Annotated in this window: 49 protein-coding genes (1 of these 49 running past the window's edge); 35 read left to right on the top strand and 14 right to left on the bottom strand. The window is 68.2% G+C overall.

Annotation, left to right across the window (positions count from 1 at the left end):
• A protein-coding gene (locus NG1_RS12215) for an alpha/beta hydrolase (RefSeq protein ID WP_084498869.1) crosses the window boundary here: on the top strand, positions 1-807 show its 3' portion. Its footprint begins 195 nt before the window's first position; 807 of the gene's 1,002 nt are visible here — the last part of the coding sequence; the start codon falls outside the window, past its left edge; its stop codon occupies positions 805-807.
• A gap of 263 nt (positions 808-1,070) precedes the next feature.
• Positions 1,071-1,349, top strand: a complete 279-nt coding sequence (locus tag NG1_RS12210; protein ID WP_245659870.1) for an ANTAR domain-containing protein — start codon at positions 1,071-1,073, stop codon at positions 1,347-1,349.
• A 225-nt stretch (positions 1,350-1,574) separates the two neighbouring features.
• Here NG1_RS12210 and NG1_RS12205 read toward each other — a convergent pair whose 3' ends face one another.
• Both NG1_RS12205 and NG1_RS12200 read right to left on the bottom strand, forming a co-directional pair.
• Positions 1,575-1,937, bottom strand: coding sequence for a hypothetical protein (locus tag NG1_RS12205; protein WP_210750090.1), 363 nt, complete (start codon positions 1,935-1,937; stop codon positions 1,575-1,577).
• Positions 1,930-2,496 carry an RNA polymerase sigma factor gene (locus NG1_RS12200; RefSeq protein WP_062970183.1) on the bottom strand — a complete coding sequence of 189 codons (567 nt, stop codon included), beginning with the start codon at positions 2,494-2,496 and terminating at the stop codon, positions 1,930-1,932. The genes NG1_RS12205 and NG1_RS12200 overlap by 8 nt, the downstream gene beginning before the upstream one ends.
• Before the next feature lie 258 nt (positions 2,497-2,754).
• Here NG1_RS12200 and NG1_RS12190 point away from each other — a divergent pair, with 258 nt between their 5' ends.
• The 12 genes from NG1_RS12190 to NG1_RS12135 all read left to right on the top strand — a co-directional run bounded on the left by NG1_RS12190 (position 2,755) and on the right by NG1_RS12135 (position 17,725).
• Positions 2,755-3,264: an HAD domain-containing protein gene (locus NG1_RS12190; protein ID WP_062970179.1), complete on the top strand. Its 510-nt coding sequence runs from the start codon at positions 2,755-2,757 to the stop codon at positions 3,262-3,264.
• A 231-nt stretch (positions 3,265-3,495) separates the two neighbouring features.
• Positions 3,496-4,083 carry a hypothetical protein gene (locus tag NG1_RS12185; RefSeq protein ID WP_084498867.1) on the top strand — a complete coding sequence of 196 codons (588 nt, stop codon included), beginning with the start codon at positions 3,496-3,498 and terminating at the stop codon, positions 4,081-4,083.
• 95 nt (positions 4,084-4,178) lie between these two features.
• A complete protein-coding gene (locus NG1_RS12180) occupies positions 4,179-5,489 on the top strand; it encodes a glycosyltransferase 87 family protein (RefSeq protein WP_062970175.1) in 1,311 nt (436 codons plus the stop codon).
• A gap of 639 nt (positions 5,490-6,128) precedes the next feature.
• Positions 6,129-8,582, top strand: coding sequence for an FHA domain-containing protein (locus NG1_RS12175; protein ID WP_062970173.1), 2,454 nt, complete (start codon positions 6,129-6,131; stop codon positions 8,580-8,582).
• 251 nt (positions 8,583-8,833) lie between these two features.
• Entirely contained in the window at positions 8,834-10,351 is a 1,518-nt protein-coding gene (locus tag NG1_RS12170; RefSeq protein ID WP_157114012.1) for a purine-cytosine permease family protein, read from the top strand.
• Positions 10,352-10,479: 128 nt separating this feature from the next.
• Positions 10,480-10,653, top strand: a complete 174-nt coding sequence (locus tag NG1_RS12165; protein ID WP_062970169.1) for a ribbon-helix-helix domain-containing protein — start codon at positions 10,480-10,482, stop codon at positions 10,651-10,653.
• Positions 10,650-10,991, top strand: a complete 342-nt coding sequence (locus NG1_RS12160) for a hypothetical protein (RefSeq protein ID WP_062970167.1) — start codon at positions 10,650-10,652, stop codon at positions 10,989-10,991. Before NG1_RS12165 ends, NG1_RS12160 begins: the two co-directional genes overlap by 4 nt.
• 3 nt (positions 10,992-10,994) lie before the next feature.
• On the top strand, positions 10,995-11,846 hold the full coding sequence (locus tag NG1_RS12155; protein WP_062970164.1) for a class I SAM-dependent methyltransferase: 852 nt from the start codon (positions 10,995-10,997) through the stop codon (positions 11,844-11,846).
• Between the two features lie 91 nt (positions 11,847-11,937).
• A complete protein-coding gene (locus tag NG1_RS12150; RefSeq protein ID WP_062970162.1) occupies positions 11,938-12,291 on the top strand; it encodes a YrdB family protein in 354 nt (117 codons plus the stop codon).
• Between the two features lie 165 nt (positions 12,292-12,456).
• A complete protein-coding gene (locus NG1_RS12145) occupies positions 12,457-13,335 on the top strand; it encodes a hypothetical protein (protein WP_063910329.1) in 879 nt (292 codons plus the stop codon).
• On the top strand, positions 13,328-15,103 hold the full coding sequence (locus tag NG1_RS12140; protein WP_062970158.1) for a GMC oxidoreductase: 1,776 nt from the start codon (positions 13,328-13,330) through the stop codon (positions 15,101-15,103). Before NG1_RS12145 ends, NG1_RS12140 begins: the two co-directional genes overlap by 8 nt.
• A gap of 846 nt (positions 15,104-15,949) precedes the next feature.
• On the top strand, positions 15,950-17,725 hold the full coding sequence (locus tag NG1_RS12135; protein ID WP_245659869.1) for a hypothetical protein: 1,776 nt from the start codon (positions 15,950-15,952) through the stop codon (positions 17,723-17,725).
• A gap of 46 nt (positions 17,726-17,771) precedes the next feature.
• Here NG1_RS12135 and NG1_RS12130 read toward each other — a convergent pair whose 3' ends face one another.
• Positions 17,772-18,710 (bottom strand): SDR family NAD(P)-dependent oxidoreductase, encoded by a 939-nt coding sequence (locus tag NG1_RS12130; protein ID WP_062970157.1) that lies wholly within the window; start codon positions 18,708-18,710, stop codon positions 17,772-17,774.
• Between the two features lie 91 nt (positions 18,711-18,801).
• On the opposite strand from NG1_RS12130, the gene NG1_RS12125 reads away from it, so the two are divergent.
• The 6 genes from NG1_RS12125 (at position 18,802) to helR (ending at position 25,809) form a co-directional block, all read left to right on the top strand.
• Positions 18,802-19,368, top strand: coding sequence for a TetR/AcrR family transcriptional regulator (locus tag NG1_RS12125; protein WP_062970156.1), 567 nt, complete (start codon positions 18,802-18,804; stop codon positions 19,366-19,368).
• Positions 19,369-19,836: 468 nt separating this feature from the next.
• The gene (locus NG1_RS12120) at positions 19,837-20,481 is read left to right on the top strand and encodes an ABC transporter permease (protein ID WP_062970155.1); all 645 of its coding nucleotides are present in this window, start codon (positions 19,837-19,839) and stop codon (positions 20,479-20,481) included.
• The gene (locus NG1_RS12115) at positions 20,478-21,752 is read left to right on the top strand and encodes an ATP-binding cassette domain-containing protein (protein ID WP_062970154.1); all 1,275 of its coding nucleotides are present in this window, start codon (positions 20,478-20,480) and stop codon (positions 21,750-21,752) included. The genes NG1_RS12120 and NG1_RS12115 overlap by 4 nt, the downstream gene beginning before the upstream one ends.
• Complete coding sequence (locus NG1_RS12110) at positions 21,749-22,486, top strand: ABC transporter permease (RefSeq protein ID WP_157114011.1); 738 nt, start codon at positions 21,749-21,751, stop codon at positions 22,484-22,486. The genes NG1_RS12115 and NG1_RS12110 overlap by 4 nt, the downstream gene beginning before the upstream one ends.
• Positions 22,483-23,466, top strand: a complete 984-nt coding sequence (locus tag NG1_RS12105; protein ID WP_062970153.1) for a glycine betaine ABC transporter substrate-binding protein — start codon at positions 22,483-22,485, stop codon at positions 23,464-23,466. The genes NG1_RS12110 and NG1_RS12105 overlap by 4 nt, the downstream gene beginning before the upstream one ends.
• A gap of 120 nt (positions 23,467-23,586) precedes the next feature.
• Positions 23,587-25,809, top strand: coding sequence for an RNA polymerase recycling motor ATPase HelR (gene helR, locus NG1_RS12100; protein ID WP_218018961.1), 2,223 nt, complete (start codon positions 23,587-23,589; stop codon positions 25,807-25,809).
• On the opposite strand, the gene NG1_RS12095 is transcribed toward helR, so the two are convergent.
• Entirely contained in the window at positions 25,794-26,129 is a 336-nt protein-coding gene (locus NG1_RS12095) for a cupin domain-containing protein (protein WP_040872161.1), read from the bottom strand. The genes helR and NG1_RS12095 overlap by 16 nt on opposite strands.
• Positions 26,130-26,200: 71 nt before the next feature.
• Here NG1_RS12095 and NG1_RS12090 point away from each other — a divergent pair, with 71 nt between their 5' ends.
• The gene (locus tag NG1_RS12090; RefSeq protein ID WP_062970151.1) at positions 26,201-27,136 is read left to right on the top strand and encodes a GlxA family transcriptional regulator; all 936 of its coding nucleotides are present in this window, start codon (positions 26,201-26,203) and stop codon (positions 27,134-27,136) included.
• A 119-nt stretch (positions 27,137-27,255) separates the two neighbouring features.
• On the opposite strand, the gene NG1_RS12085 is transcribed toward NG1_RS12090, so the two are convergent.
• On the bottom strand, positions 27,256-27,843 hold the full coding sequence (locus tag NG1_RS12085) for an LppA family lipoprotein (RefSeq protein WP_062970150.1): 588 nt from the start codon (positions 27,841-27,843) through the stop codon (positions 27,256-27,258).
• Positions 27,844-27,952: 109 nt separating this feature from the next.
• Here NG1_RS12085 and NG1_RS12080 point away from each other — a divergent pair, with 109 nt between their 5' ends.
• The 5 genes from NG1_RS12080 to NG1_RS12055 all read left to right on the top strand — a co-directional run bounded on the left by NG1_RS12080 (position 27,953) and on the right by NG1_RS12055 (position 32,661).
• On the top strand, positions 27,953-28,615 hold the full coding sequence (locus tag NG1_RS12080) for a TetR/AcrR family transcriptional regulator (RefSeq protein WP_062970149.1): 663 nt from the start codon (positions 27,953-27,955) through the stop codon (positions 28,613-28,615).
• The gene (locus tag NG1_RS12075; RefSeq protein WP_062970148.1) at positions 28,566-29,789 is read left to right on the top strand and encodes an oxygenase MpaB family protein; all 1,224 of its coding nucleotides are present in this window, start codon (positions 28,566-28,568) and stop codon (positions 29,787-29,789) included. The genes NG1_RS12080 and NG1_RS12075 overlap by 50 nt, the downstream gene beginning before the upstream one ends.
• A gap of 516 nt (positions 29,790-30,305) precedes the next feature.
• Positions 30,306-30,635 carry a hypothetical protein gene (locus NG1_RS12065; RefSeq protein ID WP_157114009.1) on the top strand — a complete coding sequence of 110 codons (330 nt, stop codon included), beginning with the start codon at positions 30,306-30,308 and terminating at the stop codon, positions 30,633-30,635.
• A 465-nt stretch (positions 30,636-31,100) separates the two neighbouring features.
• Complete coding sequence (locus NG1_RS12060; RefSeq protein ID WP_062970145.1) at positions 31,101-31,595, top strand: hypothetical protein; 495 nt, start codon at positions 31,101-31,103, stop codon at positions 31,593-31,595.
• 400 nt (positions 31,596-31,995) lie between these two features.
• On the top strand, positions 31,996-32,661 hold the full coding sequence (locus NG1_RS12055) for a hypothetical protein (protein WP_062970144.1): 666 nt from the start codon (positions 31,996-31,998) through the stop codon (positions 32,659-32,661).
• On the opposite strand, the gene NG1_RS12050 is transcribed toward NG1_RS12055, so the two are convergent.
• Together NG1_RS12050 and NG1_RS12045 are read right to left on the bottom strand one after the other, a co-directional pair.
• Positions 32,650-34,182 carry an FAD-dependent oxidoreductase gene (locus NG1_RS12050; protein ID WP_062970143.1) on the bottom strand — a complete coding sequence of 511 codons (1,533 nt, stop codon included), beginning with the start codon at positions 34,180-34,182 and terminating at the stop codon, positions 32,650-32,652. The genes NG1_RS12055 and NG1_RS12050 overlap by 12 nt on opposite strands.
• Before the next feature lie 210 nt (positions 34,183-34,392).
• On the bottom strand, positions 34,393-35,067 hold the full coding sequence (locus NG1_RS12045) for a hemerythrin domain-containing protein (RefSeq protein ID WP_062970142.1): 675 nt from the start codon (positions 35,065-35,067) through the stop codon (positions 34,393-34,395).
• Here NG1_RS12045 and NG1_RS12040 point away from each other — a divergent pair.
• The 3 genes from NG1_RS12040 to NG1_RS12030 all read left to right on the top strand — a co-directional run bounded on the left by NG1_RS12040 (position 35,066) and on the right by NG1_RS12030 (position 39,678).
• Positions 35,066-38,395: an ATP-binding protein gene (locus NG1_RS12040; protein WP_245659868.1), complete on the top strand. Its 3,330-nt coding sequence runs from the start codon at positions 35,066-35,068 to the stop codon at positions 38,393-38,395. The two genes, NG1_RS12045 and NG1_RS12040, sit on opposite strands and share 2 nt — an antisense overlap.
• Before the next feature lie 71 nt (positions 38,396-38,466).
• Complete coding sequence (locus NG1_RS12035; RefSeq protein ID WP_062970141.1) at positions 38,467-38,901, top strand: nitroreductase family deazaflavin-dependent oxidoreductase; 435 nt, start codon at positions 38,467-38,469, stop codon at positions 38,899-38,901.
• 120 nt (positions 38,902-39,021) lie between these two features.
• The gene (locus tag NG1_RS12030) at positions 39,022-39,678 is read left to right on the top strand and encodes a TetR/AcrR family transcriptional regulator (RefSeq protein WP_062970140.1); all 657 of its coding nucleotides are present in this window, start codon (positions 39,022-39,024) and stop codon (positions 39,676-39,678) included.
• A gap of 367 nt (positions 39,679-40,045) precedes the next feature.
• Here the strand turns inward: NG1_RS12030 and NG1_RS12025 are convergent, their stop codons facing one another.
• Positions 40,046-40,654 carry an STAS domain-containing protein gene (locus tag NG1_RS12025; protein ID WP_157114008.1) on the bottom strand — a complete coding sequence of 203 codons (609 nt, stop codon included), beginning with the start codon at positions 40,652-40,654 and terminating at the stop codon, positions 40,046-40,048.
• Between the two features lie 1,392 nt (positions 40,655-42,046).
• On the opposite strand from NG1_RS12025, the gene NG1_RS12020 reads away from it, so the two are divergent.
• From NG1_RS12020 to NG1_RS12000, 5 genes are all read left to right on the top strand, one after another.
• Complete coding sequence (locus NG1_RS12020; protein ID WP_062970138.1) at positions 42,047-43,522, top strand: NAD(P)/FAD-dependent oxidoreductase; 1,476 nt, start codon at positions 42,047-42,049, stop codon at positions 43,520-43,522.
• 49 nt (positions 43,523-43,571) lie between these two features.
• The gene (locus NG1_RS12015) at positions 43,572-45,353 is read left to right on the top strand and encodes a 3-deoxy-7-phosphoheptulonate synthase (RefSeq protein ID WP_157114007.1); all 1,782 of its coding nucleotides are present in this window, start codon (positions 43,572-43,574) and stop codon (positions 45,351-45,353) included.
• Between the two features lie 637 nt (positions 45,354-45,990).
• A complete protein-coding gene (locus NG1_RS12010) occupies positions 45,991-48,321 on the top strand; it encodes a sensor histidine kinase (protein WP_245659867.1) in 2,331 nt (776 codons plus the stop codon).
• Positions 48,322-48,352: 31 nt separating this feature from the next.
• Positions 48,353-48,769, top strand: a complete 417-nt coding sequence (locus tag NG1_RS12005; RefSeq protein ID WP_040872147.1) for a roadblock/LC7 domain-containing protein — start codon at positions 48,353-48,355, stop codon at positions 48,767-48,769.
• On the top strand, positions 48,766-49,140 hold the full coding sequence (locus NG1_RS12000; RefSeq protein WP_062970135.1) for a DUF742 domain-containing protein: 375 nt from the start codon (positions 48,766-48,768) through the stop codon (positions 49,138-49,140). Before NG1_RS12005 ends, NG1_RS12000 begins: the two co-directional genes overlap by 4 nt.
• 16 nt (positions 49,141-49,156) lie before the next feature.
• On the opposite strand, the gene NG1_RS11995 is transcribed toward NG1_RS12000, so the two are convergent.
• Both NG1_RS11995 and NG1_RS11990 read right to left on the bottom strand, forming a co-directional pair.
• Complete coding sequence (locus NG1_RS11995) at positions 49,157-51,112, bottom strand: GMC family oxidoreductase N-terminal domain-containing protein (protein ID WP_062970134.1); 1,956 nt, start codon at positions 51,110-51,112, stop codon at positions 49,157-49,159.
• Positions 51,113-51,287: 175 nt separating this feature from the next.
• Complete coding sequence (locus NG1_RS11990; protein WP_157114006.1) at positions 51,288-51,872, bottom strand: hypothetical protein; 585 nt, start codon at positions 51,870-51,872, stop codon at positions 51,288-51,290.
• A 415-nt stretch (positions 51,873-52,287) separates the two neighbouring features.
• Between NG1_RS11990 and NG1_RS11985 the strand changes: the two genes are divergently transcribed.
• Positions 52,288-53,487, top strand: a complete 1,200-nt coding sequence (locus tag NG1_RS11985) for a hypothetical protein (RefSeq protein ID WP_062970132.1) — start codon at positions 52,288-52,290, stop codon at positions 53,485-53,487.
• Positions 53,488-53,523: 36 nt separating this feature from the next.
• Here the strand turns inward: NG1_RS11985 and NG1_RS11980 are convergent, their stop codons facing one another.
• From NG1_RS11980 to NG1_RS11965, 4 genes are all read right to left on the bottom strand, one after another.
• Complete coding sequence (locus NG1_RS11980; RefSeq protein ID WP_063910328.1) at positions 53,524-54,279, bottom strand: DUF6882 domain-containing protein; 756 nt, start codon at positions 54,277-54,279, stop codon at positions 53,524-53,526.
• A 44-nt stretch (positions 54,280-54,323) separates the two neighbouring features.
• Positions 54,324-54,800, bottom strand: coding sequence for a hypothetical protein (locus NG1_RS11975; RefSeq protein WP_157114005.1), 477 nt, complete (start codon positions 54,798-54,800; stop codon positions 54,324-54,326).
• 393 nt (positions 54,801-55,193) lie between these two features.
• Positions 55,194-56,090: a phosphotransferase gene (locus NG1_RS11970; protein WP_062970129.1), complete on the bottom strand. Its 897-nt coding sequence runs from the start codon at positions 56,088-56,090 to the stop codon at positions 55,194-55,196.
• Positions 56,087-57,547: an NsdA family TPR-like regulatory protein gene (locus NG1_RS11965; RefSeq protein WP_084498864.1), complete on the bottom strand. Its 1,461-nt coding sequence runs from the start codon at positions 57,545-57,547 to the stop codon at positions 56,087-56,089. Before NG1_RS11965 ends, NG1_RS11970 begins: the two co-directional genes overlap by 4 nt.
• Positions 57,548-57,671 lie beyond the last annotated feature (124 nt).

Genomic DNA, 57,671 nt, shown 5'->3' with positions numbered 1-57,671 from the left:
ATGGGGCCGATCAAAGTCCAGGTCCAGTGGGCGGCCCGCGGCGGGAGCGCGGCGCTGTATGTGCTCGACGGCCTGCGTGCCCCGGCCGATCACAGTCAGTGGACGACCGATACCGACGCCCTGCGCCAGTTCGCTGACGACAACGTCACAGTGGTGTTCCCGGTCGGTGGCCACTCGAGCTTCTACACCGACTGGTACCGATCCAGTAGCACCAACGGTCAAGCGGCGACGTACAAATGGGAAACCTTCCTTACCAAGGAACTGCCTGCCTATTTGCAGGGATACGGCGTGTCGCGCACCAACAACGCCATCGTCGGCGCCTCCATGGGCGGCAACGCCGCGCTGACGCTGGCCGCCTACCACCGCAATCAGTTCAAGTTCGCCGGATCCTTCTCCGGATTCCTGCACCCGACATTCCCGCTCTGGAACGAAGCGATGCGCGCCGCGATGTGGGATGAGGGCAACTTCAACGTCGACGACATGTGGGGTCCGGCCGGGGACCCCGCCTGGAGCCGCAACGATGCCACCGAACAGGCGGAATTGCTGCGCGGACTGCCGATCTACGTCTCGAGCGGCAACGGCCTGCCCGGCCCGCTCGATGTGCCGTTCGGATTCGGGAACACCGTCAACGCGATGGGACTCGAGACGATGACGATCACTTCCGTCCAGATGTTCCGCGATCGGCTCGCGGAACTCGGCATCACCGCCCGCATCGACATCACCGATGGAACGCACACCTGGCCCTACTGGCAGCAAGCGCTCGCGACGGCGCGTCCGATGATCCTCGATACGCTCGGCGCGCACTGAAGGCGGCGGTCAGCGGGTCGCGCAGCGGGACAACGGTCCGGAAGTAGCACCGCCGCGCCCACTCCGAGAGTGTGAGAGCCGCGGAACGGAAATAATGTGCTCGTGTAGACGAGGACCGCATTCGCGGTATGGCAGGGCTCGAAACCGCGATCAGGGTGCCACCGCTGCCGGAGCATCGAAAGGGCGGGCTGCGCTACCCGATTCACCGGCGCACCGGGCCGTTTCGATGCCGGAAGACGGGGTAGATGCCGGGAGTGGGAAACATGCCGCCTGACGGGGTCGATGAGGCAGTGGTCGCCGCCGCGCGACAGGTGATCGAGCAGGCGAAGGGTGCGGTGATGCTGGTCTACAGCGTCGACGCCGACCACGCCTTCGCGATCCTGCGAACCGCCTCCCAGGACACCAACATCAAACTCCGCGACATCGCGGCCGCGGTGGTCGAGGAACTCCCCGAGATCGGCGCACCTCGAGACATGGAAGCGCTACGAGAATCCTTGGACCGCGTGCTGTTCAGAGCCACCACCCACCAGCCGCACCACTGACAACCGTCCACGGCCCGTCGGAGGTCGGTAGCCGCCGAAGCCCAGCCCAGGCCGGCTCGGTGAGCGGAATGTGACGACTCGCGGCGGCGGGCGCTGCCGCCGGGCAGGGGGAAAGTTGTGCTTGGTCCGGCGGCAGCGCGCGTATCCGACAGCGGGTACCGGCCACCCCCAGTGGTGACCAAAACATCTGTACCCGCCTGTTATTCGTCACAGCAGCGCTCAGCGTTACATGACAGCGCCATCTCCCGGGTGTGACGCTCGTCGCACATTGCCGCCGACTGCTGTCACCACATGATCAGGCGCCCGGGTGCCATGTCCGGAGCGGAGGTGCTCGGCACCGGTCAGGCGGCACCGACCGTCGACGCACGAACGTTGCAGTCGGCCCCGTGAGATGGTTTGCATCAGCCCGATCGCCCAGCAGGTCGGGCACCCGCGCAGTGCGAGCAGACCCACCGGTGCGAGCAGCAAGGCGAACATCCCGAATACCGGCAGCAACGCGATCGCGCCGATCAGCGCGCCGAATCCCACGACGCCGCGTGCCAGATGCCGGGGCACCGAGGCGCTGGCGAAGTTCTGCCCGTCAGTCATTCTGTCCGCTCCTTTCCGGAGTTGGGTGCGGTGTATTCCGCAGCTGGTGCTGCACCGTTGCCCGGGCACGGTGCAGCCGTGACTTCATCGCCGCGACACTCAGGCCGAGCATGCCCGCGACCATCCGGCCGCTGTACCCCTGAACGTCTCGCATGATCAGCACCCGCCGCTGGTCGGCGGGCAGCGCGGCGATCACCGCCGCCACTCGGGCGGCTTCGAGTCGCTGCACGGCCTCGTCCTCGGCCGACGCCACGACGGAATCGGGCATCAGGTCGAATTGCCTTGTCACCATGCGCCACTGCCGTACGCACTCGTTGCGGACGATGCGGAACATCCACGACGCCAGCGCACCGGAGGCCCGCAACGTCCCGATCTTGCGATAGAGGATGATCAGCGCTTCTTGTGCGGCGTCCTCCGCGTCTTCGGCGGAGGCGCACAGTGTGTGCGCGAACCGGCGCACATGCGGGTACGAGCCGGATACCAGTGCGGCGATCGCCACGGCGTCGCCTTCGCGCGCCGCGGCCACCAAACGCTCGTCCGGCCAGGTGTGGTCAGTCACGCGAGCGGCTCCAGCGGCGGAGCACGGTAACGCTGCACCAGCCCACCAGCACGGTCACCACTGCGATGGCGGCAATGATCACGATAACCTCCTCGATTCGCGCCGACCTGGTTGCCGGCACGTGTATGAGAGGGCCGGACATCACCAAAGGATTCACCGCGAATGTCAGCACAGCCGATGCGGCAGGTTCGAGCAACTGCCGGGAGTTGCCCTCGACCCGGTTGCCGTCACGCCGCTGCGGTACGCAGAATTGTCGCCGTGGCCGGTGGTTCGACTCGACCGTTGTTGTTCTTGGACGTCGATGGGACATTGCTGCCCTACGGCACCGCCGCTCCAGCGGTGAGCGAGGTGGACTGGTCGGCACGGCAGCAGCCATCGAATCCGCTCCTGTCCGGGTTGACCCGAAGCCTCGGCGACCGACTGCTGGCACTGGACTGCGAGCTGAGGTGGGCCACCGGCTGGGGCGAGGACGCCAACCGCGTGCTCGCGCCGATCCTCGGTCTGCCGCAGCTGCCGGTGGTGGCGTTGCCCGACTATCCCGGCGGCGACTATTTCGACGACGAGTTGCACTGGAAGACCAGAGCTGTGGTCACCTCGGCCGCCGGACGCTCGTTCATCTGGATCGATGACGAGATCAGGGAGCAGGATTCGGCCTGGGTCTGCGGAAACCACCACGGCCGCGCCCTGCTGCATCGTGTCGACGGCGTTCTGGGTCTGCTCGATACGGACTTCACAGCGCTCACCGATTGGCTACGGACCTCACCGTAGCTGTCCGGGGTGATCGACCACCGCAGGCGGGTCGTCGCGGCCACCACATGGCACCATACGCGCTGCGGGCTCGGCCCCACCCGCTTGGATAGGGTCCCGGCAAAGCCCGCATCCGGCAGGGAACCTGGAGAAGGAGTGCTGCCTCCACGCCAATACGAGGCACTGACAACCGCATTGGGTCTCTCGGACTCCGGCACGCCTGTACCTGCGGGCTGCAGATACTCTGCGTCGGTGCCCATTTCGTTCGACACCGGTCGGATGCAGCAGGTCGACAACGCGACCTGGCGCGATCCCCGGACCGGTGACATGGTGAACGTGACGTACTTCGGCCTCGTCCCGGACCTGCCCGCACCGCTCGAGGATCTGACGACTCTGCGTCGTCGCCTGGCCGAGCGCAGCGCCGAGAACGGCTGCCTGATCGAGGCTTTCGTGGTGTGGCTGGACGCTCAGCCCGCGCTGTTGCGAATGGAGAAGCTGCCGTTACCGAACCAGCCGCAGGGCTTGGTGTTCGCCGCGTCCGTGATCGTCCCGAAGGCCGACAGCAGCGCGGTGCTACAGATCCTTTGTCCCGAGTCCGGCACCACCGGTGTGCGCGAGGCCGTACTCGCGACGGAGATAGGTTTCGACAACATGTATCCGCCGCATCCCTACGCGCCCGAGGTGCGGGGGCGGCTGCCGTTCACCATGGCCGACGACATCCGATGGGACGCGAAATTTCCCGACCATCCCCTCAGCCGCGCCCGCCGCTGGATCGCACACACCGTCCCGACCGCCCGGCTGGCCCCCGAATTCGCGGCCTTGCCCCCGTTCGCCGGCTGAGCGCTCGGTGACGCCGACACCCGAATGAAGGGCCTGCGCAACTTGCTACCGTGACGGCGACAGCAAGCCTCTCGAGGGGAAGATGTGGGGGCGCGATGACGCGGAGTGCGGACTCGACCGGCGCGACGGTCTCGACCGGATGGGCGATCTTCGCGCTCGCCGCAGGCATCGCGGCGCTGTTGGCGCAGGCCGCGCTGGTGCCGTTCACCGCCGCGCCGCAATTCGGCTTGCTGGTCAACCACGGTGATTTGGCGATCTACCGCAATGCCGCCCGCGCGGTGCTCGATTCGCAGGAGCTCTACTCCGCGCCGATTCCACCGGGGGGTTGGTTCACCTACCCGCCGTTCGCAGCCTTGTGTTTCGTTCCGCTCGCGATCGTGTCGTTCGGCGTCGCGAAAGTCGTCTGGTTCGCGATGTCGTGTGTTGCTCTGTGGGCCACGATCTGGCGATGCTGGCGAGTGCTCGGTTACCGCGGCGATGCGCGCCTGGCACTGCTGTGTCTCGGACTGGGGTTGGTCGCGGTCGACATCGAAGCGGTACGAGGCACGCTGTGGCAGGGGCAGATCAACCTGCTGCTGATGGCGGTCCTGGTCTGGGACCTCACCCGTCCGGCCTCGGCGCGGCTGCGTGGATTCTCGGTCGGCCTTGTCGCCGGGATCAAGCTGACCGCGATCGTGTTCCTGCCGTATCTGCTGCTCACCCGGCAGTGGCGCGCCGTGGCCACCGCGGTGGCCACCGGTTCGGCCACCGTGGTCGCGGCCTGGCTGATCCTGCCGGGCGACGCCTGGATGTTCTGGCGCGATGCCGCCGGCGACGTCGACCGCATCGGCCCGGTCACCCACCCGGGAAATCAGTCGATCAACGGCGTGCTGTCGAACCTGTGGGCACCGCAGCTCGCACCGGACTGGCTCTGGGCGACATGTGTCGCCGGTGCCGCCGGTTTCGGCTATGCCGCCGCGGTCCGCGCCCACCGCACCCGAAGGCCGCTGCTCGGGATCGTCGTGACCGGGTTGATCGGATGCGTCGTGCCGCCGCTGGCGTGGGGCCACCACTGGGTGTGGTACGTGCCGTTGCTGATCGTCTTGCTGCACTCCACGGCGCGGGTGAACACGTGCCGCATGCTCCGGATCACCGCGGCGACAACCACGTTCGCGGCGTCCTCGATGTGGCTGACCAGTTGGCTCTACGCCGAAATCAAGACCCTCGGCCTGACCGGGGCACCCAGCTACGTCCCCGCCATGACCGCCGCGAGCGAACAGATGCCCCCCACGGTACGTGCCATCGTCTGCGGCGTCCCTGTCGCGGTCTACCTCGCCGTGGTCACCGCGATCCTCACCCGGACACCGACCGGACCGCGAAAACAAGACCCTGCCGCCGAAGTACCCGAGGTCCCCGCGCACAGTTGAGGCGACCACCATCGCGGTGACGCCCGGAAGTGTGAGGAATCGGGAGTTCCTGACCGCCGGTGGATCTGATCTCGATCCCGCTGTATCAGACACCTCCGCAAAGGATTTTGCTCGAAACGGTGCTCACCGGGGATAGATCCGGCCGAGATCGAAGTGCCCCCGTAACACGAATTCGCTGATCGACCCGAAAATCGTCGATCAGCGCCAGCGGGTGATGCGTCGACGAATTCGAAGGACGTACGCGGCGCGATACCACTTTTCGAAGCATCCGACAGGCCGAGTTATCGCAGCAGAACCGCTCGCAGCACAATGTTCCGAAATTTCTCGATGGTTCGAGTCCGGTTCCATCTTTCGCAGCGAAGCCGTATCTTCCAGCGCCCTTCGGCATTTCAGAACCGTGTGATGTCGTTCTCGCCGAATAACACCGAGTGATGAAAACCCGCCAGCTCGTCCGCCGGGTTCACATGGGCGCGGATGTGGTAGCCCTTCGGCTCGACCGGTGGGTATGCGCTGTTCGAACCGGGTCCGATGGGATAGCTCGGTAGCACGGACGATGCCCGATGCGGCCGATCTCGCCCTGACATCTCGGCGACGAACAACTCTTGCGGCGGTAGTACGGCCCGGTCGTATACTCGCAATATGGCGGATGAATCGTCCTCCACCGAATTTCCCGATGCGCCGGTTCTCGTGGTGCAGACCAGGGAACGCGTCTATCGGCTACGTGCCGGGGGCGCATATAACGTCGGCCGGGATCCAGAGGCCGACGTCGTCGTCACCGATCCGCGCGTATCTTCCTTGCATGCCGTTCTGGAACGGGATGCGGAAGGTTGGAAAATCGAGGACGCGGGCAGTCTGAACGGAACCTTTTTCGACGGTCACCGCGTCGAGGAGATGGTGATCGACCACGACGAGACGTTCCAGCTGGGTCACGCGGTCGACGGCGAGCAGTTGGCCTGTTCCCTGGAAGGACAAGACGGGCGGCCCGCCCCCGAGTCCGGTGCCGAGGCCGGTGGAGACACGATGCTCGTCGCCGATCCCGGCTACGACCTCGACGACGAAGCCACGGTCACGAAGTTCCTTCCGGGCGTCCCCAGGCGAGTTTCGCCTCCGACCGCCCATCCCACCGCGGTCGTCCGGATCACCGAACCCACGCTCCGGATCGGACGGGCTACCGACAACGACATCGTCACGCCCGACCTCATGGTCTCCCGCCATCACGCCGAGCTGCGCACGATCGGCCCGGGTAAGTACCGGATCGTCGACCTCGACAGCCATAACGGCACCTACGTCAACGGCTCCCGAGTCGAGGCCGCCGACCTCACCGACTTCGATTCGATCGGTCTGGGGCATACCACGTTCCGGCTGGTCGGCGACGAGCTGCGCGAGTCCGTCGACACCGGTGAGGTGTCGGTTTCGGTGCAGAACCTCACGGTACGGACACCGGAAGGCAAAGTGCTCCTGGACGGGGTGGGGTTCCCCATCCCGCAACGCTCGCTCGTCGGCGTCATCGGGCCGAGCGGGGCGGGCAAGTCCACTCTGCTCGGCGCGGTCACCGGATTGCGGCCCGCGACGGAAGGGACGGTCCGCTACGACGGACGCGACTTGTACACCGATTACGACGAGCTCCGGCACCGGATCGGACTGGTCCCGCAGGAGGACATCCTGCACAACCAGCTTCCGACGCGGCGCGCGCTGCTCTACGCTGCCGAGCTGCGCTTCCCCGGTGACACGGGACGCGAGGAGCGCGAGCAGCGGGTCGACGAAGTGCTCGAAGAACTGGGCCTGGCACGGCACGCGGATACCCGCATCGACAAGCTCTCGGGCGGTCAGCGCAAACGGGTGAGCGTCGCGCTGGAGTTGCTGACCAAACCGTCGCTGCTGTTCCTCGACGAACCGACCTCCGGTCTGGACCCCGGTCTGGACAAGACGGTCATGGAGATGCTGTCGGAACTGGCACACGACGGACGAACGGTCATCGTCGTCACCCACAGCGTGGCGAACCTCGATTCCTGCGACCGTCTGCTGGTCTTGGTGCCCGGCGGCAAACTGGCCTATTACGGACCGCCCGCCGAGGGATTGCAGCAGTTCGGGAAGCGCACCTGGGCCGAGGTCTTCCAGGCATTCGACCGCGATGAGGAGCGCGACTGGGCCGGTGAATTCCAGGCTTCGCCACGCTTCGAGCAGTACGCGGCGGTCGCACCGACCGACGATGTCGGCCCCGCGGAGGTGCACACACCTGCCCCGCCGCCCGCGCCGCAGTCCAAGTTCAGCCAGCTCAGTACGTTGTGCAGGCGATATCTGGCGGTGATCGCCTCGGATCGCAGCTATCTGGCACTACTCGGTGTGATGCCCGTACTGCTGGGCGGCTTGATCGCCGCGGTGCCATCGGGCGAGGGGTTCATCGGGGCGCCGGGAACCAACGTCGATGCCCCGACCAAGCTCATGGTTTTGGCCTTCGCCGCCTGCTTCGTCGGCACCGGCAACTCGATTCGCGAGATCGTCAAGGAGCAGACGATCTACCGCAGAGAACGCGCCGCGGGTTTGTCGGCGGGCGTCTATCTGATGTCGAAACTGCTGGTCCTCGGGGTGATCACCACCTTGCAGGCGGCGGTGCTGGTGTTGGTCGGCACGATCGGTGTGAGCATGCCGCCGAAAGGGCTTTTCACCTCCGTCGAGCTGGAGCTGATCCTCGCGATGGCGCTGCTCGGCATCGCGTCACTGGCTCTGGGCTTGCTGGTGTCGGTGGCGGTGAACACCTCGGAGAAGACGCTGCCGCTGCTGATCGTGCTCTCCATGGCGCAACTGGTACTCACGGGCGGGCTGGTGCGGCTCCCCGGCACACCCGTTCTGGAGCAGCTGTCCTACATCTCGCCGTCCCGCTGGGGGTTCGGCGCGGGAGCCGCCACCCTCGACCTCGACACCCTCTCACCGCATACGGGCGCACCCGACCCGCTGTGGAAGAACACCCTCGGCACCTGGCTCCTCGATATGGGAGTCGTCGCCGGCCTGGGGGCTGTCTTCCTGGCCCTGGCCTGGTACCGCCTGTACCAGTTGCGCCCGCGGCGCCGCGGCGCACGCCGCGCGGGGCTTTGACCTCCGAGGCGGGAGACGGGCCGCACTACACCGTCAGATAGTGGCTCGTCGTACAGGTCACATGCGCGCTGGAGTTCCTCCCGGCACGTGAATAAAGAGGTGCTCCAGTTGGAGACCACCTTCACCTCCTCCATCTCACCGCATCCCCGGTCTCCGCGCAGCCAATGAGTTGTCACGTCAATGAAGGTTCCATGCGATCGTCGTCACGCCTACACTGAGCCGTTATATAACGGCACGTTATCCAGGTGTGCGTGAACGGCTCGTTCGCCGCCCTTCGACGAATGGATATCGACATGGTGGCGGCTTCGGCGAAACCTTCCGACTGGTCCTTCGAGCGCAAAGGCACCGAGTGGGTCGCCGATGAAGAGCGCCGAGGCAAACCCAGGACCCTTTTCTGGCCGTGGGCCGGTACCAGCTGCAATGTGCTCTTGGTTTCGTTCGGTCCGTATGTGACGGCGCTCGGTCTCGACTGGCATCTGGCCGCTTTGGCCGCGGCGATCGGCGCGGTCCTTTCCTTCCTGCTGCTGGCTCTGGTGTCGCCGGCCGGACAGCAGGGCGGGGCCGCGACCATGGTGGCGGGTCGGGCGGCGTTCGGATTCCATGGCAACAAGGTCCCGACCGCGATCAGTTATCTGGCGCTGGTCGGATGGGAGACCTTCTCGGCCGTCCTGGCGACGCTCGCCGCTCGCACCGTGATGCGTCGACTCGCCCCGGCGGCGGATACCAGGCCGCTGATGGTCTTCACTCTCCTCACCGTCATCCTGGTGAGCACGGTGCTCGGAATCTACGGCTGTCACGTGATTCTGCGGATCCAGAAGTGGTTCGCCCTGACCTTCACCGCCCTCACCATCGTCTACATCGCACTGACTCTGCCCAGGATCTCGTTCGCCACCCACGGCCACGGCGGCCTGGGCACATTCGCGGGCGGGGTCCTGCTGATCGCCAGCTTGCTCGGTCTCAGCTGGGTCAACTGCGCGGCCGACTACACCAGGTATCTGCCTCGCGAGACCAGCAAACGCGCGCTGGTGGGATGGGTCACCTTCGGCGGCACCGCCCCCGCGATAGTGCTGATGGGATTCGGGACGCTGCTGGCGGCGGGCGATCCGGACGTCGCGGCACTGGCCGAGACCGATCCGATCAGCGCCTTGTCGGCACATCTGCCCACTTGGTTCCTGGTGCCGTACCTGATCCTGGCGTTGGTCGGCTTCGTGTCCGGCTCCACCATCGGCCTGTACTCCTCAGGGCTCGCGCTGCAGACCTTGGGCGTGCGGATGCCTCGGCACTACACCGTGCTGATCGACGCGGTTTTGATCGCCTGCGCAGGCGGATATGTCGTTTTCGCCGCTCCTGGCTTCTTCGCCCCGTTCCAAGCGTTTCTGACCACCACGGCGGTCGTCATGGCCGCCTGGTCCGGGATCTTCGTGGTCGACCTCTGGCAGCGCCGCCGCGTCGGATACGACCGGACAGCGCTGTTCAGTCCGGTCGGCGGCTACGGCGGGGTGAACCGCGCGGGAATCGGCTGTCTCTGCGTTGCTGTGATCGTCGGGTTCGGCCTGATCACTTCCCCCGATCCGCATATCGGCCCACTTCTCGGATATCTGTTCACCCCCGCCGCCCGAGCGAGCGGCCTGGGCAGCAGCAACCTCGGTATCTTCGTCGCCCTTGTCCTTGCCGCGCTGGGATACGCGGCGCTGCATCGAGTGCGTCCGGTCGCCGAGCCGCCCCTCGGCGAGAGCCGGGAAACCGAGCCGGTCGGTGTGGGTGCGTAGACGCGACCGTCGTCGAGCCCTCATCACTCCGAATCCAGGCCTGACCGTCGTGTGACAGCAGCGTCCCCAGCGCTGTGCGACCGGTCGACCGAGTTGTTGCTAGCATGCTAACTTGCTAGCATTGCTGCATGGGCGAGGAAGTGAAGCAGTTCAACGTCTATCTGCCGGTCGAGTTGATCAAGCAGGTCAAGTACCGAGCGATCGAGTCGGAGATGTCGTTGTCGGCGCTGGTCACCGACGCGCTGCGCGCCTACCTCGCCGACGAGCACCCGCAGTCACCTTCTGGAGAGGATCGACAATGACGACCGAGGGCATCGAGGCCGTATTCCTGGAGACCCACAACTGGGGCAGGATGGCGAAGTTCCTGCAGGGGTTGGGTTTCGCCATAGAGTTCGAGACCGATCACCATTCCGGCCAGTTCCGCAACGGCGACGGCCCGTACGTCTTCGTCGCCGAGGTCTCGCCGACGCAGCAATCGCGCACCCAACTGGTGCTGAAGGTTCCGAGTTCGCAGGAATCTCCGGGCGACGGCGTGGAGATCGTCACCGGCTTCGAACCGACCCACTACGGCACGCAGGAGATGACCGTCCGCGACCCGGACGGTCGACTGTGGAGCCTGCAGGCGCCGGGCGAGGAGTGAGGCATGGCACACGAGACGCTCACGCCGGACAGCACCGCCGTCCGGGTGGCACTGTGGCGTGCCCTGCACGTCCTGGACGACCCGCCCCCGCACGTGTTCGACGATCTCACCGGTCTGCGCCTGGCCGCGCCCGAGGAGGACTGGCGGCACCGGCCGGACATGGATCCGCAGACCACCGCACCGATGCGCGCGGGCATCGTGTCCCGCGCCCGCTTTCTGGAGGACCTCCTCGCCGAGCAAGCCGAACGCGGCGTGGATCAGTACGTCGTGCTCGGCGCGGGGCTGGACACCTTCGCCCAGCGCAGGCCCGACCTAGCCGCACGGTTCACCGTCTTCGAGGTCGACCAGCCCGGCCCCCAGGCGTGGAAACGGCAGCGCCTGACCGAACTCGGTTTCGACATCCCACCGTGGCTGCGGCTGGTACCGGTCGATTTCGAGGTGGACGCGTGGTGGCGGCGGCTGATCGAGGCCGGCTTCGACCCCACTCGCCCGGCGCTGGTCGCCTCCGCCGGCGTCTCGATGTACCTCACCCGCGATGCGAACATCGCGACGCTGCGACAACTTTCGCAGCTCGCGGCGGGTTCCACCCTGGCAACGACGTTCCTGCTGCCACTCGGACTCGTCGACGCCGACGAGCAGCGACTACGCCGGTTCGCCGAAGAGGGCGCCCGCCGGTCCGGCACCCCGTTCCTCAGCTTCTTCCGGCCCGAGGAATTGGTGAAGCTGGCCGAAGACGCCGGCTTCGCCACAGCCCGGCACATCTCGTCCGCCGAGCTGACCACCCGCTACTTCGCCGACCGGACCGACGGCCTGCGGCCGGCCGAATCGGAGCAGATCGTCATCGCGACGACTTGACAGCGCCCACGTAACAGGGCGCCGCTTGACCTGCCTCCTAACAAATGAGAGCATTGCTCTCTAGAAAGAGCGGTAGTCACTGGAGGTAGCTATGTTCAGCACTGTCAAAACGCTCAATGCGGTCCTGATGTTCTTCTTGGAACTGAGCGTGCTGGCGAGTGCCGGATACTGGGGTTTCACCGCGAATGCGCAGTGGCCGATCAAGGTGGCGGCAGGCATCGGCGCGCCGGTGCTCCTGGGGGTGCTGTGGGCGCTGTTCGCAGCCGGCGGCGGGACCAATGCCACCTTCCCGCTGCACGGCCCAGCTCGGATGCTCTTCGAACTGGCGTGGTTCGGCGCCGGTGCGGTGGCGCTCTACGGCGCCACGTCCCTGCCGCCGGCCGCGATCCTGTTCGCCTGCTATCTCGTCAACGGCGTACTGCGCCTCGCATGGAATCAGGTGTAGCCCAGAAGGCCGGGCCACGGCCGGAATATCTGGTGCGCTTCACAATTCGTCCGCTCTTCGATTTGGATGTTGGAACATATTCCACGAATCGCGTCGAGTGGCGTGCATCACGTCGATATCGTCGCCCCCAACAATTTCTTCGGACTTCGGGCGCAGGGGGCCAGGATGCCGGACGAGAGAATCGCCCCGACAATTTTCGATCGTCGCGATTTCCTCGCGTACGCGGCAGGTTTCGCCGCCGCCGCGAGTGCGGGGTCGGCGCTGGCGCCCGCCGAGGCGCAGGCACAGCCGGCCGGACCGTTCGCCGCTGTCGACGCCTTCATCTTGGACACGGTTCGCGCCGTATGCGTGATGGTGTTCCCTGGGCCGGACGAGTGGTCGCGAGTGCAGGGCACGCCGCGGCCGGGTCCGGGGCCGATCGAAGTGGGTGGCGGCGAGTTCATGGTGGAACTGTTCGATCGCTACCTGGCCGCGGGTGACCAGCTGACCAGGCCGCTGGCCTCGGCGCTCGCCGCGGGATTGAACGATCTCGGCATTCCGGCACCGCTGCTGCTGGGGGTGTCTCCCGAGCAGGGCCGGACCATCGACCAGGCGCTCGGGTACGTCTACTCCGACCGGACGCTGCCGTTGTCGGTGCTGGTCGCGCTGGTACTGACCTTCGGCGCACTGCTGGTGGCGCCCGCCTCCCTGGTCGGACCGCTCGGTTCCCCGTTCGCCCGCTTGAGCCTGCGCGACAAGTGCCGGGTGATCGAGCTGGTCGAGCGGCCGCTGCCGGAGCTGGTCTCCCTCATCGATGGCGGTCTGCCGGGGCCGTTGCGTGGCTCGGGCACCGGCTTCCTCCGGTTCGCGGGCGGAATTCTGCTGGAGGGCACGGCCTTCGGCGTGTACTCGGAGCTGGAGATGTTCGATCCGGTGACGCGCACCGTCGCGGGCCGCCCGCCGTCGTGGGAACTCACCGGTTACCGGCCGGATGGGTTGGTCGAGGGTCATCCGGATCTGATCGGTTACTACCAGGGCCGCACGGAGGTGCCGGCATATGCGTGATGTCATCGTGATCGGGGCCGGTGGCGGTGGTCCCGTGGTTGCCGCGGAGCTGGCCGGGCGCGGGCTGGACGTTCTGATGCTGGAGGCGGGGCCGCGTCATGCCGCACCGCGCGAGCAGTGGTCGCACGCGGAGAACGACGCGAACAACCCCAACGACGGCTTCTTGCGGTTCGGTCCGCAGGATCGCGGCAAACCGGCTTGGTTCCGGGAGTGGGCGAACAATCTGTTCGTATGGGAATTGTCCGGTGTCGGAGGCACCACCGCTCACTATTTCGGCAATTGCCCACGGCCGTTTCCCGGCGTCTTCCAGGGTTATTCGGGCCCGGACGCGGCCGTCTATGATCGTGCGCACGAATTTCCGTTCGGCTATGAGGAGTTCGTGCCGTATCTGGAGTGGGTGGAGACGACGCTGCCCGTGCAGACGGCGGCGATGGGGACCAAGGAAAGTCTCACATTCCGTGGCTGCGAGAACGTCGGCCTCCCGGTGCAGACGTCGCGCACGACCACCGAGGCCTCCTTCCGGCCGCAACAGAACGCCATCCTGCAACCGGGTGGCAACGCCGGGCGCAGCGACCGCACCGATCTGCTGACCTATCCGGCCGCCACCGGCTGCACCTTCTGCGGGCATTGCTTCCAAGGCTGCTACGAGCCGGTCCACGCCCCACGCAACTTGTTCGCCAAACGCTCGACCGACAACAGCTATGTGCCGCTGGGATTGGCGGCCGACGCGGTGCGGCCCGGCGGCAGGCCGGTCGAGCTGCGCGCCGATTCGTTCGTGCGGACCATCAACTGGGAGGAGCGCGGCGGCGCGGTGGTCGCGACGGGCGTCAGCTGGCGGGAGAACAGCGGCGGCGCGGAGTTCACCGAGGACGCTCGCGTGGTGGTGCTGGCGGGCGGAACGACCCAGAGCCCACGACTGTGGCTCAACAGCGGGCTGCCCAACCCCAACGACTGGGTGGGCCGCGGACACACCGACCACTTTCTCGACTGGGTCATCGGCAGTTTCGACGAGTACACCGGCAACTCCAAGGGAGCCAACTCTTCGGCCCGCATCGACTTCCCCGGTCACGGCGGCATCGAGAACGTCGGCCTCACCCCGGCGATCCAGGCTTTCACGATGTGCCTGTCCGACAGCGGGATTCGGGGCATGTACGACAACGGTCGCGGGCCGTCGGGCCCATGGGACGGGCGCGCGGGCCGGCTGATCGGCGAGGAACTGATCGAGTTGCTGACCGACGGGATCGACCACCTGCTCAACTTCCTGGTTCTCACCGACGACCACGTCGAGCCCCGCAACCGGATCACCCTGTCGCTGTTTCCCGCGGACGAGAACGGCGCGCCCGCCAAGATCGATGTGGCACGGCGGCAGCGCAAGCCGCAGACCATCGCGAACCGGGAGTTCATGGCCGCACGCGCGGCGGAGATCATGCGCGCGGCCGGCGCCAGAAAGGTTTTCCGGATGGACTGGGCGCCACTGCTGCTGCACGTGCACTCCTCGATGCGGATGGGCGCCTCCCCCGCGAACTCGGTGCTCGACCCCGACGGGCAGGCCCGCTGGGTCCAGCGGCTGTTCATCGCGGACAATTCCGCGCTCCCCAACGCCCTCGGCGGCCCGAACCCGACACTGTCCAGCCAGGCGCTCGCCACCCGGACCGCCGAGAAGATCTTCGGTATCTACTTCGGCGGTGACACCTGGGTCGACAAGGAGTCCCCCGTCGTCACCACCGATCCGCGCATCACGGCGCGCATGGCCCAGCTGGGGCTGTGAGACGTCCGACCTTGTCGGATGGATGCGCTGTCAGACCGGGTCTGCCGTGGCACGGTTCGGCGGGCACGGATTTCCCGAGGCCGGGGCGCGCGGCAACGCGGTGCGGAGTCGCCTCTGTCGTCCATCCCGTGCACGGCGACTTGCGCGGCGCGCTGCCCAGGCTCGCCGCCCCGGGTTCGGTCGCCGCGGTGGTGTGCATGGGCGACACCTTGCCGCACCTGCCCGCCCGGGCGGACGTGCGGGAACTTGTCGCGGATGTCGGCCGGGCACTGCGGCCCGGTGGGAGTTTCGTCGCAACCCTATCGCGACCTGACTGCCGAGCTGCACGGTTGCGAACGCTTTATCCTGGTCCGCAGTACCGCCGACCGGATCCTCACCTGCTTCCTCGACTACATCGACGCGGACACGGTTCTGGTCCACGACCCTGCTGCACGACCGGCGCGGCGACAGCTGGAACCTGACCACCGGCAGCTACCCCGAACTCCGGATCCCGCACCGGTGGTTGACCGATCAGTGTCACGCGGCGGGCCTGCGCGTACACCATGACGACATCGGTCCCGGGGGCCTGCGGGTGCTCCATGCCGTCAGGTCCTGAGCACGAGAGGCGCCGGAACGCCGGTTCCGGCGTCGGACTCGCGGCTGCGCGCGAACGACGAGTCCGCGAGGCGACTGCTCGGCCCCGACGCATATGGGTTGTGCCACAGAGCTAACCGGCAGCGTTTTGGGAGGTTTCGAAGGCGCTTCGATCGACGTTGACAGCCGGTGGGGGTCGCCTTATGTTTCATCGCGCCGACACGGAATGTGCCGGTGACACAGCTGCTCCGCTGTCATGACGAGAGGTCGTCGATGTCGGCACAATCGTTGACGAGCCACGGTCGGTTCGCCAGACATCGTGACGGTGTTCTGCGTTTCCTGAAATCCGGCATGGTGTCCACCGCGCTGGTCGTCGCGATCGCGGCGCCGAGTGCGACGGCGCAGCCGAACGGGCCGGAACGTACCGAGACAGCGGTCGCTTCCTCATCGCCGATCACAACCGTGGCGGAATCGGTTGTCACTCTGCGAATTCCCTTGCCGGAGTCGGTCGGGCCGCATCCCGCCGCCTGCGACCGGCTGTCGTATCTGCGCTACCGGGATGCCGCGGGCCCGGCCCGCTCGGCGGAGGCCGACGCCGTTCTGGTGGCGCAACCGGGGATCTTCGAAGGCGCGGGCGCGTTCGACAGCGTCGCGCGCAATACCGTTGCCGCGGCCGCGAAGCAGGGCAGGCATCTGGAGTTCTGGGCGTTGGATCGTCGCTCCAACTGCCTGGAGGACCATCTCGGAATGCGGTCGGGTCTCGCATCGCGCGACGTGCACCTCGCGATCGACTACTACTATCGCGGCGCCGATATCGACGGCCGCCGCTTCGGCGGCGTGGTGCCGAACGAGCAGCTCGGGTGGCTCGGTCGGGTCGGTGTGGCGCAAACGGTGCAGGACCAATACGATCTGCTCACCGCCGAACTGCCGGATCCGGCATCGCGCAAGCGAAAGACGCTGTGCGGTGGTCATTCCCTCGGCGGGGTGCTCACCGGGTTCTTCGCCGAATGGGATTTCGGCGGTGTCGCGGGCGCCGACCAGTGCGCCGGCTATTTCGCCCTCGACTCCTCGATAGACACCTCGCTGTCCGCCCTCAACGGCGTCCCCGACATCATCGACCTCTCCGTCGGCGGCATCGGCTCCGCCGCGGCCGAGGCCGCCCTCGACGGCGGTGTGATCCCCCGTGTACTGGCCCTGCCCGCGGTCATCAATCCGGAGACGATGAACCTGCTCGGCATCGCGGGACTGGCCGCGTATCTCGCGCCCGACACCGAATCCGACCTGGCGACATACGTTCCCAGCAGCCTCAACCAGGAGGCCACCTACCGCGTCCTGGTGTCGCGGAATGTGGCGGCCGCCGCCACCGGCTCGCCGTCGGTGCGCGATTTCCGGATCACCAATGCCGCCGCGCTCGGAGCGTTCCTCGACGCCAACTCTCAGCCGCTGGCCCTGCTACAAGCCGGATTCGGCTTCTTCGACGGCGGCACCGTAGTGGACAAGGACTTCCCGCTTCCCGGTGACGTCGCCGCGGTCCCGGCGCTGCGCGGGCTCACCGGCATGTTGTTCGGCCCGGATCGCAAAGCCATCCCGGATCAACCGAACGGCCCCCTCTACACCTGGCGCGACTACGACGACCCGGCCGTGGCCGCGGGCGCGGCCGACCGCCACGGCGTACCGTTCACCGACGCCACCCATGAGGTCACCGACATCGCGGATCTCTCGCGCAGCCTGGCGGCGCAACCGCTGGACTTCACCGAGTGGTATTTTCCGATGAGACTGGCGTTCGACGTCTTCCAGTCGCAGGCACCCGAGCTCACGCGCCACCGCACGCACCCCGGCGGCATCTTCGCCAATCCGACGATCAACCTGATCGGCGGCGCCGGGGTGGTCGTCGCGGCCGGGGCGCGTGGTCACGGCGAGACGGTGACCGCCCCCGGCTACCACCACATCGACGTGCTCACCGCCGCCGCGAGACAATCCGGCGGGCAACCGGAGATCATCTCCACCAATCTGGCCCGCTTCGCCCTCGAACGCGTCGATCGGCCCTGATCCCCAGCGCCCTGCCCGCAGCATTCGGCCCGCCGAAGGCGTGCCCTCAGGCGGCCGGCATCTCGCTCGATACCCGCCACAGCCGGGCGGCGGCGTCGGGATCGAGCGCGTACGCGGCGACCCCGTTACGGGCGCTGAGCACGCCGACCTCGGCCTCGCCGCAGTCCTCGAAGTAGCGCCCACCGACGCCCTCGAGCAAGGGCGACGTCGCGACCAGAACGGAGGTGGCCGCGCCCTGCTCCGGCGTCTTCCACATCATGCGCGCCCCGCCCGCGGCAGCTCGGAGCTGCGCGAGTTCCTCGTCGGACACGTGGCGCTGCAGATTGGTGCGGATTCCGCCGGGCATCAGCGCGTTGGCCGTGATGCCGTCTTCGGCCCATCGCCGGGTCGCTTCCACGGCGAACAGCACGTTGGCCGTCTTGGACTGCCCGTAGGCAGACCACGGATCATAGGGGCGGCGCTCGAAGTGGATGTCGTCGAAGACGACCGGTGACCGATGATGCGCACTGGAACTCACCGACACGACGCGCGCACCGCCCGCCGCGGCCAGCGCCCCGTGCAGGCCGGTGGCCAGCGCGAAGTGGCCGAGGTGGTTGGTGGCGAACTGCATCTCCCAGCCCTGCGGTGTGCGCGTCAGCGGCGCGGCCATCACACCGGCGTTGTTGATCAGCATGTGCAGCGGCCCATCCCATCCGGCCACGAACGCCGCGACGGACGCCTGATCGGACAGATCGAGCGAAGCGACCAGCACCCGCTCGTTACCGGTGGTGCCGGCGATGTCGGCCGCGGTGCGTCGCCCCGCTTCGAGGTTGCGGACCGCGAGGGTCACCTCGGCACCGGCCCCGGCCAACGCACGCGCGGTCTCGATCCCGATTCCGGACGAGCCGCCGGTGACGATGGCCCGCCGCCCGGTGAGGTCGATCCCCGCGATCACCTCCGCGGCGGTCGACTCGGCGGTGAACGGGGTGATGATTCGGTTGGTCATGACAGGTCCCATCTCGGTAGACTCGAACCGGAGGACACTCCGGTACTCCCTCTAACCGGAGGAGCCTCCGCTTTGTTCCCGGGAGGACTCGATGACATCCGCACGCCCGCTGCGCGCCGACGCGCGACGCAACCGAGACCGGTTGCTCGAGGTCGCCGTGCGCGCGTTCTCCCACGAGGGGCCGGAGGTCACGCTAGAGGCCATCGCCAGAGAAGCGGGCGTCGGCATCGGCACGCTGTACCGCCACTTCCCCACCCGCGAGGCGCTCATCGACGCCGCCTACCGCAACGAACTCGCTCGGCTGTGCGATTCGGTCGACGATCTGTTGACCGCCCTCCCGCCGGACCAGGCGTTGCGCACGTGGATGGACCGTTTCGTCGACTACATGACCGCCAAACGCGGGATGGGCGACGCCCTGCGCGCACTCATCGCCTCCGGTGGCAACCCGTTCTCCGAAAGTCGCGACCGCCTGACCGCCGCGGTCGCCACCCTGCTCCGTGCCGGAGCGTCGGCCGGAACGCTGCGGTCGGATGTCTCACCCGAGGACGTGCTCGTCGGCCTCAGCGGCGTCTCGCTTGCCACCGAGAACGCGGAACGCCGGGAACAGGCGGGCCGCCTGCTCGACCTGCTCGTCGACGGCTTACGTCCCCGCCCCTGAGCCCCGGCCGCACGCTACTAGCACCGGTGCTCGCTCCGCCATAGACTCCGACCCGCTCCCGAGCCGACGGGCCTCTCCCGCTCCTGGGTCGAATGGAGTGAGCAACGCCACCACATCGGCGGCTCCCTCCCCCGCCTGGAATCCGCGGCGGGGTCACCCGCCACGCCTTCGCCCCACCACCCCCGGCAGCCGCACCGAATCCCCCGCATGGTTTTTCGTTGAAGTCGCCTATTTCGATCCGGGTGACCGTAATGCTGGCCGGGCCGGGGTGAGCGTGGTTTTCTCTGAGCCGATCGTCGGATTCGAGCGAAAGGCTCTGTGATGAATGACCGTGTTATCCGGCGATTCGCCCTCCGCGCGCCGTCGGGAATCGACCGCGCGGCATCGATTACTCTTTGACGGCTCGCGCCCCCGGACGACCGATCGCAGACAGGTACGGCCTGATCTTCGGCTGACGATGGGAATCCCGTGAATCTATGGAACTACATCCGAGGGCGGGGCGAAGTTCTTGCGTTCCTCACATATCAGCATGCCTCTCTGGCGTTCCAGACGGTCTTGGTCGGAACGGTCGTCGCCGTCCTCGTCGCGGTGGCCGTATATCGGCTCCCGCTGTTGTCCGCGCTGTCGCTGACCTCCAGCCGGGTGGCGCTGACGATCCCCTCGCTGGCACTGCTGGCGATCCTGCTGGTCCCCTTCGGACTGGGTGTGGTCCCGTCCTTCGTGATGCTCGCGTTCTTCGCGGCGTTGCCGGTGATCGGCAACGCGATCGTGGGTTTGCGGTCGGTGCCCGCCTCTGTCGTCGAATCCGCGCGCGGGATCGGCTTTTCGCGATGGCGCATTCTGCTGACCGTCGAATTGCCGATCGCCTGGCCGGTGATCCTCACCGGCATCAGGGTGTCCACCCAGATGATCGTGGGTGTCGCCGCCATCGTCGCCTATGTCCTCGGACCGGGCCTCGGATCGCTGATCTTCAACGGCCTTTCCCGCCTCGGCGGCGCGAACGCCCTGGAGATGGCGCTGACCGGCACCATCCTCATCGTCATCATCGCGCTGGTGTTCGACGCGCTTCTCGTCCTGCTCGGACGCCTCACGATCGCAAAGGGACTGTCATGACCGACGATGTGACCAGTCAGCCCGCACCGGAGCGCAACGTCACCGGTGCGTCCATCCGGCTGGACTCGGTCGTCAAGCGCTACAAGGGCCAGCAGAAGCCGGCGGTGGAGCGTCTCGACCTGGAGATCGAGGCGGGCGAGATCGTCGCGTTCGTCGGCCCCTCCGGATGCGGCAAGACGACCACCCTCAAGATGATCAACCGGCTGATCGAGCCGACCGAGGGCCGGATCTTCATCGGCGGCCGCGACGTCACCAGGGAGGACCCCGACAAGCTGCGGCAATCGATCGGGTATGTGATCCAGTCCGGTGGCCTGTTCCCCCATTGGACGGTCGCCAAGAACGTCGGCGCCATCCCGCGGGTGCTCGGGTGGGACAAGAAGCGGATCGCCGAACGCACCGAGTACCTGCTCGATCTGGTCGGTCTCGACCCGGGCACCTTCGCCGACCGGCTGCCGAAGGACATGTCCGGCGGCCAGCAGCAGCGGGTCGGCGTCGCTCGCGCGCTCGCGGCGGACCCGCCGGTGCTGCTCATGGACGAGCCCTTCGGCGCGGTCGACCCGATCACCCGGGTTCGCCTGCAGGACAGCCTGATCGCGATCCAGCACGAACTCGGTAAGACCATCGTGCTGGTCACCCACGACTTCGAGGAGGCGACCAAGCTCGGCGACAAGGTGCTCATCCTGTCCGAGGGGGGTCACGTCGAGCAGTACGCGAGCCCCGAGGAGATCCTCACCGATCCGGCCACGCCGTTCGTGGAGGAGTTCGTGGGCTCCGGCGCGAAGCTGGCGTATCTGACCGTCTCCCGGGTGCGCGACGTCGCCTACGACGAGGTGATCACCGCTCGCGTCGGCGAGTCGGCGCACAGCGTGATCGAGCGCGCGAAGGCCGCAGGACAGACCTGGGTCGTCGTCGTCGACGAGGCCGGACGGCCGCGGTCGTGGCCCTCGCTCGGCGAGCTGGCGACCAAACCGGAGGTCTCCGACTACCTCGATCGGCGATTGCCCGTCGTCGCACGATCCTCGACCCTCAACGACGCGCTCGACGCCATGCTCGCCACCAGCCAGGGCGCCGCGCTCGTCACCGACGGTCGCGGCGCGGTCCTCGGCTCGCTGGGGATCGGCACGGTCACGGAGGTGATCCGGAACAAGCTCGCCGAGGGACGCGCCGACGAGGAGGACCTCTCCTACACGACCTACGTCGACGGAACCGACCCGGCGCCGACCCCGGTGGTCGCCGCCGACGACGAACCCGGATCGGCCGGGCAGTCATGAGCCGCCTGCGCCGCGTCCCGCTCGACGTGTGGTTCGAACCGATCATCATCCTCGTCATCGGTGTCGGATACGTCATCTGGTATCGCTCGACGACGTTCACGCCGACGGAGAAGGCGTCCCTCGGCTGGGCCAACCTCGAGACCACGATCCTTCAGCACGTGAAGCTGACCGTGGTGGCCACGGTGATCGTGGTGGTCGTCGCGATCCCGCTGGGCATCGCGCTGACCAGGCCCGCGTTTCAGCGGCTCGAGCCCATCGCCGTCAACATCGCCAATGTCGGCCAGGCCGCACCAGCCGTCGGCCTGCTCGTCTTGTTCACCTTCTGGCTGGGCACCGGATTCCGCACGGCGATCGTCGGTCTCGTCGTGTACGCGGTGCTGCCGATCCTGCAGAACACGATCGTCGGGCTTCGGCAGGTCGATCAGCGCACGATCGAGGCGTCGCGGGGCATCGGTTATTCCGCTTCGCGGACCCTGTTCCAGGTCGAGCTGCCGCTCGCGGTGCCGGTGATCCTCAACGGGGTGCGCACCGCGCTGGTGATCCTGGTCGGCACCGCGACGCTGAGCACGTTCATCGGCGCGACCAGCCTCGGCACGCTGATCACGACCGGGGTCACCCTCTTCCTGCCGAAACTGCTCGTCTCCGGCGCGGTTCTGGTCGGGCTCCTGGCCTTGCTCATCGACTGGCTCGGCAGACTGGTGGAACTGGCCGCGACCCCACGGGGTATCTCATGAGATCGCCACGAGCACGAGTGGTCACGATGCTGTCCGCGCTCGTCGTAGCCGCGATGCTCGCCGGGTGCGGCCTGGTGAGCTCGTCGGGAACCTTCCACGACGCGCGTCTGCCGGACGGTGCGCGGCCGCTGGACGGGGCGAAGCTGGTCGTCACCTCGAAGAGCTTCACCGAGGGCGTGTTGCTGGGCAAGATCACCGCGACCTACCTGGCCGCGGCGGGCGCGGACGTCACCGACCTGACCGGGGCGCCGGGTTCCGCCTCGTCTCGGCAGGCCCAGCTCAACGGTGACGCCGACGTGCTCTGGGAGTACACCGGCACCGGCTGGGTCAACTACCACAACCAGACCGAGACGATCTCGGACCCGCGCGAACTCTGGCAGCGCGTCCACGACATCGAGAAGCGCGACCACGAGCTGGAGTGGCTGCCGCCCGCCGAGTTCAACGACACCTACGCGTTCGGCGCGTCGACGCCGACCGCCGAACGCTTGAAGGCCCGGTCGCTGTCGGACGTGGCGGCGCTCCCCGTCCCCGATCGGACGTTCTGCGTCGACGACGAATTCTTCAGCCGCTCGGACGGTTTCATTCCGATGCTGCGGAAGTACGGGATCCCCTACAACGATCCGAACGGTGTGCCGTCCGGCAACGTCACACGGATGGACGCCGGTGTCGTCTACACGGCCACGGCCAAGAGCGCCCCGTGCAATTTCGGCATGATCTACACCACCGACGGCCGGGTGAAGAACCTGGATCTGGTCGTGCTCGACGACGACGAGAAGTTCTTCCTGCCCTACAGCGGCACAGCGGTCGTGCGCGGCGCGATCATCGACCGCTATCCGCAGTTACGCACTCTGCTCGGAACGATTTCCGAACACCTCACCGACGAACTGATGCAGGACCTCAACGGCCGCGTCGACATCGATGGTGAGGATCCGGCCGACGTCGCTTACGACTGGCTGAAGAGCGAGAAGCTGATCCGGTAGAAGGCGGTCAACCTCTTTCCACTCCCAATCTATAGCGCACCCGGGGGCTTGCGGCAAGACCCGGGTCATGCCGCAGAATCGCTGGCCGTGGCCAGAACCTGCGGAAATGGGAGTAGCGAAATTCGGTACGAAGACGAATTGCGGTCCGAGCGCGACTACGCGGCCGGGCTCTACACGCGGCTCGACGCCGAGCGCGCGCGGGTGAAAGGTCGGTACGCCGCGGCGTTGCGGGGAACCGGCGGGACGCCGATGGAACGCGATGTCGAGGTGCGCGCGCTGGCCAAGGAGGCGAAGCGGCTGGACGTGGCGGACGACGGGCTGTGTTTCGGCCGGTTGGACACCCTCTCGGGCGAACACTCCTATATCGGCCGAATCGGCCTTTTCGACGAGGAGAACGAGTACGAACCGCTGTTGCTCGATTGGCGGGCCCCGGCCGCGCGGGCGTTCTACGTCGCCACCGCCGCCAGCCCGGAGAACATGCGCAGACGCCGCCAGTTCCATACTCGCGGGCGCACAGTGGTGGATTTCACCGACGAGGTGCTCGGCCGCCCCGGTAATGGCGAGCGAGGCGACGCGGCGCTGCTCGCGGCGGTCGACGCGCCGCGCGGTACCGGCATGCGCGACATCGTGGCGACGATCCAGGCCGAGCAGGACGAGATCATCCGGCTCGACCACCCCGGTGTGCTGGTGATCGAGGGCGGCCCCGGCACCGGGAAGACGGTGGTGGCGCTGCACCGCGTCGCGTACCTGCTCTACACCCAACGGGAGCGGATGGAACGCAACGGTGTGCTCGTGGTCGGCCCCAACCCGGCGTTCCTCGATCACATCAGCCGCGTTCTACCGTCGCTGGGTGAGACGAACGTCGTGTTCATGACCACCGGCGACCTGGTGCCCGGTCTGCGCGTCACCGCCGAGGACACCCCGGAGGCCGCCCGGCTCAAAGGCTCGCTGCGGATCCTGGACGTGCTCGCGGCAGCGGTGGCCGATCGGCAGCGGCTGCCGGAGCAGCCGCTGCCGGTCGAACTGACCGACGTCACGGTGCGCATCGACGCCGAGACCGCGGAGTGGGCCAGGGATGAGGCGCGCGCGAGCGGCCAGCCGCACAACGAAGCCCGCGCGGTGTTCCGCGAGATCGTCACCTGGGTGCTCACCGAACGAGCGATAGCCCGGATCGGCCGAGGCTGGCTGACCCGCGAGGAGCGCGAAGCATGGGAGAACCTGCGCGCCGACCTGATCGCCGAACTCGCGGACAACGACCGGTTCACCGCCGCGCTCGACGAACTCTGGCCGATCCTGACGCCGGAAACCCTGCTGGCGCAGCTGTACGAGTCCCCGGAGCGGTTGGCGGCGGCAGGCGCCGACGGGGCGCTGTGGCGCGCCGACGGCGATGCCTGGACGGTGTCGGACGTGCCGCTGCTCGACGAGTTGGTCGATCTGCTCGGCCGCGACAAGTTGGACGACCGCGCGGCGGAGCGGGAACAGCAGGCCGAGGCCGCGTACGCCGCCGGCGTGCTGGACCTCCTCGTCAGCCGTGAGGACCTGATGGACGACGAGGACCACCTGCTGGCCCAGGACATGCTCTACGGGCACGATCTGGCCGATCGCTTCCTCGAGCGCGACACTCGCGAACTCGCCGAACGCGCCGCCGCGGACCGGGACTGGACCTATCGGCACATCGTGGTCGACGAGGCCCAGGAGCTGTCCGAAATGGACTGGCGAGTGCTGATGCGGCGCTGCCCCGGCCACTCCTTCACGGTGGTCGGTGACCTCGCCCAACGCCGGTCGGTAGCCGGAGCGACCTCGTGGCACACGATGCTCGAGCCGTATGTGCCCGGCCGCTGGGTCTATCGGTCGCTGTCGGTGAACTACCGCACCCCGGCCGAGATCATGTCGGTCGCCGCCGCGCTACTCGCCGAGTTCGCGCCCGGGGTGCGACCACCGGAGTCGGTTCGCGCGTGCGGCGTCCAGCCGTGGTCCAGGCGGGTCACCGAGCACGAATCAGCCACGGCCATAGAGGATTTCGTCCGCGAGGAAGCCGGTCGCGAAGGTACCAGCGTCGTGATCGGGCCGCCGGATGTGCCGGGCGCGGTGACGGCGTCGGAGACCAAAGGCCTGGAGTACGACGCCGTCCTGGTCGTGGAACCGGAACGGATCCTCGCCGAAGGACCACGCGGAGCGGCCGAGCTCTACGTCGCCCTCACCCGCGCCACCCAGCGTCTCGGCGTCCTGCACCGGGGTCCATTGCCGCAGGCCCTGACCGGGTTGGCCGAATACGGTGCGGCGGGCGGCCGCAACCACCACCTCCCGAGTGGAGACCTCTCGCACTCCTACCCTTCCGGGTAGAAGACGAACAGCGTGCAGCCGGTCGTGGTCGCCGGTACATGCCACGACCCGGCCGGGGCGTGCAGAAACGTGCCGGCCGGGTAGTCGCGTGCGCCGTCGTTGAACGTGCCCGCGACCACGTAGACCTCCTCCGGGCCGGGCTCGTGGACATCGCGGCGCGGCCACGAGGTACCCGGGTCCATCTCCAGCACGTTGGCCTGCGCTCCGGACGGGCCTTTCCAGAGGTGACGCAGCCGGATGCCGGGGAAGAGTTCGCGGACCGGGGATTCGGTGACGGAGACGGAGGTGTAGCCCTCCTGGGCGAGGATCTCGGGGTGCATGCCTCCCACGGTGCCGCGCGCGGCGACGCCGGGTAAGTGTCCGGTTGGTCATCACAGGGTACTTTTTTGCCATGCATCGCGTGGTGGCCCTGGTGCGGCCGGTGCAGTCGACGTTCGAACTCGGCTGCGCCGCCGAAGTATTCGGGACCGAGCGGGCCGGTGTGCCGCAGTACTACGAGTTCGATGTGTGCGCGGAGACGCCGGGCCCGGTCGCGACCACGTCCGGCTACGCGCTGTCGGTGTCGCGCGGACTCTCGGCACTGGCCTCCGCGGACACCGTGCTCATCCCCGGCTGGGCGCCGGTGGACGCACCGCTGCCCGACCGCGTGCGCCGCGCGCTGCTGCGGGCGCACGCTCGCGGGGCGCGGCTCGTCACGATCTGCTCCGGGGTGTTCGCGCTGGCCCGCACGGGGTTGCTGGACGGGCGTTCGGCGACAACGCACTGGGCCCGCGCCGACCAGCTGGCAGGGGAGTTTCCCGAGGTTCGCGTGGAACCGGATGTGCTCTACGTGGACCACGGCGATGTCGCTACGAGCGCCGGTGCGGGCGCGGGTATCGACCTGTGCCTGCACTTGGTCCGGCGCGACCACGGCGCGGCCCACGCCGCGCTCATCGCGCGGCACATGGTGATGCCCCCGCACCGCGAAGGCGGCCAGGCACAGTACGCGCCGCCCCCACCGCCCGCCGACGCGCTCGACGGCCTCCTCGAATGGGCCGGAGCGCGCCTGGCAACACCGCTGTCGGTGGGCGATCTGGCCGCTCATCTCAGCGTCTCGCCCCGCACGCTGGCCCGGCGCTTCGCCGAACAGCTCGGCACGAGCCCCGGCGCATGGCTGCTGTCGCGCCGGGTGGCCGAGGCGCGCCTGCTGCTGGAGGAAACCGACCTGCCGGTGGAGGCGATCGCGGCGCGTGTCGGCCTCACCTCGGCGGTGAATCTGCGCCGCCGCTTCCGCGACCAGGTGGGCACCACCCCGGGCGCCTACCGGCGAGCGTTCCGAAGCCCGTAGCACCCCGTCGACGTGCTCACCGCTCGGTCAGCACAGACTGTCGGTTGGCGAGCGGAGTGCGCGGCCGGAAGAGTTGCGCTGGAGCGGTTCCCGGCACCGCAGACGACGCGGTGGCAGCCTCACCCAGCCGGGCGCTCGCTCGCGGGCAGCCGGCAGCCCACGGTCGCGGTGATCGTCATCGACCGGGTGTCGGCGAGCACCGACAGCTCGGTGTTGCTGTCCCACTCCGCACCATCGGCCCCCTCGAACGTCACGTGCCGGTCCGGCGAGGAACTACCGCCGGGCAGCATGTCGGTCGCACCCACCGACGCGGCCAGGTCGCGGGCCGTCTCCTGAAACCTCGCCCACGCTCCCTCGGGCAGCGAGCCGTCGGCTCGGTAGCGCGGCAGGACGACGCGTCTGCCGCCGGTGTGCTCATACGGGCCGTAACAAGGGCCGAGGGCTCGCTCCTCGCCGCGGGTCCACCGCAGCGCCGGTTCGATCGCCCAGGCAGCGGCCGCGATCTGCTCGACCACCGCCGCCACCTGCCGCTCCGCTGCCTCCGAAGACGGCAAGGCGGCCAATTCGGCTGTCGCCGTGGCGATCTCCTCGGCGGACGGCGGCGGGGCGGGCTCACCTAGCAGGGTGGCGCATCCGCCCGTCGAAACCACCACCGCGAGCGCGGCGGACCAGCGCAGTGCGGCGGCCGGCCTGCGCAGTCCGGTCATCGTCGCCTCCCGCCGTCCCCGCGGCCACCCATCGTGAGCGCGCTTTCCCCGCGATCGCATTCTCTCGCGATCCATTGACTCAATGAAACAATCTTTGTACTTTTGCATCATGACCGAGGGCAGCGACGGCGTCGACGAGAGGATCATGGACGCCGCGCTGGAACGCATCCTCCAGGTCGGGATCCGCCGGGCCAGCCTCGAGGACATCGCCCGCAGGGCCGAGCTCAGCCGGATCACCATCCATCGCCGGTTCGCGGGCAAGGACAACCTGATCGAGGCGGTACTCGCGCGCGAGACCCGCCGCATGCTCGCCGAGGTCACCGCGATCGCGACCACCACCGCCGACGTGGACGCCCAGATCGAGGAAACGATGCTGTACGTCCTGCTGCAGACCCGCATCCACCGGCTGGTCACCCAGCTGCTGCGGGTCGCGCCCGAGGAGGCGTTGCGCTTTTCCACCGTGCAGGGCGAACGCCTGGTGTCCATCGGGATCGAGTACATCGTCGGCATGCTCACCCACGCCCAGGCCGCGGGCCTCGTCGACGACTACGACCCGCGCCCGGTCGCCGAACTCGTCGCCCGCCTCGCCCACTCGCTGATGCTCACCCCCGGCGGCGGCAGCGTCGACTTCACCGACGACGCTCACGCCCGCGCCTTTGTCCGAACCACCATCGTGCCGTTGATGAAGCACGGCATCACCCGCCCCGACGAGGAGCCCACCCATGACCACGTCCGCGATCATCCCGGCACGGCACCCCGACCGGCCCCGTAAAGCACCCGGTCTCGGCCCGTTCGCCGCGCTGCTGCGCATCGGGAAACCGTCCCCGCAGCGCTGGCGGCTGCTCGGTGAATCACTGCTCGTCGGTGACGAGCCGATGGACCGCCTCGTCGAGTGGATGTACGCCGAAGGCATGGCCGCCACGCGGCCGTTGTTCGAGCGGGCACTCATGTCGGGCATCGACAGCATCCCCGGCGCTCCCTCGCCGCTGCGCGACTTCTTCACCGTCGTCGAGGACACCCCGGCGTGGGTCGACCCGGACCTGTTGCGCGACGGCGAGCGGGTGTTCCGTTCCGGCGGCAACGACGGCCTGTATTTCGCACGCGACGTGTCCTTCATCGGCGGCTACCTGGCCTCCGGATTCAACAAGACCCTCCTGCGCACCGGCGCCCTCGAGAAGGGCCCCGCCCGCCGGTTCGCCGAGACCTTGCAATGGGCGATGGACGTGTCCACCGAGAACGGCATGGATCGCTACGGTGTCGGCTACCGCTCCACCCTGCATGTGCGGCTGATCCATTCCCTGGTCCGCAGGCACGTCGCCGCCATGCCCGACTGGCGCACCGACGAATGGGGACTGCCGATCAACCAGACCGACATGGCCGCCACCCTGGTCGGCGCCCTGCTCGCGCCCGTCGTCGGCGGCATGGCGCTCGGTGTGATCCTCTCCCCCCGCGAACTTGCCGCCGCGGCCCACCTCACCCGCTACGTCGGCTGGCTCATCGGCGTCGAAGAACACTGGCTGCCCAACGGCTTCCGGGACGGCATCGCCATCCTCGACCACTGCCTGACCGCGATCACCAACCCCGACGAGACCAGCCGCCAACTCGCCCGTCCCATGGCCGACGATCCACTGAACTGGTCCTACCCCGACCTGCCCGGTCTGCGAGGCCGCCTCGCCCGCGCCCAGCACCTGTCGGTCAGCAGCGCCTTCCTCGGACCCAAAGCGATGCGGATCCTCGGACTGCCCGCCTACGTCCCGCCCTGGTACCCCGCGTTGCGCATCCCCGTCAACCTCGTACGCACTGCCTACACCCACCTGACCCCCGGCGGACTCGACCGCGCCGCCATCCACGGCCGCAAGCAGCAGGAAGCCTTCCTGCAACGCTTGATCGGCGAAACCAGTGCCACGATCGGCCACTCCGCACCGCGACTGGACCGAACCGCCTGATCGCCCACCCGGGCGGCCAATCAGAGAATTTCGCGATCGGCAAGGAGATGGTTGTGTCAGGTCCTTATCGGCTCATCATCTGGGGGCCCGGCGACATGGGCGGACGCGCCTTGCGCACGGCCCTCGAGTCACCCGATTTCGACGTCGTGGGGGTCAAGGTGTTCAGCCCGCACAAGAACGGCAAGGACATCGGCGAACTGGTCGGCCTGCCGCCGGTGGGCCGCGCAGCGACCACGTCGAAGGCGGAGATCCTCGCCCTCGACGCGGACTGCGTCATCCACACGCCCACCACCCTGGCACTGGTGCAAGGCGCCGACGAGGACGTCATCGACCTGCTCGAATCGGGCAAGAACGTGGTTTCGGCTGCCTCCTACCACAATCCGTCCATGCCGATGTGGCTGTCCGCCTCGCGGTCGCCGCTCACGGTCCTGCGCACGGTGTCCGGCATGAAAGTCACCGGCGACGCCTTCGGGCCGATTGCGCAAGGCGCTGGCGGCATTGCGCCTCGGTATGCGCGTGGCGGACTCGGCGGCCGCGCGACCGCTGCGCCCCGGTCTGGAGCGGCTGGCGGGTGGCGTCGTGGACCGGATGATTCCCCGGCGGGCCTCGGGAAACCGGCTGCAAGCGGCCTGCCTGGCAGGTGGGGTCTCACTGCGCGGCACCGGCCTGCACCCCGGGTTGATGGTCGAACAGGTGCTGCTGCGGCTCGCCGGAGTGCTCGACGAGGTGCGGGAAGTGCGGTTCCTGGAAGTCGGGGATCTCTCCGCCACGGCCCGAAGGCATGTGGGGTGGCCTGGAGAGCCTGGGATTCGGCATGCCGGTGCGCCGCGCCGCCCGGCGTGGTGATGCCCGACCTGCGTCCGCACTACCTCGTGGAGTCCTGATGAGTTCACCCACGCTTCCCGTCGCGGTGCTCGGCGTCGGCTTGCTCGCCGAACGGATCGCCGATCGCATCGACGCACGGGCCGACCTCCGGGTGACCGCGCGCATATCCACCGCGCGGACACCGCCCGAGGACACGAAGTGCGTCGTCTATGTGCCGGACTTCGCGGAAATCACCGCCGATGCTCCGAAAGCCGCACTCCCGCAGCTACTCCGGGACGGCTACGACGTGATATCGACCGTACCGCTCGACGGGCGTGTCCCTCTCACCGACCTCCTGGACGCTGCCGCACCGGGCATTCGACCTTCCACGCGACCGGCGCATTCCAGGCCACGATCCCGGCTCGGCTCGTCCGCTCCCTGGCCGAGGTCACCCGCGGTATCCGCCGCCTGGAACTCGTCGAGGAACTCGACCTTCCGCAGGACGGGGTGTACCCGTGGAACGCCCTGCACGACATCGGCATAGCGACGACCGACACCGCCGCCGCGGCGGTCGGCGTCGCCGCTGTCGACGGGTATTACACAGCCGGACTCCGCGTCCTGCACGAGGCCGCCTTCCCCGGCGCCGCCGATACCGCCGCGGCCCCGAGCACCTCGGTGGATGTGATCACCGACGACTCCGGAACCATCCGAGAAGTGATCGTCGACCGGGACCTCGGCCCCCGGCTGAGCTACCGCTCCATCTGGACCACGGCCACCGCCGACCGAGCACCCCTGCGCTACCGGCTGGTCACGACGACCGAGACCGCGAAGGGGACGGCGAACGTCCGGTTCCGGTTCACCGACGGACTGCATCCGGCCGACCATCTGACATGCGTGAACGTGGTCGACGCGATTCGCCCGATCCACGAGCACGAGCCCGGGATAGCTCGACGAGATCTCTCGATCACCCGCCTGCTGCCCGACGACCGGCTCTCCGTCTGACCGCTCGGCGGCCCGGCCGAGAAGGCAGCGACTGGTTTCCGATCGTCCTCGCGCACGAGCTGTTCCATCCCTCCGCCTCAGGAGGACACCGCCGCACAGTCCTGCTTTGTCAATGCGTCCTGATGTCCGGCACCGCGCGCGGACGCCGGAGTCCGCGCCGCGGAATCGGTTCGACGCATCGACGACTGCTACGCGGACCTGGACGAACAACCCTCGGCGGGCCGCGACCGCCGGTCCGCACGGTGACGACGGACGGCGGCCGGCCCCCGCGTCAAGTACACACATCGCGCACGAGTATGCGATGTTGCGACAACGTCACCGGTGGGCTATCTACACTGACAACGCTGACTGCAACCGGGTCGATGCCTTGTCCGAAAACCCCACCGCGACGGAGAAGCCTATGTCCGGCCGACGAAATCACAAGCGCTCCAGCAGCATCCGTCGATCCGACACCGTGCCTGCGATCCGATATCCGGCCCGGTCCATCATCGACACTCTGCTACCGGCCATGATCTCGCGCCGCAGCAGTGCGCCCTGCACCGACCTCGGCCTCGTACACATCTGGGGCTTCACCGGCACCGGGGACGACGACACTTCGAGCGCGGCGGGTTTCGCGGAATTCTCACCCGACGACAGCCCCACGGTCGCGGGCTCTCCGATCCTGGACATCGCCGGGCGGATGATGGCGGGGATGCACGGCCGCCTGTGGGGATTCGGGCTGGCCCACCGGGCCGCCGCGGACGCCGTCGTGCACGGGTTCGACAACCAGCCCGACACGACCAGCACACCGCCGTACGAACCGGCGACCACCGAGGAAGTCTGGGCGGCAAGCATTTTCGACGCCCGCGGCAGGGAGACCACCCAGCTGCGTTACGTGCACATGCCCGAACTCCAACCGATCACCTTCGACGACGACACCCTCGACCGGCGCAGCACCATCCACGACTGGATCGACCGTGTCCAGACCGGAGTCATCTCGGCGCATGTCTGGGCCGCGGCCCTCGCCCTGGACGCCCAGCGCAACCGATCCGTCCTCGCTCAACTCGAACAGCGGCTACTGAGCTGACCGAGCGCCGAACCAACGGCCCAGCGATTCCTCGAGGCCGTCCAGGTCGCTGCCGTCGGCAGCCCAGGCGACGCAGCCGTCGGGACGGACCAACAGAGCCGAGAGCTTCTGCGGCTGCGTGGGTTTCGCCGTAACGACGCGCACCCGCCCGGACCATCCCGCGACTCGGGATCGCAGATCGGCGGAATCGGTGAGGTCGAGCAGGACGGCCTCGGCGCCGGTGAAATGCGCACCGAGGCGAGTGCCGTCGGCCAATTCGATATCGGGAGTGGCCGCGCCGATCAGTGGATGTCCCCCGCCGAGGTCGTAGCGGTGCTGCACACCGGAGATCTTCTCGAACACCCCGGTCGCACCGTCGCGAGAGGCCAGCAGTTCGGCGATGACGGCGCGCAGGGCGCGGCTGCGGGCATCGGTGCGCATCAGCGCGACCTGCGCCCGCGTCCACTCCAGCACCCATGCGCCGAGGGGATGGCGTTCGGCGGTGTAGGTGTCGAGCAGCCCTTCGGGCGCCCAGCCGCGCACTACACCGGACAGCTTCCAGCCCAGGTTGACCGCATCACCGATCCCGAGGTTCAGGCCCTGTCCGCCGAAAGGCGAGTGCACGTGCGCGGCGTCGCCGGCCAGCAGCACCCGGCCCTTGCGGTAGTCGGGAACCTGACGGGTGTTGTCGGTGAAGCGGGTGGCCGAATGCACGGCCGTGACCACCACCGGGACTCCGGACACGGTGCGGATGCTCTGTTGGAGTTCGGCCGCCGTCACGGGTGTCTCGCGGTCGGCGGGCGGCCCGTCCAGTTCGACCGTGAGTACACGGCCGGGCATGGGTCCGTAGGTGTAGATGCCGGAAGGGGTCGTGTTCCAGCCCATTCGAAGGTCCTCGGCGCCGGTCATGTCCACGATCGCCTGATGGCCGGTGATCTCCGGACCCACTCCGGGGAACTCGAAGCCGGCGAGTTTGCGTACGATGCTGCGCCCGCCGTCACAGCCGACCAGCCAGCCGGTGCGCAGTGTATGGTCTCCGCAATCGACGGTGACGCCCTCGCCGTCGTCGGAGAACCCGACCACCTGCGCCCCGCGCCGGATCTCCACGCCGAGCTCGGCGGCGCGGCGAGCGAGTATCGCCTCGATGGACTGCTGTGCCACCAGGAAGACCTCGGCGGCGGGACCGAGTTCGGCGAATCGCGGGTCGTCGAAGTCGATGGCGTCCACGTCCAGCATGAGGCCCGCGAAATGCCCTGCCGCCGGCCGCCGCCCATCGGCGACCAGCGGCATTCCGCCGTCGCGGCGGAACTGCGCGAACCGCGCGAGTGCGGCCTCCTGCTCGGCGCGCAGTTCCGGGAGCAGTCCGCGGCGATACATGGCCTGGGCGGTCGGCACATTGATCGCACCCGCCTTGATGGTGCGATCCGGCTCCGCGAGGCGCTCCACCACCAGCACGTCCACCCCGCCCAACTGCAGCTCCCAGGCCAGCATGAGCCCGACCGGCCCGGCGCCGACCACCACTACTTCACGTGTCTCGTTCATGAGAACCACTGTGCGGCGGCTTCATTGCGCCGCACTTGCACGCCACTTGCGTATCGCGGCAGCGGCGTCCACCGTGAGGACGACCGAGTCTCCGTGCACCGGGCGACTCCGCGCGCCTAGCACCACCGCAAGACGCTCGCGCAGGAGGCAGGCGAACAGCCGACCATGCGGCAGGACCTGGTGGGGACGCCCTCGGACGCCCCCGAGCGGTCAGGCGGGATCCGTGCCGTAGATCGAGCGGTACTCCTCGGCGAAGGCACGCCGGCCGAGCAGCCACCACGCGAGCCTGGCCGGAAACGGCATGGCGGCGAGAAACTTTCGCCGCTCCACCGCGGGCACACCTTGCAGGATGAACCCGAGAAAGATCAACTGCCGGTCTTTCGGCACGGCCGCACGGCCGCGCTCACCGAGCGCCTCCCATTCGGGAACGGTCATGACCCGCTCGACGAGCGGCAGGACGTGCGCCTCCTCCTCGGCCATGTGCTCGTCGAGTGCGGCGGCCAGCGCCCGCAGTGTGGCGGCAAGCGGGGCACGCGTCTCCGGATGCGCCGACGCGGCGAACCGCGCGGCCTGCCCGTCGGCGCGCTCGATCAGTTCCGCGATCCGCTCGTGCTGCTCCTCCATCCGCAGGATCAGCGCGCTGTCGGTCTCCGCCCGCTCGAGCAGCAACGGCCACATCAGCTCGTCCTCGGCGCTGTGATGGTGATGCAGCCCGGTGTCGAGTTCGGTGAGGAAACCGGCGATGCGGGCCGCACGGGCGATGTCACCGTCGGCGACCCCGGCGACGAGGCCGGGCAGGGCATCGAAGTGGCGCCGGAAGGCGTTGTGGACGAGCACCATCTCGGTGGTATCGGGGCGTTCGGCGGTCTGGGTGGCGGTGTTCATGAACCCACTGTCCGTCGAGCCGCTTGTAGCGGGCTTGCAATACGCTTGGCACGTCATGGTACGAATCCAGGTGCTCGGCTCGCTGACCGCGGCGAACGAGCGCGGCCGCATCGAACTCGGCGGTCCACGGCAGCGGGGTGTGCTTGCCCTTCTGCTGGTGGCGCGCGGCGCGGTCGTACCGGTCGACCGCCTGATCGACGACCTGTGGCGCGGCGAGCCGCCGCCACGCGCGCTGGGCGCGTTGCAGGCCTACATATCGCATCTGCGCAAGCTGCTCGAGCCGGACCGCCCGCCGCGTTCGCCGGCCACGGTGCTGGTCAGCCAGGCCCCCGGCTACGCGTTGCGGCTCGACGCCGAAGCCGTGGACGCTTGGCAGTTCGAGGCGGAAGTACGGACCGTACCGCGGGATCTCGAAGAACGCCGGCATCGGCTCGAACGCGCACTCGGCCGATGGCACGGTCCCGCGTTCGCGGAGTTCTATGACGAGTCGTGGGCGCGGCCGGAGGCGAACCGGCTCGAAGAATTGCGCCTGGCCGCCCGCGAGCGCTTGGCCGCGACGCTGGTCGAACTCGGCGACCCGGCCGCCGCCGTTGCGGAAGCGGACGCGTTGACCAGCACGCACCCCCTCCGCGAGGAGGCGTGGCGGATCTCGGCGCTTGCGCGGTTTCACGCGGGAAGGCAAGCGGACGCGTTGGCGGCGTTGCGAGCCGCGCGCCAGGTCCTCGCGGACGAACTCGGGATCGACCCGGGCCCGGCCCTGGTGCAGCTCGAAGCGGATCTTTTGGCGCAGCGTATTCCCGTGGAGCTGCCCGCTGCGGCCGTGTTTCCCGCGCCGAGGGCGATACTCTCACCACCTCATAGCGAATTCCTCGGGCGCACAAACGAACTCGATCAACTGCGCAATGCGGCACAGGTGGGTGCCGGGCCCCGCGTCGCGACCGTGATCGGGGAAGCCGGAAGTGGAAAATCAACTCTGCTGCGACGGTTGCGAGCCGAGCTGCGAGCCGACGGCTGGCGCGTGGTCACCGGCCGCTGTCCCGAGGAGGACGGTGCGCCACCCGCGTGGGCGTGGGTGGAAGCACTGCGCGAACTGGCATGCGAGGTCGATCCCGGCGAATTCGCGGGGCCGCTGGAGCCGTTGCTCGGCGACCGGCGCGACGAAACCGGCACGGATGTCTCCTTCGGACGCTTCCTGCTGCATCGCGCCGTCGGCGGGTACCTGGCCGAAGCCGCGCGGCGGCAGCCGCTCGCGGTGTTCTTCGACGACCTGCACCGCGGCGACTCCGAGACCGCCGCTCTGCTCGGCAGCGTGGCGAAATCCGCGGCAGTCCTCATCGTGATCGCCTACCGCCCAGAAGAGATGGGGATCCACCTGGAGGACGCGCTCGCGTCGCTGGCGCCCACGACGGCGGTGCGCGTCCACCTGCGCGGCCTGACATTCGACGACGCGGCAGCCCTCGTTCGTTCGACCTCCGGTCGTGACCCCGATCGAGCCACGCTGGAGGCATTGGCCGAGCGCACGGGCGGCAATCCGTTCTACCTCATCGAAAGCGCGCGACTACTCGGCAGCGAGGGTGCGCTCGTGGCGACGTCGGAAGTGCCGGAAGGTGTTCGCGATGTGCTGCGCCGTCGGTTCGCCCGGCTGCCGGAAATCACCGTGTCTCTCCTCCGTCTCGCGGCGGTGATCGGCCGCGAATTCGACATCGATGTGCTGATCGGCGCGGCCGAGGTGGATGAGGACGCCGTGCTCGACGCGGTCGAAGCGGGCGTGCTCGCCGGACTGCTCGACGAACCCGGCCCGGGCGCAGCGCGCTTCGCACACGCGCTCGTCCGCGATGCCCTGCTCGGCGACTTGTCCCGCGTACGGCGCCACCGCTGGCATCTGCGCGTCGCCGAGTCGACCGAGCGAACGAGTCCGGACGACCTCTCGGCGCTGGCTCACCATTTCGGCGAGGCACTCACGCCGGCGACCGCGCGGCGGGCCGCCGAGTACGCCCTCGCCGCTGCCGAACAGGCCGAACGCCGATTCGCACACGAAGTCGCCGCCCAGTCCTACGGCCGCGCCGTCGCCGCACTCGAACGGGTCCCCGGTGCGGACACGACCGGGGAGCGGGTAACCGCGCTGTCCCGCATGAGCAGAAGCCACCTCGCCGCCGGCGCGGGCATGCCGGCCCGCGACGCGCGCGACCGAGCGGTGTCGGCGGCCGACACACCGGAACGGCTCGTCGAGGCGCTCACGGCCTGGGATACCGCGACCCCCTGGCTCAACCGCGCGTATGGCACGGTCGACCAGCGGGCGGTCGCGTCGATCGACCGAGCGCTGCGGACGCCGGGACTCACCTCCGAGGCGCGGTGCCGATTGCTCGTCGCACTCGTCCGCGAGATCGGCGGCGAGCTGAACGAGCGCGCACGCGAGGCGGCCGGGGAGGCCGAAGCGCTCGCCCGCGGCCTCGCGGATCCTGGGCTGCTCGGACTGGCGTTGGAGGCCAGGACGTCGGTCTACGACACCACCGTTCCGCTCGGCGATCGGCAACGCCTCGCCGCCGAGTTGATCGGGGTCGGCGAGAACAACGATCTCCCGTCCTTCGCACTGCTCGGCAGGAACGCGGCGCTGCAGGTAGCCGCGGCGAGTGGCGACATCGAGCGTGCTCGGGAAGAACTCGCCGCCGCGACGTCGCTGGCCGACCGTTACCTGTGGCGCCAGGCTCAGGCTGCGAACACCATGGGCCTCGGGATGCTCGCCCACTTCACCGGCGATCTCGAAGCGGCCGAACGGCATTATCATCGGGCCCACGAGTTGTTCACGCGGTACCACGTCCTCGACGCCGATGGCGTCGTGATGATCGCCCTGTTCACCGTCCGCCTGACGCAGAATCGCGTCGGCGAACTCGCTTCGATGTTCGTCGAACTCGCACGTTCGGATACCGAACTCGTCGTCGATCCGCTCGTGTTGGCCCTGTTGGCGACGGGTGATCGGGAAGGAGCACGAGAAGCCGCGCGCGCTCGCCGCCCGTTGCGCGCGGACTTCTTCCGTTCGCTGTTCCTCACCGTGCGCGGCATGGCTGTCGTCGGCCTCGGGCAACGCGCCGAAGCGTTGCCGGTGTACGAGCAGTTGCGCACCTATTCCGGGCAGATCGCGGGCGCGGACACCGGCGCGTTCGCGGCGGGGCCGGTCGACACCGTGCTCGGCGATCTAGCGGCACTGCTCGGGAAGCCCGGCCGCGCGGCTGGACACTACGCCTCGGCGGAGCGACTCGCCCGCCGTTGCGGATGCCAGGAGTGGATCACCGCGGTGCGCGTCAAAAGCAATTCACAAGCAGATCACTAGCGGCGTTCGGGACGCTGGAGGCCGATTTCACTCGCCGGCCCGAAGAAACCGGCCCGAAGAAAGCGGAACCCATGCCCAGCGATTTCCAGCTCAAGATCTGCAACGCCGTCCACCGCTCCATCATTCGACTCAGCGACGGGACCTTCGGCACAACCTTCAAAGGCATGCCGACGATCGCGCTCACCACCATCGGCCGCAAGTCCAGCCGTCCGCACACCGTCATCCTCACCGCGCCGATCATCGAGGGGAACACGATCGTGGTCGTCGCTTCGCGCGGCGGCGACCCGAGGGACCCCGCGTGGCTGCACAATCTGCGCGCGAATCCCGCGGTCGAGGTGTCGGTCGGGCACGGTTCGCCCCGGCCGATGACCGCACGCGTCCTGCCGCCCTCGGAACGGAACGAGCTCTGGCCCGACGTCGTGGCAGCCCACGCCGGCTACGCCGACTACCAGGAGAAGACCACCCGAACGATCCCCCTTGTCGTGCTGACACCCGTTTCTCGGTGATCCGGTCTGCGGTGGAATCCGTGTCCGGTGCGGTCCGGGTGAGGTAGACCCTCGATCAACAGGTTCACCGAACTGAACCGGCGGGGAAAACCCGCAGCTCGGGGGCGTTACACTGCGGGAGTGGCAGCAGTGACATCGCCAGCCGGACAGGCGGCTTCGCGCGGGCGGATCGACAAACGGCAGGCGATCCTGGACGCGGCGTTCGTCGTGTTCGCGCGCCGGGGCTACGCGCAGGCGTGCGTGCAGGAGATCGCCGAGGAGGCCGGCGTCGCCAAGCCGACGATTTACAATCACCTCAACGACAAGGAAACTCTGTTCCGGCATGCGCTGACGGCCGTCAGCGACGCGGTGCTGGCCGAGAACCTGTCCGTGCTGGATCGGTTGCGCAACCCGGGCCCCGACTTGCGTGCCGCCCTGGAAGATCTGGCCTATCGGCTGATCCGGGTGCGCTGCGCCGAGCGCTCACGATCGCTGCGGTGGCTGACCTACGGCCAGGTCGCGCAGTTCCCCAATCTGATCGACGTCGTCGTGAGCCGCACGTCCGACCAGCCGGCCGAAGCACTGGCCGACCGGTTGGCGCGCCTGTCGCTGTCCGGCCGTTTGCGCGCGTGCGACCCCGCGACCGCCGCGGAACAGTTCCTCGTGCTGATCACCGGCCCGATGGAGGACCGCTCGCGGCTGGGCACCCGCAAGGTCTCCACCGCCGAAATGCACGCGGTCGCCACGGCGGCGGTCGATACCTTCCTGCGCGCCTACGAGGCGCCGGAAAACCGGTAAGCCCGCAGCCGGTGAGCATGCCTGCTCGACCGCTCCAATCGTGCGCGAGACCCGCGCGCACGAGGCACCGAGTACGACATTTTCGGTCGCGCTCGGTCTCGCGCCGATGGGGTACGGCTTCGCCGAAGCGGCGAAGAACCGGGGCTGCCCAGACCCTTGGCGCTGGTTCGCACCGGGTAACACGACCCACCGAGATCGCCGTAGGCATGCGCTGATCATCGGCCGATGGAAGCGGCTGTCGTGCGCTGCCGACCCATGCCACCGTCCTGCCTTCGCGAATATGGTCCGCCGAGCATCCTGAAGTGTGGCAGTGGCACGGCGGACACATCGATCACGCTGCGATAGTGCGGGTTCGACGGCTGGTCGATCACTCAGGAGTCCGCGAGTCCCGGTCCTCGTCGGGCACCGGTGGTGTCGTCCGGGCGATTCTCGACGCCGACCCCGGCCGCATCGCCGTCTTGCCCGAATTCCGGAAGGCGGCTCCCAACGCACCTGGCTTCGACGGCGCGGTCGGCCGCGCGGTTCGCGATAGCGCTCGACGGGGTGGGTGCAGCCGGAGTGAGGTGAGAGCGCTGACCACGGTCGAGTGCACCGGCAACCGTGCGATCACCGGGTCGGCCGAAGCGATCTTGATGATTGTCGGGCTCGGGCTGACCAGGCTCACCGCGGTGGCGTGGCCACGGCAGCGGACGGCTTCGCGGGCCAGTGCCAGCAGCGCGCGACAGGACAGGAACTCGAGCTTGGTCGTGTCTACGACCAAGCCGCAAGAGGAAGCCTCCGCGCATTCGATCGCGCGGCGGATGTCCTCGCACCACACGGCCAGGGTGAACGCGTCGGCCGTGCCCCGCGTCGACATCACCATCGCCGGGCCCCGCCTTCGCAGACTGCTGGACAACCGCGTCCGCGGATCGGCGTTCTTGTTCGATGCGGGCGCCCGCTCGAGGTCGGACGGGCGGGGTTCGGCTGGAAACTCCATGACGCTCCCGATTCGGTCCGAGCACACCCGCGCGGCGCGCTCCGAAGCCAGATCGTCCTGCACTTCTGAAGACACATCCGGACCACCGTCCTACCACGCACAGCCGGGACCGGCGCGCGAAGCGGACGAATTCCCCGGCCTGAAATGAAAACGAGATCCATTCGCTCCAGTTCCGTTCTCCGCACCTGGCCGTCCGGATCGATTCGAGACCGCATGCCGGGAACCGTCCGCGCCCTGGAAGCCTCACACCCCGACGCGCGGCGCAGCTGCCCGGAAGGCACCGTCGAACGCGGCTACCGATCGTGTGGCGCGACGGAGCCGCGAGCACCGCCGCCACCGCGCATCGACGATCACCGCATCTTCGTCGTGGCGACGGCGACCCCGCCTGCCGCATTCCGGCACTACCTCGACAGCGAGACCGACCCCGCCGGCGACCTGACCGGCTGCCGCCGACACGCATGTGGCTCGATCCCGACGAACTCGCCGCATCGATCGCCGACCTGCGCCGCCGTCGCGCCGGACCTGGCCGACGCGTCGCCGCCCCTCCCCGATCAGTCCGTTCCCCTACCGTCGACCCCCGCTCAGGACGCCGCCGAGGAAGATCGGGCGCGACCTCGATCGGCCGAGAAGACGAATTCGTCCATCGACTGTCGCCGTTCGCGACCGTCTCGAAGAACACCCTCACCGCTACCACGCGCGCCCTTGTCGGTTTTCGAGGAGCAGCGTGGATACGACTTCTACCACACAGGCGCCGAAAGCGCCTGCCCGAGTGTCACATCCACCGACACACCTCCAAATTCCTTACTGCGCAGGTCACACAGTCCGGCAAATTAACCGCGCCGCAACGTGATCCACCCGGCCGGGTCGTCGCCCGGAGTTGGCCGGCACCGCGACGAGCCCACTGGCGAGGTAACTCTGGGTGAACGGCTCGTGCGGCCGGACCGCCCCCCGTATCCTGAATCCGTAGGGAGAGCGGGGTGATGACCATACGAGGTGTGCCGCCCCCGCCTACCCCAGACATCCCCCATCATCAGCGGCGAACGCGTACCCGCCGCGAAACACTCTTCCCCGCAATGGTTTTCACACCGACCACCAGCACCCGATCAGTTGGGTGCCACCGGTCGGGCCGAGTGACGGCGAATCGGCAGAGAGGCACCGTGCGGGGATTTTGGCATCCCTGGAGCAATCCGAATGCCGATCTGCTGAGGGTTGTCAAATGCGTTGTATATCTTGCAGTTTCGCTATCAATTGCTACACTCAGATCGTGCACCGTTAGCCTAGCTAACCAGCGGCAATATACGTCCTGGCTCACCCAGACCGTGGGGTCGCCCGGAGTTCTCCGCCACTGAAGTGCGTGCACGTTCCGTTGTCGGCAGTTCCAGGGAGTTCGCTATGGACAATCCGCACGTTCTGGTCATCGGAGGCGGCCCGGCCGGGTCCACCACCGCAGCCTTGCTCGCCAAGTCGGGGGTACGGGTGACGCTCCTGGAACGAGATAAGTTCCCGCGCTATCACATCGGCGAGAGCCTGCTGGCGTCGGTGCTGTCGACCCTGCGTCTGTCCGGCGCCTACGACGCGGTGGCCGCGCACGGCTTCCAGGTCAAGCGCGGAGGCCACTTCCAGTGGCAGAACGACAACTGGCTGCTGGACTGGTCCAAGCTGGTGGACGCGGAAGCCTGGTCGTGGCAGGTCGAGCGCGACGTCTTCGACGAACTGCTGCTGCGCAACGCCGCGGAGCAGGGCGCGGAGGTGATCGAGCGCGCGACGGTCACCAACGTCCTGTTCGAGGGCGAGCGGCCGACGGCCGTCGAGTGGACCGTCGACGGTGACGACCGGATCCACACCACCGGGATCGATTTCCTCGTCGACGCGTCCGGACGGGCCGGCGTGCTGGCCAAACACCAAGTCGTGGAGCGCCAGCAGCACCCGGCCTTCCGCAACGTGGCCGTTTGGTCGTATTGGGAAGGCGCGCACCTACATCCGGACAGCCCGGAGGGTGCGATCAATGTGGTGTCCACGCCCGAGGGCGGCTGGTTCTGGAACATTCCGCTCTCCGACGGCCGCCACAGCGTCGGCTACGTCGTTTCCGCGCGCACAGCCGCGCCGAAGCTTCGGGAACAAGGCCGAGAGGCGTACTACCTGGAGACCATCGGCGACAGCGCGGCGATGGGCAAGCTGCTCGCGGGCGCGCGGCAGGTCGCGGGGGTCAAGGCGGAGCAGGACTACTCCTACACCTCCGACCGGTTCAGCGGCCCGGGCTGGGTCGTCGTCGGCGACGCGGCTTGCTTCCTCGATCCGCTGCTGTCCAGCGGCGTGCATCTGGCGACGTACTCGGGACTGGTCGCCGCCGCGGCGATCGCGACGGTCGCGCGCGGCGAACTGGGCGAGTCCGAGGCTCTGGCCTTCTATGAGCACGCCTATCGCCGGGCCTACACGCGATTCCTGGTGCTGGTCTCGCGCATGTACGAGCAGTACGTGGGCTCGGAGGAATACTTCGCGCATGCGGGCACGCTCACCACCGGGCACAGCGGCGACACGAAGCAGGCCCAGTTCACCGAGATCATGGCGGGCCTGACCGACATGGACGAGTCCTCGGGAGCGCAACAGCGCACCGCGACCGAAACCATCATCTCCGCGGCCGAACATCTCCACGCGGAGTCGGCGAATCTCGAATACATGGGTCACCTCGACATGTCCGTGGTGTGGGATCACTGGCGCGACCCCTTGGCCGACACCACCACCGGCGAGCTGCGAATCACCACCGAACCGGTGCTCGGCCTGACGGATCGGCCCAGGACGGACGAGGAAATCGAAGCCGTGGCCCGGCCCGTACTCCCACCGACCACAGCCGGTGCGCCCATTCTCTAGCGCCGGTCTCGTACGGATCTCTCGTGATAGTCAGTGCACGGAGCCGGTCGTGACGATCACGCACACCGGCCCCGAGCCACCGGGTGATTGCCCGCCCGGTGGTTCGGGTTTCCGAAACAACAGCGAAATAAGACGATTCGGCCACCCTCTGACCAGGATGCTGCTGGCGAGCGACGGATTCACCACGCCCGCCCTGTCGGCGATATTGGGCACCGACCTGTACGTGCGGGTGTTGCGCCAAGACGCTGTCGCGGCCGGCCTGCTGCCGAACGCAGTCACCGATGCCCTGCGCGTGTCCGGTACCGACCGCGTCCTCGTGCGCCACTCCTGCCTGGTCAACGCCGACTTGGTCACCGCGTCCGTCAACTACGTCGTCGCCGGGCGCTCGGGCGCGGCCGCTTCGGGGTTGGACGATGTCGGGACTCCGATCGGGTCCGGCCTGATCTCCCGTGGGGTATCCCAGCGGCGGCACCTCTTGCGCACCGGCGTGACGACATGGCCGGACGGTCGGGCGTGCGCGGCGCGCGCGTACGTCATGCTGCTCGGAGACCAGCCACTCTGTTATGTCCGGGAATCGTTCAATCCCGACGTCATTCCCTCCGATTTCACCGCCACGACCGGCGACGATCAGCCCTGGACCGACGAACCGGTGCTAGTGGGGGCGGCATCGCCCGGAATTCCGAGACAACTGTTCCCCATGCATGATCTCCGGGGCAGCGTGCGGCACGGCGAGGTATCCACAACACCACCAGCCGGCGCGCGGCGTTCGCGGCCGATGCCCACACCGGTTCACCCGGACGAATGCGACTCGCTCACAACCAGTTTGGCGAAGGCGGCCCGCGGCGAGGGTTTCGTGCTGCACCTCGGCGGGCGCGACGGTACATCGTCAGGGGGCGAAACCGCGGTCGCCGACCGCCGGGCGCTGACGCACGCCGCAGCGGCGGTCATGGCGCATGTGCTGGGAGAAGCGGCCGTCACCATAGAACGAGCGCCCAGGCGGCAGCCCGGATACTTTCGCGCCGCCGGGGCGCTCGGCGACTGGCCCGGTGACCGCCTGCCGCTCACGCTGTGCGTGAACATGCTGCACCGGGCGGCGGATCGGTGCCGTGAGCCGGTGCGACGCGATCTGCTCCGCACGGTCGGCGGACTGTTGCCTGTCGCCGCGGTCGCCCCGCCGGGCGCTCACGAACTGCACAATTCGATCGCGCCGCTGCGTATCTCGCGCGAGCCGACGCTGCCCAACGCCGCCGCATCGACCCGTCCGGGACCGGACGGGCGGTGGTGGGATCGTTCGGCACACCTGGTGTGGATCGATAATCCCGCGCGGGACCGGGTGCGGTTCGCCGCGAGTGTCGGCAACCCCGTCGCGGTGGCACTCGGTCCCACGACCACCCCGCACGACGTCGAGCGCCTGTGCCGGGCGCTGAATCCGCAGCGGCTGCCGGGCAGACTCACGCTCGTGCCTCGGCTCGGCGTCGCCCGCACCCTCGACACGCTTCCGGCGTTGTTCGCCGCGGCCGCCGCGTGCGAGACCCCGGTCTGCTGGGTGGGCGATCCGATGCCGGCCAGGCGGACGAGGCACGGCCCCGCGACCCTTCGCATCGACGGCGCCATCGACGCGATCCACGCGTTCTTCCGAGCGTGCCGGGCGACCGGCATCGTTCCCGGCGGCCTGCATCTCGCGTACCGGCCCGAAGCCGTCATCGACGCGCGGAGTGACCGGGAAACCGGCAAGCTTCTCGCGGACCGCCGAAGTCGTCGCCCCCCGGGCTTGGATTCCGCGGAGATCCTGCACTGCGTCATCGCCGCCCTCGAGCTGCGGGCCATCTGATTCCCGTGACGCGGTGATCGGCGCTCTGCCGGGCGCGCCCGATGCCCGAGGATCGGCTGCCCGGCCGACGGAAGGCCGAGTTCCGGCAACCGATCGGACGGCGGATCGTCACCAGTGGAGGGAACTCGAATTCCCTACCGACGCTATATCATCGCCCGGTTGGATCGGCGCGGGTAAGTGTGTTTTTCCGCGCCGAACTCGGCAGGCGCGCGCAAAACCTGGCGGGTCGGCCGTCATGCGGGCGTTCGCCGAGCCCGCTGACGGAATTACCACCAGAACCGGCGATAAGTTGATAATAGGGAACCGCTCTGAATCGAACGGCTGCGGTCCAGTCGGCCGAGCATGCTACGCCCCCTGACCGGCGATTGCCGCTCACTGGCGGTTCGAGTCGTCCTACAGCATGCACAGCGAATTGCAGGAATAATTGCCGTTCACTTGTCGAGTGTCACAAAACCATACGATTCGCGATCGAACCGCTACACTTTCGTTATTCTTCGGTCGGGTACAGGTGAGGTGCCGCCCGGGCCGGGCGGGGCCGTGTCAGAGGTAGGCATTTCAAGCCGTGAGCAAGTGGTCTGAGCTACGCGAATCCGCTGTGGGAGTGGTTCGGTCGAGCCAGCGTGATGTCCGTGGTCGAGTGGGTGTCCGGGTACGACTGCTGGCGATCGTCCTCATATCCAGCGTCACACTTCTCACGATCGGTGTCGGTGCGGCGGGCTACCTGGTGCACTCCGCCCGGGCAGCGAAGGAATGGGCGGAGCTGGCCAGCAGTACGACGACACCGGCCATTCTCATGGTGCAGTCGTTCCAGGAGGAGCGGCGCTTGTCGCTGTTGTATCTGGCCGGTGATACCGAAATCGTCGGCGGGCTCACCGCCGCGCGCCAACGCTCGGACGCGGCGCTGGCGGCGGTGATAGCCAAAGGCGATGCCGCCCGCAAACTGAATCCCGGCGGGTCCGCCTCCGACATCGAAGGCTACAACAAGCTGTTCGCGCTGGTACCGACGCTGCGCGGCGGGGTCGACAGCCGGCAGGCCCCGCCGAAGGAGGTGTTCGAAGTCTTCAGCGGGGTCATCGGTACGATCATCGCCGCGTCGACCCTCGCCGCGCGGGTGGCGCCGGAAGCCGACATCGCCATGGAGCTGAGCTACGGCGTCGAGCCCCTGCGCGCGGCCGAAGCGTTGTCCATGGCGGACACCCTGGGCGCGGTGGCGGTGACCGTCGGGGAACACACTCCGGAGCAGTTGACCGAATTCAGCCGACTGCTCGGGGAATTCCGTGGTCAGGTGGCATACGCCAGCCGCGTCCTGAAGGGCAAGCGCCTGGCTCAACTCCAAGAGATCACCGGTGGGCCGGCCTATCGGAAAGTGATCGCGATGCAGGACGCGGTGCTGCTGCGGGGGCCGGTGGAGGCGGGCACCGACTTCGACGAGTCCACTCGCGAGGGCACCGGCAGAACCCAGAGCGGCCGATCGACCTCGCGAAGCGAGCCGTTGCCCATGAATGTCGCGGCGTGGCAGGAGGCTTCCGGCCAGGTCGGGACGAACCTGTTGAAGCTGTGGGACGACCAGAGCCGCGACGCGCACGCCATCGCACGCGAGCGCGGCGACCGGACCGCGCAGCAGTCCATGCTGGGCGGCGCGGCGGTGCTGCTGGTCGCGACGCTCGCCTTCCTCGCGGCGCTGGTGCTGGCCAACCGATTCATCGCACGAATGCGGCGACTGCGGCGCGACACCTTGGAACTGGCCGACCAGCAGTTGCCCGAAGTCATCCAACGGCTCGGTCGCGGCGAGAGCCTCGACTCCGAGACCGAACTGGCGCGGCTCGATTTCGGTACCGACGAATTGGGCCAGGTGGCCGATGCCTTCAACCGCGCCCATGTCGCGGCCGTGTCGGCCGCGGTCGCGGAAGCGAAGACCAGAGCGGGCGTCAACGCGGTGTTCCTCAACATCGCCCATCGCAGCCAGGTCGTGGTGCATCGCCAGCTCGCCCTGCTCGATCAGGCCGAGCGCCAGGAGGAGAACGCCGACCAGCTCGAGCTGCTGTTCCAGCTCGATCACCTGGCGACGCGGGCGCGGCGCAACGCGGAGAACCTGATCATCCTCGGTGGCGAGAAGCCGGGCAGGCGCTGGCGCAAGCCGGTGCCGCTGCTCGACCTGGTCCGCGCCGCCGTCGCGGAAAGCCTCGACTACGCCAGCATTCAGACCGGCAGGCTGCCGGAGTCCCAGGTGTCGAGCAACGCCGTAGCCGACTTGATCCATTTGATGGCCGAGCTGATGGACAACGCGACGGCCTTCTCACCCCCGCAGGCGCGGGTCGAGGTGTCCGGCGTCATCGTCGGGCGCGGTGTGGCGGTCGAGATCATCGACCAAGGCCTCGGCATGTCGGAGGCCGACTTCGCCGCGCGTAACGAGTTGCTGTCCAACCCGCCCGATTTCAGTGTGGTGTCCCTGTCCAGCGACACCCGGCTGGGGTTGTTCGTGGTCGCGAAACTGGCCCACCGTCACGGTGTCTCGGTGCGTCTGGGTGAATCGGTCTACGGCGGCGTGCGGGCGGTGGTGCTGATTCCCAACGCGCTCCTGCAGTCGGGGACGCAGCCACCCGAACACAACGACGGTGACAGTATCGAGCCCGTACAGACACCCGCGCCGGGGCACGCGCCCCCTCAGCCCGCACCGGTACCGGGACGGTCCGCATGGTTTACCTCGTCCTCCGAGCAGTCCTGGGCGCAGGGCCCGCACACCGACGGCAGTCGCGGATTCGACTCCGGGGCCGCACCGCACACCGAGCCCGCTCCGGATAGCAGGCCGCCGTTGCCGCGCCGTCGCCGCCAGTCTCCCGACGAGCAGTCGGCGCCGCCCGCCGCGGCACCGGCACGGCAACGGACCGCCGATGAAGCACGCAATCTGATGAGTGCCATCGAGAGCGGGACCCGCCAGGGACGCCGGAAGCGTCCCGACCTCGACTAGTCCGCATTCCATACACATTCAGAAGGCGACGATGACTACTTCCCAGGGAACCGGCCTCGGTTGGCTGCTCGATGAGCTGGTCGCCGGACTCGTCGGAGCCCAGTCCGCGGTCCTGCTGTCCTCGGACGGGCTGCTGATCGGCCATTCGGCTCAGCTGGACAAGGCCGACGCCGAGCGATTCTGCGCGATGGCATCGGCACTGCACAGCTTGTCCCGCAGCGTGGGCCACCATTTCGACGCCGGTGGCGTCTGCCAGACGGTGGTGGAACTCGATCGTGCGGTGCTGTTCGTCACCACGGCGGGGGCCAACGCGTGCCTGGCGCTGATGGCGTCCGAGACCGCCGATATGGGTATGGTGGCCTACGAGATGAACCAGACGGTGCAGCGAGTCGGAACCCACCTGTCGGTCGATACGCGCCCGCACCCGCCCGCTTCGACACGGCCATGAGTTATCAGCACGATCCCTGGTACGAGGAAGACGCCGGTCCGCTGGTCCGGCTCTTCGCCATCACCCGCGGCCGGGGTCGTGCCGTGCGCCGGGAACTGAACTTGGTCACCCTGGTGGTCGACGGCGCGCCCGGCTCCGCGCTACGGCGCACCGAACCGGAATACGCGGCGATCGTGGAGTTGTGCCGCACTCCGCAGTCGGTGGCCGAGGTATCCGCGCGACTGCGCCTGCCGCTGACGATGACGAAGGTCCTCATCGGCGACCTGCTCGACGACGGCAGGCTGATCTGCCGGTCGGCCCCGGCCGCGACGGGACCGGAGTCGGATCTCGGCCTCCTGCGCGCGGTGCTCGACGGCATCCGCGCGCTCTGACCGACCGGCCGATTGCTCAGACCAGCTGCGCGGCAAGCCGTTTCGCGTTCATGTAGGCGATCGCCTCGATCGAGACCATGGGGTTGACGCCCGACGCCGTGGGGAAGCAGGACGCGTCGGCGACGACGATGTTCGCCGCCTCCCAGGTGGCGCCGTCCGGGTTGGTGGCCGAGGTGTCCGGTGAGCCACCCATCCGCGCCGAGCCCATGATGTGCAGCGCGCCCAGGGAACACTGTCCCGGACCGTACCCGGCGGCCCGGCACGCGGCCGCGAAATCGGCATGCGACCCGCGCCGGCCGGGCTCATAGGAGACGCCTGCCTGGTGCCCGGAGAAGATGCGCTGCGCGCCCGCTGCCTCCAGGATGCTCGCCGCCCCCTCGAACCCGGTGTGCAGATGGGCGGCATCGTAGTCCGACAACCGGTAGTTGACGATCGGCTCACCGCCGCGGTCGACGGATACGGTGCCCGAGTCGCGGTCACGTGTGATGATGCCGATCGCGTTCGAACGCGCGAAATCGAGCATGGTGGCCCGATGGTTCGCGGCGCCGCGCCAGCTCATGAACCCGGTGGCGAGACCGGGATGAATCGGGCCGGTTTCGTAGATCACGCCGTAGCCGTCGCCGTCCAGATCGCTGTGCCGACGGCAGATCCTGGTCTGCAAGCCGCCTTCCCACGGCCGGATCTCTTCCTCGAACACGCCGAACACCGCGGCCGCCGGATGCAGGCGCAAGTGGCGGCCGATGTTGTCGTTGCGCAACCCGGAGCGCCGCAGCAACGCCGGAGTCTGGATCGCTCCGGCCGCCACCACCACCGCCCGAGCGCGCACCTCGATCGCCACACCGTCGGAGGTGACCGCGGAAACGCCCTGCGCCCGGCCGCCTCGCACGGAAATCCGTCGCACATCGGCGTCCACGACGAGCCGCGCGCCCCGATCGGCCGCATCGGCGAGCCAGGTCTTGGTCACCGACTGCTTGGCGCCCAACCGGCAGCCGTATCCGCAACGACCGCACTCCACCCCGGCATCGCAGGCGTCGGTGACATTGCGCGGCAAGGTATCCACTTCCCAGCCCAGCGCTTGGGCGCCGCGTTCGAGAACACCGTCGCGGGCCGACAACACCGACCGCTGCTCGGTGACGCCGAGCCGGCGGCGCACCACCTCGAGCGCTTCGTCGAACTCGGCCTCGGCGAACTGGGCGGCGCCCAGCGCGGCCCACTCCGCCCGGACGTCCTGCGGCGTCGGCAAGGACGTGCTCCAGTTGACGACCGTTCCACCGCCCAGGCAGGTGCCCGCGACGAGGGTGATCTGGCCTTCGGTGGAACCGGGCGGGCCCGGCGCGTACAGGTGCTTCAGCCCGCCGAGTTCGCCGAGGCCGAAATCACGGTCGTCGTAATAGTTTCCGCGTTCCAGCACGACGACGTCGAGACCCGCTTCGGCCAGCACCGCGGCCGCGACACCGCCTCCGGCGCCGGACCCGACGACCACGACATCACAGTGCAGTTCGGTGGTCTCGCCGAAGCGCAGCGGAGACAGCGCGGGCGCGGGCGCGGTATGGAGCGGACCGGCCGGGGCCGGATAACCGATCTCCTTCCACAGCGGATTGACGCCCGCGGGGCCGGGGGTGATGTTGTAGGACAGCAGCGACGCTTGTTTGAGCGCCTGGAAGAGCACCCGCACCGCCTCGATGCGGGAATCGGCGAGCCGCAGCAACGCCTGTTCCCGTTGCTCCTGTGTCAGTGTGGAGAAACGCCGGGGACCGCTGCCGGTGAGCAGGCCCGCCAGCCGCGAATCCCACAGGTTCAGCAGCGTGGCCAGTTGTTTCTTCTCGGCCTCGCGGGGATTGCGGCCCAGCAACTCGAAGACGGTATCGACGGCGCCGAGCGCGCTCGCCGACGGCAGCGTCAGCCCGTCACCCGGGTTGAAGGTGTCGCAGATGATGTTCATCGCCGCGCGTTGCTTGGCTGTTGGTTGCATGTCGAGCAGTCCCCTTCGTTTCGCCAGTGAGTTCTATCACACGATATGAACAACCACTAACTAAAGCCGCGTTAACCCAGGTGACAGCTACATGCCCCGCAGAATCTATGACCACATAGCGGCATGGGCACCAGGCGAACCATTCTCACCGCGCCCCGAGGGTTACCCCGGCCGTTCACTCCGGGATGACCACTGCCGCCGCGTGGCCGACCGCCAGGAACGCGTGGACAACCGAGACGAGCGCACCGCCGAGTTCCGCCGTCGGGTCCCCGCCGGTGCGCGGCCGCGCCAGCGACCACCGGGTGAACGTCCGTTCGGCGTGCACCGCGAGACGCAGCAACTCGGCGCGATACGACCCGAGCAGCGGCTGCCCGCAGGCCCCCAGCGCCGCGGCGGTGAGCTGGGCGCAGCGACCTATCGTCACCACGACCTCGAGCACCTCGTCCGGCACCGCCGTGATGACATGGGCGGCCGCGAGGGCGGCCGCCGCGTGCGTGCGCTCCAGGACGCGGCCGAGGGCCTCGCCGAGTTCGGAGAATTGCGCGCGATCGGCGGCCACCGGTCCGGACGCCAGGGCAGCGCTCAGGTTGGCCATGATCACGCCTAGTGCGTGCTCGACTCGGCGCAACCGATGGAGAATGCCGGACACGTCGACCGGGGAGCACCCGAAATCAGCCAGCACCGTCGCCGCCTCGACCAACGTGGCGGCCGCCGCACGGAAGTAGATCTCGGTCGTCGCGCTCGCCGGTACCGTGCCCACACCCACTCCTCGGGTAGTAACCCTCGATCGGCCGCCTCCGCGTGTCGGCGCCGACCGGACAGCTTCGACCGGATAGCCTCGACAGCCCTGCGCCGTGCAGGCAGCAATCACACCAAGCTACCCGGATCGCTAATAATATCCCATAACATATCGCGAATCTTAGCTGGTAGATAGATGAATCTTACCGGAACAGTGATTTACTTATCGGCTAGGCGACTCCCCGGTGGATCTGCTGGCTACGACCAGGCACCGAACCCACTGGACACGGCCTCGCAGAGACGATCGCGGCGCGATCGTCGACCAGGCCCGCCGCGCCCGAGCCTTCGGCGATGTTCGAGTGACCGCGGGAGCCGACCACCCGCTGGTACAAGCGCGATGATGGAGCGGACCCGATGATCATCGAGAGGATCCACGGATGGACCGTCTGAGGCGCTGCTTGGTCGCGGTGGTCGTCCTGCTGGGAGCCGCCGCCGGGTGCGCGGACACCGAGCCCGAATCGCCGCCTGACCGCGGTGCGATCGTATCGACCACTCCCCTGATGAGTCTGCCGCCCGAGCAGACCGCGGCGCTGTTGGCCGACGGCGATATCCGCACGCCCGTCCGTAACGGCGTCGACGCCTTTCGCCTCGAGTACCGGACGATCACCCCGCAGGGCGGGCCGACCACCGCCAGCGGGCTGGTGGTGTTGCCGCGCAGCGACTCTCGTCGGCTGCGGGTGGTCAGCTACGAACACGGGACCATCACGCTGAAGAGCGACGCGCCGTCGGTCGACACCCGCAATCTCTCCGAGCGGCTGCGCACGGTGGCGTTCGCCGCCGCCGGGTACGCGGCGACGGCACCGGATTACTTGGGCCTCGGGAACGGTCCCGGAACGCATCCCTACACCCATGCGCCCTCCGAGACCAGCGCCTCGGCCGACCTGCTCCGCGCGGCCGGATCCTTTGCGGCACAACAGCACCGGGAGTTGGACCCGAATGTGCTGGTGACCGGTTTCTCTCAGGGCGGCCACGCCGCGATGGCGCTCGGCAAAGCGCTACACGCCGGAACGATCCCCGGTTTCGGGGTCGCCGCCCTGGCCCCGATCAGCGGTCCCTACGACCTCCAGCACGTCCAGGCGCCCGCCGCGCTCGACGGACGGGTCGTACCGGGTGCGGCGGTGCTGTTCCTCTCGTATTGGCTCACTTCGATGAACCGGATCCACCCGCTCTACGACGATCCGACCGAAGCTTTCCAGCAGCCCTATGCCGACAAAGTGGAAGAACTCTTCGACGGCTTCCACAGCGAGATCACCATCGTGACCTCGCTGGCCGCCACCCCCGCGCAAGTGCTGACCCCGCGGTTCCTCCAGTTGGCCACCGAGCCGACCGGCGCAGCCGCCGCGGCTGTCGCCGAGAGCGACGGCACGTGCGACTGGCAACCACGGGTGCCGGTCCGCCTCTACGCTTCCCACGGCGACCGCGCCGTTCCCTATCCCAACGCCGAGCACTGCCTGCGAGCTCTCGCCAGCGGCAACGCGACGCTGCGCGACTTGGGTGAGGTGGACCACGCCGGATCGGCCCGGACCGCACTCCCCGAGATCCTCGATTGGTTCCAGCGGGAGTTCCCGCCGAACTGACCGCGGCAGGCCGGCGCCGTCCGTCCTGATGGACGGTCAGTGGGATGAGGCCGGCTGCGTTCGCGCCTCGAAGGGCGAATCGACCCCCTCCGTCGCGAGTTGGATATCCAGGCTCGCGATCCGGCCGGAAGCGTCGAACTCCACTTCACCCGCCAGACCGTCGCCGCCGAATTCCAGCCACCGGTAGTCGTCGAGGAATTCGGTGACCAGACCCCGCCGATTCAGGTAGCTGTACACGGCCCGCCGGTGATCGGTCAGGGGCAGTGCGCCGAAGCCATAGGCCAGGACGCGAGCGAGACCCGAGGGGGTGGGCGCGGGCAGTTCGAACGCCGGGTGGTCGATCAGAAACGCGACGCAGGCGCCATCGATGACGCCGCAGTAGGAGTTCCAGCGCCCGCAGACGATCTTCGCGGCGTCCGCCATCAGCCCCGCCACCTGATAGGGCTCCGGGGCCGCGCCACCGAGCACCACCGGCAGTTCGGCCGAACACAATTCGGCGACACCGTAGCGAAGGCCGAACTCGCGCACGGTCTCCGAGGCACGCAGCAGCGAACGCGGGTAACCCCAGGGATTGACCCACCCCCACAGCCACGTCTCGGCGTCGGCCGTACCGAGCAGATGGACGTCGGTGCACACGAACGAGCCCTCGTCGCCCGCGAATTCGAGTCGGCGTTCTTCCAGGTCGACCTCCCACACGTGTGCGCCGAGCACGTCTTCGAGGTGGAGCCGATGCTCGAGTGACAGCAAGCCCGCGTCATCGAGAAGTCTCGTCAGTGGCACGGATTGGGGCACCGCGTCAGCGTAGTCAACGCGGAGTCACCGCTGCGACGCCGCGCCTACGACGGCTTCCTGCCGGGCAACGGGTGCGCAAGGAAACCGTCGGCGAACAGCTGCATGGAGCCGCACCGATCGCACCGGTAGGCATGCTGCTGGACGACCTGCTGGCCCAGCTCGCTGGGGTGGTCGGTCATGAAGCCGGTATGTCCGGTGATGAAACCGAGGATGCCGAGGTAGGTGCGCTGCCGCTCACACCAAGGGCAGGTCAGGTCAACGGATTCCCGTCTGCGGCGTAGCTCCGCTTCCTGCTGCTCGATCCGCCGTTGCGCCTGGTCGATGTAATGCCGGGCTTCCGACACCGTAATCCGATGGGCTTCGCTCCACGGCCCTTCGTAGACTCCGTCGACGGCGGTGCGGAGCTGCGCGAACTCCGCCTCGGAACAGCGCACCAGCCGGGTACCGCGGAAACCACCCTCGGCCCGGTAGGTGATCTCGGCACGAGAAACGCCCTGTGGCAGACCTCTGTACAGTTTCACCCGCTTCGGATCATCCGCATCCGGCTTGAATTCGATCCCCCGCTCCGACACACCATCACGTTACCGCCGCGTCGGCGGCAATGGCCCCCACGCGGGTACGGCTACCTGGCTGTTAAGCCCGAAGTCATCCTCCGGACACCGTGCCCGAACACACGCTCAGCGCCGTCATCAACGACTGCGCGGGCAGGGTACGAATTCCCGCGCAGGTCCGTCGATGCATCGATGTCGAAGCGCGCCGCCCCGGCTCGGAATGCCACCGAAGATCAACTTCACCGGGCCACCGCCATGCGCGGTGAAATGACGTCGACGTGGACGACTCCCGGACTATTCGGCCCATAGTTCGATCCCGATCTAGAACTGTGACGTCGCGGGATCGAGGACGGACGTGCGCGATCAAGAGACCGCGTGCCACACCACAGCTCTGTCGCCCGCTCTCAACGATCGGATGCGATGTCGCAGTTGTTCGGCCGCCGCGGGCTTGCTCGGTGTGAGCCGGATGTAGGCGCCGAGGGAGTGCAGTTCGGTGATGTCGCGCAGCAAGGTCCATCCGGGCCAGTCGAGAAGGTCGTAGCCGTAGGCCGCTGCGAAGCGTGCCCGCGCGTGTTGTGGTTGATGAAAGTGGTCGGGCAATCCGTTCACCAGGTCGAGTTCGCGCGGCCCAATGCTGCACTGGTCCCAGTCGATCAGTACCCACTGCCCGTGATCGCAGACGGCGTTCTCGCTGTGGACATCGACATGCACCAGGCCCTGCCCGAGCGGGAATTCGGTCTGCGTGAACTGGCCGACCAGTGTCGCGGCGCGGGCGCGCAGCCACGCGCGGTCAGAGTCGGTGAGTGCGGGTGTCGTCCGCTCGTCATCAAGAGCCAGGGCTTCGAACAGCCGCCGCAGCGGCTGGTATCGAGGCACGGGGAACGGCGGCCGCGCCACCGAGTGCAGCCGCCGCACCAGTGTGCCGAGGTCGGCCGGCCCCGGCCGACCTGGCGAAGGGCGGTAGGGCCAGAAGGTAGCGATCGCGCCGCTGGCGACAACTGGTTGCGTCCCGGACGCTGGAGTGAGCGCGATGGATTGGGCTTCGGCCGCCAGCCACCGTGTGACGGCGACGGCGGTGTGAGCGCGCTCGCGCCGGTAGGCGGTGTCGGGCGCCAGGCGCACGACAAGATCAGTGTGGGGCAGCAACCACACTGCGTTCGACCGATGATGCAGCAGTTGCGCGTCGCGGTCGTCGACGCCGAACGCTTGGCATGCGGCGCGCATGGCTGCGCGACCGGGAAGCTGGCTTTCGGTGGTCATGATGCCGCAGTGGCCAGGACCGCCCTTAGATCGCTACGCAATTCAGCGACGATCGGGGCGCCGTCGTGCTGGGTGGCAATACGGTCCAGGTCGCGGAGGCGGACGTAGCAGCGGGGTGACGACAGCTCGGTGATCGCCGTGATCGCCTCGCGCCCGTACCGGTTGGCTGATTCGAAATCACCCGCTTGCAGACAGGCGCCGGCAAGGGTTGGTAAGGCGACGGCGCGGCTGCGCGCATGTTCGCTGGCGTGTCCGGGGATCGCGGTGGACAGGCGCTCGACTGCCGATGGCGCGAACTTGGGATCGGAGAGCGACAGCAGATACATCGCATGGCCGTGTTGAGCGGCGATTTCCGCGGGCGTCACGAACCATGCCCAGGAAGGAGTGGTGTCGGGTTCGGCTGCGGCGTAGCGGTCTTCGGATAGCCCGAGGGCGCGCTGGGTGGCTGCGGAGTCGTTCAGGGATGCCCAGCACCACCCCATTACCGTGGCGATGTACCCGGCGGTGATGGTGCTGATCGGATGGCGCCTGTTGGCGGCGGTCGATGAGGCAAGTTGCACGAATTTCAGTGCTTCATCAGGTCGTTTCAGGTGCAGGGACTGGTGGGCTATGTCGAGGAGAATGCTGACCGTCAGGTCGGTGCTGCGCGGATGGTCTTGGCCGCGGTGCGCGGTTTGCAGGGCGTATGTCCACAGTTTGCGGGCAGAGTCGTGTTCTTCGATGTCGTAGGCCAGCCAGCCGGCCATGCTCGCCAGGTCGGCCGTAGCGATCCACAGACGTGCTCGAACGTCCGTGGTGCATGCGGCGCCTTCCAGGGCGCGGACTTGGTGCAGTTGGGTGAGTGCCGCGGTCCGGCAGAGTCCGCCGCCGTGTGCGAGGTCCCATCGCCGGAATCCTTCGGTGATGGCTTCGATCGCGTCGATGTCGGCGGATCCGATGTGCGGTCGGGTGACTGGCTCGAGCCGGTCAGGGAGGATGTTGCCCAGCCGGTCGAGTTGCGGGTGAAGATGGGAACCGAGTGCGGCTGCGGTTGCCAGGGTGATGAAGTCTCTACGCTCCACCCACGTCACCTCCTCGCGGGCCAGATTACTCGCAGTCCCGGAGCCGAACCCGAGCAGCGACGCGGGGATCGCAAAGGTATCGGCGATTCTGGCGACCAGCTTGGCGCTGGTCAGACGGCGTTCTCCACGTTCGACGGCTGAGATTCTGGACTGCGTGAGGTCGAGCAACGCGGCCAGCTGAAGTTGAGAGAGGCCGGTTGCTTCGCGAATCGAGGTGAACACGACGCTGAAGTCATGGTCTGCCAGCGCCGCGCGGATCATGGGATCGTCGAAGAAGTCAGCGGTCAGCGCGTGCTTGAATCCGGCAGCTGAGGCGCAGGCGGCGCAGAGGTTTCCGGCGTGTTTTGCGGACAGCGCCGTGCGGCATGTGCGGCAGATACGTCCCCCGGTATTCATATCTCACCTCAGTCGGTGGACCGCAGTTTGTCTCAGAGTATGCGGTGGATGGCTTCTACGTGCACAAATGACCCTTTCGCCTCATCCCAGCCAGTTGTTGGCGATGCGCAAGCCCCAGTGGGGC

The sequence above is a fragment of the Nocardia gamkensis NBRC 108242 genome, from assembly GCF_001612985.1.
GTDB lineage: Bacteria > Actinomycetota > Actinomycetes > Mycobacteriales > Mycobacteriaceae > Nocardia > Nocardia gamkensis.
This window is presented reverse-complemented; position numbering and strand designations above follow the sequence as displayed.

Coding starts and splice junctions, on each gene's coding strand:
- NG1_RS12180 (WP_062970175.1), top strand. CDS start 4,179: ATGACGCGGAGTGCGGACTCGACCGGCGCGACGGTCTCGACCGGATGG.
- NG1_RS12025 (WP_157114008.1), bottom strand. CDS start 40,654: ATGGAGTTTCCAGCCGAACCCCGCCCGTCCGACCTCGAGCGGGCGCCC.
- NG1_RS12150 (WP_062970162.1), top strand. CDS start 11,938: ATGTTCAGCACTGTCAAAACGCTCAATGCGGTCCTGATGTTCTTCTTG.
- NG1_RS12210 (WP_245659870.1), top strand. CDS start 1,071: ATGCCGCCTGACGGGGTCGATGAGGCAGTGGTCGCCGCCGCGCGACAG.
- NG1_RS12050 (WP_062970143.1), bottom strand. CDS start 34,182: ATGAACGAGACACGTGAAGTAGTGGTGGTCGGCGCCGGGCCGGTCGGG.
- NG1_RS12155 (WP_062970164.1), top strand. CDS start 10,995: ATGGCACACGAGACGCTCACGCCGGACAGCACCGCCGTCCGGGTGGCA.
- NG1_RS12165 (WP_062970169.1), top strand. CDS start 10,480: ATGGGCGAGGAAGTGAAGCAGTTCAACGTCTATCTGCCGGTCGAGTTG.
- NG1_RS12005 (WP_040872147.1), top strand. CDS start 48,353: ATGACTACTTCCCAGGGAACCGGCCTCGGTTGGCTGCTCGATGAGCTG.
- NG1_RS12135 (WP_245659869.1), top strand. CDS start 15,950: ATGTCGGCACAATCGTTGACGAGCCACGGTCGGTTCGCCAGACATCGT.
- NG1_RS11965 (WP_084498864.1), bottom strand. CDS start 57,547: ATGAATACCGGGGGACGTATCTGCCGCACATGCCGCACGGCGCTGTCC.
- NG1_RS12040 (WP_245659868.1), top strand. CDS start 35,066: ATGAACCCACTGTCCGTCGAGCCGCTTGTAGCGGGCTTGCAATACGCT.
- NG1_RS12055 (WP_062970144.1), top strand. CDS start 31,996: ATGTCCGGCCGACGAAATCACAAGCGCTCCAGCAGCATCCGTCGATCC.
- NG1_RS12175 (WP_062970173.1), top strand. CDS start 6,129: ATGGCGGATGAATCGTCCTCCACCGAATTTCCCGATGCGCCGGTTCTC.
- NG1_RS12095 (WP_040872161.1), bottom strand. CDS start 26,129: ATGCACCCCGAGATCCTCGCCCAGGAGGGCTACACCTCCGTCTCCGTC.
- NG1_RS12115 (WP_062970154.1), top strand. CDS start 20,478: ATGACCGACGATGTGACCAGTCAGCCCGCACCGGAGCGCAACGTCACC.
- NG1_RS12035 (WP_062970141.1), top strand. CDS start 38,467: ATGCCCAGCGATTTCCAGCTCAAGATCTGCAACGCCGTCCACCGCTCC.
- NG1_RS12020 (WP_062970138.1), top strand. CDS start 42,047: ATGGACAATCCGCACGTTCTGGTCATCGGAGGCGGCCCGGCCGGGTCC.
- NG1_RS12145 (WP_063910329.1), top strand. CDS start 12,457: ATGCCGGACGAGAGAATCGCCCCGACAATTTTCGATCGTCGCGATTTC.
- NG1_RS12125 (WP_062970156.1), top strand. CDS start 18,802: ATGACATCCGCACGCCCGCTGCGCGCCGACGCGCGACGCAACCGAGAC.
- NG1_RS12130 (WP_062970157.1), bottom strand. CDS start 18,710: ATGACCAACCGAATCATCACCCCGTTCACCGCCGAGTCGACCGCCGCG.
- NG1_RS12045 (WP_062970142.1), bottom strand. CDS start 35,067: ATGAACACCGCCACCCAGACCGCCGAACGCCCCGATACCACCGAGATG.
- NG1_RS11995 (WP_062970134.1), bottom strand. CDS start 51,112: ATGCAACCAACAGCCAAGCAACGCGCGGCGATGAACATCATCTGCGAC.
- NG1_RS12140 (WP_062970158.1), top strand. CDS start 13,328: ATGCGTGATGTCATCGTGATCGGGGCCGGTGGCGGTGGTCCCGTGGTT.
- NG1_RS12160 (WP_062970167.1), top strand. CDS start 10,650: ATGACGACCGAGGGCATCGAGGCCGTATTCCTGGAGACCCACAACTGG.
- NG1_RS11985 (WP_062970132.1), top strand. CDS start 52,288: ATGGACCGTCTGAGGCGCTGCTTGGTCGCGGTGGTCGTCCTGCTGGGA.
- NG1_RS12080 (WP_062970149.1), top strand. CDS start 27,953: ATGACCGAGGGCAGCGACGGCGTCGACGAGAGGATCATGGACGCCGCG.
- NG1_RS12075 (WP_062970148.1), top strand. CDS start 28,566: ATGACCACGTCCGCGATCATCCCGGCACGGCACCCCGACCGGCCCCGT.
- NG1_RS12085 (WP_062970150.1), bottom strand. CDS start 27,843: ATGACCGGACTGCGCAGGCCGGCCGCCGCACTGCGCTGGTCCGCCGCG.
- NG1_RS12205 (WP_210750090.1), bottom strand. CDS start 1,937: ATGACTGACGGGCAGAACTTCGCCAGCGCCTCGGTGCCCCGGCATCTG.
- NG1_RS11970 (WP_062970129.1), bottom strand. CDS start 56,090: ATGACCACCGAAAGCCAGCTTCCCGGTCGCGCAGCCATGCGCGCCGCA.
- NG1_RS12105 (WP_062970153.1), top strand. CDS start 22,483: ATGAGATCGCCACGAGCACGAGTGGTCACGATGCTGTCCGCGCTCGTC.
- NG1_RS12110 (WP_157114011.1), top strand. CDS start 21,749: ATGAGCCGCCTGCGCCGCGTCCCGCTCGACGTGTGGTTCGAACCGATC.
- NG1_RS12000 (WP_062970135.1), top strand. CDS start 48,766: ATGAGTTATCAGCACGATCCCTGGTACGAGGAAGACGCCGGTCCGCTG.
- NG1_RS12090 (WP_062970151.1), top strand. CDS start 26,201: ATGCATCGCGTGGTGGCCCTGGTGCGGCCGGTGCAGTCGACGTTCGAA.